Raw genomic sequence first — 55,734 nt, 5'->3', positions numbered from 1 at the left:
TCGATCACGTCGGGCTGGGCCGTGAAAGCCTGGATGCGTGGAGGCTGGGGCGGTGGCGTGTTCGGCGCCGTGCCGTCGATGAAGAGCTGCGCGAGTCCTTCGCCGCCCGCCTCGAAGTACTCCATGCGCACGGTGTGGCGCCCCTCGGACAGGCGCACGGACGCCGTGTCCATCGTGATGCCGTGCACGGTCCAGTTGTTGATGATGCGCTTGCCATCCACGAACACGCGCACGCCGTCGTCGGTGTATGTCGTGAACCTGGCGGCGCCCGCGGCGAACGGCAGGCTTGCGGTCCAGCGCGCGGAGAAGCTGTCCACCGGCAGCCTGGGGGCCGGGCTGTCGGTCATCCAGTAGTAGTCGATGGGGCCGCTCTCGCAGCGCTCCAGCACGGCAGCGCCCGCCAGCTTGGTGTTGGGAAAGTACTCCGCCAGCCATTGGCCGGGAGCGCATTCCAGCGCGAAGGCCTGGGTGCCGGCCAGCAGCAGCGAGGCGGCCAGGGCGCGTGGGATCCAGGGGTGGAAGGTAAGGTTTTTCATGGTGTTCTTGGTCGCCAGCGCTTTTCTGTAAAGCGCTGGCAGCTCTCTTTTTGATAGTTAAACAACAACAAATCGGCGTGCGCGCAGGCCGGCCAGCAGCATCAGCGCGGCGAGCAGCAGCACGCCCCATTCGCTCAACGTGGGAATGGCCTGCGCGCCGCCCGGATCGACCACCGGCCCGGGCGCGGGCGCCACGCCGCCCGTGGGCGGGGCCGATGCGCTGCCGCCCGTGTTGTTGGCCGTGACGGTGAAGGTGTAGGTGACGCCGTTGGTGAGGCCCGTCACGGTGCAGGTGGTGGCGGGGTGCTGCACGGTGCAACTGGCGCCGCCGGGCTGGGCGGTGACGGTGTACGACGTGGGCGCGGTGCCGCCCACGGGCGCCTGCCAGCGCACGGTGACCTGCGCGTTGCCGGGCGTGGCGGTCACGTTGGTGGGCGCGTTGGGCGCGCCTGCCGGCATCACTTCGATGGGCACCGAATCGGACGCCAGACCGTTGACGAACACCGTGGCGCGGTACAGGCCGGGCGCCATGCTCGCTGGCAGAAGGCCGGTGACGACGACGGTTTCGCTGCCGCCATTGGGGCGGATGCGTGCGATGGGCAGCCACACCACGGCGCCGCCGTCTTCGCCTTGCAGGCGCACCAGCGGCACTTGCGTGGCCGATTGGCCGGTGCCGCCGCTGCTGGCTTCGACGGCGCCTACCATGCGCAGACCCGACAACTCTGGCGTGTCACTGCGGGACATCCGGCCCGGGTAGGACGTGATGCGGGGGCGACGGGCATCCGCCACGGCGCTGGGGTTGCCGTAAAGCAAGGTGGTGGCGATGGGGCCGCCGGCGTTGATGCCACCGGTGATGAGCACTTCGCCGTTGGCCAGCAAGGTGGCGGTGTGGTCGGTGCGCGCCTGCGGCATGGCGTCCACGGCCTGCCAAGTGCCGGTGGCAGGGTCGTACAGCTCGGCGCTGGCGACGGGGCCGAAGGGGGCCGTGGTGCTCGAGCCGCCGGTGACGAGCACGCGGCCATTGGGCAGTGCAGCGGCGCGGTGATAGACACGGCCCGTCAGCAGGTTGCCCGTGGCCTGCCAGGTTTTGGTGGCGGGATCGAAGATTTCAGCGCTGGTGCCCGAGGCCGCGGTACTGCCACTGCCGCCAGCCACCAGCACACGCCCATCCGGCAGCAGCGTGGCGGCGTGCCCGGCGCGCATGTGAGTCATTGCGGAGGCGGGCGCCCAGGTGCCGGTGGCGGGCGTGTACAACTCGGCGCTGCTATGGATGCTACCTGCGTTGCGCCCCCCGGTCACCAGGACGCGGCCATCAGGCAGCCGCGTAGCGGTGTGATGCCGGTCGCGGGGCTGGATCATGTCTCCCGTGGCCTGCCATTGGAGGGTGGCAGCGCGATAGACCTCTGCGCTGCTGGCGGCGCCGTAGCCCGTGCCGCCCGCGATGAGCACGTCGCCACTGGGTAGTACGGTGGCGGCGTGGGCGGCGCGGGGGCGCAGCAGGGGCGAGGTGCGCGTCCAGCTCGCCGTGTTCGCGTCGTAAATTTCGGCGCTGTCCAGGGCGACGGAGCCGTTGTAGCCGCCCGCCACGAGCACAAAGCGGTCGTTGGGCAGCAGGGTTTGCGTGTGTTCGACACGGGCATCGTGCATGGCCGTGGTACTGCTCCACTGCGCGGTGCTGGGGCTGTAGCGCAGCGCGGTATTGCTGACCGTGCTGCTGTTGCCCACGGTGCCGCCTGCGATCAGCACCTCGCCATTGCTCGACACCCGTGAGGCGGTGTGGAGCTGGCGCGCCGCGGCCAGGCTTGCGGTGTGGCGCGCGGCCAGGGTGTTGAGCTGCAATAGTTCGACGTTCGCCAACGCGCCGCCCCCCGCGCCCTCGCCGCCCGCCACCAGAACCTCGCCCGTGTGCAGCAGCAGCGCGCTGTGCTGGCCGCGTGCCTGCGCCATGGGGGCATAGACGCTGCCCAGGCCCGCAGCGGGGCTGAAGATTTCCACCGCCGCCATGGGCGTGCCACCGGCGTCGTCCGCGCCGCCCGCCAGCAGCACGCGCCCGTCGGGCAGCAGCGCGGCGCTGTGCTGGGTGCGCGCAACCTGCAGGGCGCCGCTGGCCGTCCAGGTGTTGGCGGAGGGGTCGTACAGCAGGGTGTCGCCCAGCGCGCCGCCGCCGTCGTTGCCGCCGGCCACGAACACGCGGCCATCGGGCAGCAGGGTGGCCGTGTGGTTCACGCGGCGCGCCGGCAGCGGCGCGGCGGCGGTCCAGGTGCCGGTGGCGGGGCTCCAGAGTGCGGCGGTGTTGGTGACGCTGTCGCCGTTGTCGATGCCGCCCGCCACGAGCACGCGGCCGTCGGCGAGCAGCGTGGCCGTGTGCTGGCGCGCGCCCATGCCGGGCATGGAGCCGGTGCTGTCCCAGGTGCGGGTGGCGGGGTCGTAGATTTCGGCGGACTGCAGGCCGTCTTGCCCGGCGGTGCCCCGGCCACCGGCCACGAGCACGCGGCCGTCGGGCAGCAGCGTGGCGGTGTGCTGGCGACGGCGCAGCGCCATGGTGCCGGCGGTGGCGCTGACGGCGCCGGCCTGCGGGTCGAAGGTGGCGGCCTCGCGCACCGATGCGCCGGTGCCGCCCTCTCCGCCCGCGATCAGCACCGTGCCGTCCAGGAGCGGCGTGGCCGTGTGGCCCGCGCGCGGGCCGGGCAGGGCGGGGCCGCTGGTCCAGCGGCCCGTGGCGGTGTCGTAAAGCTGCGTGCTGGCCAGCACGCCGCCGCCGCGCCCCCCGGCGAGGAGCACGCGGCCATCGGCCAATTGTGTGGCGGTGTGCTGGTAGCGCGCGCCGGTGAAGCTGCCGGCAGCCTGCCAGCCCGCGGCATGCGCGGTGCTGGCAACGCCCAGGCACAGCGCGGCGGCGTGCAGAACGCGACGGGCCGTGTCGGCCCATGCGGGGGTGGTCATTGGGGGGTCTCCTGAGAGCAAGCAGAAGCCCGCGATTCTTGGAACGCCCGTGCTTTCTGCCTATCGGTCACCTGACCGATGCGCGTGCATTTGTTGGCAAATCGTCGCGCAAGTGGCGTGGGGTATCCCGAGGGGGAATGGCGCGCGCCGCGGCGGCCCCGCACAATCGGCGCCGCCGGGATAGGCGTGGCCCCACGCTTTCCCGCCGCGCGTGGGGCGCAGCCCCCAGTGAGCGGCTTTTGAGCCTGGGGCGGCCCGGCGATGAGAAAAAAGGAAACACGCTTGCATCACGCATTGACCGAACTGCTGGGCACCGTGGCCGACGGGGCGCGCTGGGGCGAGGCGCTGCACGGCTATGCCACCAGCCTGGGCGCGGACCAGATAGGCTGGTTCGTGCTGGCCAGCGGGCCGGAGCAACTGGCGCAATGGGGTCCGCGCTTTGCTGAACACCCGGACCCGGGCTACTGGCTGCACACCCCCTCGGCCGAGGGCGCGCCCGCGCTGGTGGGCCGGGGCGTGACGGCCGAGGCCACGCTGCGCTACGCCGCGCTGTACCGCGAGCAGGACCCGCTGTGGGATGCCGCCATGGCGGGCTACGCCCAGGCCGGTCCGGGCGGCATCTCGGTGGTGACGGATGCGCCCGCCCCTGCGGCACGGCGCTTTCGGCAGACGGCGTTCTACAACGACTTCCTGCGCCCGCACGACATCGGCACGCGCATGTTCGGCGGCGGGTGGAATGCGCGGCACCCGGGGGGCCACCTGTTCGCGTCGGTCTATCGCCTGCGCGACGACGAGGGCTTCACGGCAGAGCAGGCGCGGCGCTTCCATGCGGAGTTCGGCGCCTTGCAGCACGCCGCCTTCCTGCACCGCGAGATGTTGTCCCTGCGCACGCGCACGCAGGGGCTGGAGGCACTGATGGAGCGCCTGCCCATGGGCATGCTGTTCTTCGGCACGGGCGGGCGCCTGCTGCACGCCAACGCCCGCGCGCGGCACCTTGCCGCGAGCCCCGGGCACGGCAGCCTGCGCAAGCTGCTCACGGGCATTGCCAATGTGCGGCAGGCGGACGCTGCGCTGGGCGCGCTGTTCACGCAGTCACTGCATGGTGAGAGCGGCTGCGCCGAGTTGCCGGGCGGGCTGCTGCTGGTCTCGCTGGCCGTGGGCGATCTGGCGGCGCTGGGCCTGAACCACGCGGCCCCCGGCGTGGCCTGGGTGCTGATGGAGCGCACGCTGGACGCGGCGGCCGCCGCTGCCCTGGTGTGCCAGGCCTACCGGCTGAGCCCGGCCGAGGGCGCCCTGCTGCTGGCGCTGATGCGCGGCCAGACCCCGCAAGACTTTGCCGACGCGCGCGGCGTGCGCATCCGCACCGTGCGCACGCAGATGAGCACCCTTCTGCTCAAGACCCGCACCCAGCGCCAGCAGGACCTGGTGGCGCTGGGGGCGCGGCTCATGCTGCTGGCGCCGGGGCAGGCCGCCGATGGGGCGGTGGCAGCGGGGGCGCGGACCACAGCGCCCTGAACGGCGAAGCGGGACATGTGCCGCCCCGGGGGGCGTGGAGTCAGGTGCGCAGGGTGTGGCCCAGGTCGTCCCAGCCGCTGGTGCCGGTGGCTGCAAAAATGGTGCGCAAGTGCTTCTTCAGCGCGGCGCTGCCCACGCCCGTGCGCTCGGTGCAGTCCGTGCGTGCATGGCCCAGGCCGGCCAGCAGGGCAATTTCGCGCTGCAGCGGGCTCAGCGGCAGTTCGAACACGCGGCGCACCACGCCGATGCCGCGCGGGCGCAGCAGCTGCAGGGTGACCAAGAGTTGTTGTGCCCCGCCCGCCACGGGGTGCAGGGTATGGGCGTCGGCCGCCAGCCAGCCACCCGGCATGGGAATGCGCTCGGCGCCCTGCGGGGGCTTGCCCAGGCGCCGGGGGAGATCGTGCAGTACCGCCGTTGCCGCCGTGCCGTGCACGCCCAGCCCGAGAAGATTGGCTTGCCGCAGCAACTGGATGGCGGTGGTGTCGGCGAGCTGCGGCTGCTGGTTGGCCGCGTCGAACAGCACATGGCCCACCGGGCTGTTCAGGCCGGTGTCCCAGGGGCGGGCAGGGGGCGTGTGCGGGAAGGCCCGCGCGAGGCTGGCCGATGCGCGCTCCAGCAGCGCGGCCTCTGCGTCGCCGAAGCCCTTGCCTGGGGCGCGGAACAGCGCGGCAATGGCACGGGTGCGGCCTTGCGCTTCCACCCGCAGGTCCAGCGTGTGGTGGTGGCCGCTGGCGCGCACGAGGAGGTTGTAGGAGTTGGAGCGGAAATAGCGGGCATCCGGCGCCATCAGCCTGCCGACGCGCGGACCATCGGGCCGGGCGAGGGCGAGCACATTGGTTTCGTGGGGGCCCACGAACAGTTGCTGGAACTCGTTGAGGAACAGGTCTTGCGCCGATGCAGGGGAATCCTCGTGGTGGAAGCCTTCCGGCAGGCCCTGCCCGTCCATCCAGAACAGGGCCGCCGCATCGGCACCCACCAGCATGCGCAGCACGGCGCACACCTCGGGGGCCACGGGCGCGAGGCCGAGGCCCAGGCCGCAGAGCATGTCCAGCTCCTGCCACAACCGCTGCCGGGATGCGGCCGTGAGGGCTGGGGAGGATGGCCGCGAATTCATGGGGTGAGGGGGAATGCAAGTCGGGAAGGGGGCATTATGGGATCCCGCACATTTTTTTCAGCACATGGTCGATTTGCGACCGTCAGCTTCGTCGTCAGTGCATCACCACCCTCAAAGCACCTCCGTATGAAATACCTCGGCCTCGCCTACTTCACCCCCGAAAAATTCGCCGCGATGGCGCCGGACGACGTCCAGGCGCTGGTGCGCCAGTGCCCCCCGCTGGACGAGAAGATGCGCGCTACCGGCAAGGTCCTGGTGTCCGCGTCGCTTGGCGACCTGGACAACTGGGCAACGCTTCGCCCGCTCGGCGGCAAGACGCACGTCAGTGACGGGCCGTACACGGAGTCGAAGGAAGTGGTCGGCGGCCTCTTCATCATCGAGGCGGACAGCCGTGAGGAGGCGCTGCGCATCGCCTCCATGCACCCGGCGGCCACGCTGGGCGAAGAGGGCGGATGGGCCATCGAGCTCATCCCCATGGATTTCTACCTGGCCCGGTGAGGGCCAGGGCGCCTGTCGCCAGGATGCTTCGGGGGCTCTCCCCACTAAGACCCGGCATGCGGGGCCTTCTGCCGCGCCTCATGCCCTGCGGCGGCGCACCACTCCCAGGCCCGCCAGCAACGCGGACAGCAGCACCCACCCCGTGCTGCCCAGCGCGGGCACCGGCGTGGCGCTGGGCGCCAGAAGGGCCGGCGTGCAGGGGCTGCTGAAGGGCTGTGGCGGGCTCCAGCGTGAAAGCTGCTGCGTCTGCACGCCCCCCGAAGCGTCGTGCACGCTGCGGTTCTGGGCGGCATCGGAGAACACGTTGTTGATGCCGTTGGCGAACCAGTGCGCCGGCACGGTGTGCGTGATGCCCGTGCTGCTGAACGATGCGCCCGCCGGGTCGCCATTGATCTCGGTGAACATGCCGGTCAGCACGCCGGCGCCATCGGTAGTGGCGCTGCCCAAGGCCAGCGTGGGCGCGGAGATGGCAAGGTCCTGCACGAAGCCCACGTTGCGCGCGTCGTTCATGCGCCAGAAGGTGCACCTCAGGTGCGCCCCGGTCCATGCCTGGTTGGAGGCGGAGTTGCCGCCGTTGTCGAACACGAAGGTGACGCTGTAGCTCTGGCCGCTGATGATCTCGGGGAAGTCGGTGATCGAGATGGTCCCGGTGTAGGTCGTGGCGAAGGGCGCGGCCTGGGCGGCGCCCGGGAGGCCGATGGCGCAGGCCAGGAAGGCGGTGGCGAGCCTGCTGCGGTGGTTGCGGAGATGGCGCATGGAGGTTCCTCGGGCTGGATGGCGGGCGGGTGTGATGGCCCGCGGCGCCAGCGGTGGTGCTTCAATTTTTATAGCTGCTTGCGCTTGTGTGGAAAGCGCTGGAGGCCAAAAAGCCTCAAACCTGCCTGCGCCGCAATGCCCGCAGGCCCAGCGTGGCGGCGGCCAGCGACAGCAGCGCCAGCGCCCATTGGCCCAGCGTGGGCACGGGGGTGGCCGGCCCCGGGGGCGCGCCGTTGCACTGCGCGTGCCAGGGTGTCTCTCCGGTGGCGGCGTCCCAGTCGGTGCTGGCCGACGGGGGGAGTGGATTGGGGCACAGGATGGACTGGCCCGTGAGCAGCGAGTTGGGCGCCGTGGGCAGGGGGCCGGTGAGCAGGTTCTGGTCCACCACCAGGACCTGCAGGCCGGGAGGCAGTGCGGGGATGGGCCCGGTGAGCTGGTTCTTCTGCACGGACAGGATTTGCAGCGCAGGCATGCCGGCGAGCGGCGGGATGGCGCCGGTGAGCTGGTTGTCGCGCACGAGGAACCATTCCAGGGCGGGCAGGCCGGTGAGCGGTGGCAGCGGGCCGGTGAAGGCATTCATCGCGGTGATGTAGCGCGTGAGGTGCTGCAGGCCCGAGGGGTCGGGCAGCGGGCCCGTGAACTGGTTGTTTCCCACGTTGAAGAACGCCAGCTGGGTCAGCCCCGCGATGGGCGGCACGGGGCCGGTCAGGCCGCCGCCGGTGAGGCTGATGGACGTGAGGTCCGGCAGCGCCGCCCAGTCAGGCAGCGGCGTGCCGGGTGGGGTGCTGGACATGGCGTTGGAGACGAATGTCATGCCCGTGACCGTGGTCTCGCCCGCGTCGCAGGCGATGCCCGCCCAGTTGCACTCGGTGCCCGGCACACCGCCCCAGCCACTGTTGTTGAGCCAATTGGGGCCATTGGTGGCGAAGTAGAAGTCCATCAGGTACTGGCGCTGCGATGGAGGAATGGCGGCCTGCGCGCTGGTGGCGGCGAGCAGGGCGAGGGTGGCGAGGAGCCGGGCAGGTATGAAAGCGGTCATGCCGGCGATTCTTGGGAATGCGCCGCGCCGCGTCGTTGCCGGCAACGACAATCGCCTTGTTCAAAACGACATGTGCGCGCCCGTGGCGCACGCCGTGTCAGGCCGTTGCGCGCACGTCGGTGGGCGTCATGCCGAAGCGCCGCCGGAAGGCCCGGCTGAAGGCGGAGAAGTCGTCGAAGCCGTTGTCCAGCACGATCTGCAGCACGCGGCGGTGGCGCTGGCCGGGGTCGGCCAGCGCGGCGCGCACGCGCTCCAGCCGGGCGCCGCGCACGAAGTCCGAAAAGCAGGTGCCCTCGCGCGCGAACAGGCGCTGCACCTGGCGTGGCGTGAGGTGGTGCAGGCGGGCGATCTGCGCCAGGCTCAGTTCGGGCTGGGCGATGCGCGCCAGGATGTCGCGCTGGATGAGCGCCAGGCGCGGCACGTCCACCGCGTCGCTCCCGGGAGGCTGCGTGCCTTGCCCTGCAGGCGTGAGCATGCTGGCCATCAGCTCCTGCAAGTGCGAGCGGGCCGATTGCAGCAGCGGTTCGGAGAGCGCGGGGCTGCCGGCCAGCAGTTGCGCATAACCCATGGCCAGGGCGGGCTCGGGCATGTCGGAACGCAGCAGCCGCAGCGGTGCTTCTTCGAGCCGCGCCACCTGCTGCGCCAGGGCGGCCCGGGGCAGCTGGAGGCTGGAGGTCTGCCCGCCCCAGAGATGGATGAACTCGTGCGCGCGGGCCTTCGAGTGCAGGACGAAGCCACCCGCCGGTATCTCCAGGTCGCCGCCTGTGGTGCGGATGGCGCAGCCGTCCTGGGTGGTGGTGAGCAAGAGGTCGTCCGCCCCGGCCCCCAGGTGCGCGGGCTTGTGTTCGAAATGCGCAGGCGTGTGCGCGCTGTGCGCATAGGCGGCCCCTGCCCCGAGGGGCATCAGGGTGACGGTGAAGTCCAGCGGGGCGGCACCTTCGCAGGGCCACAGGTCCACGCGCATCAGCGCGCGGCCAAACAGCTCGCGCAGCGCCTCGGCCTTGTCGCGCCCCGTGTAGTCGCGAGAGGAAATTCGCAGGCGCTGGGGAAGGTCGGGCGTTTGCTGCATGGGATTGACGGCAACGGATGGCGGCTGTGCGAGGCAGGCAGTTTAAGCCGGCGGTGGTGGCTTGCAAGGCCGCCGCCCCAGCGCTGGATCTCCAGGGTCTCCCCCATGCCGGGAAAAACGCGTGGCCTTCGTCATCTCGCGCTTTCTCCTGGTGCCAACAAAAAGGGCTCCCAAAGGGAGCCCGATCTGCCTGCCCGCCCCTGCGGTTCAGTTAACACTCCCCATGGCAGCAGCACCCGCAAATGCAAAGTGCCGCCACCATGGGAAGTCCCGCAACTGCTTCAATCCAACTCAAGCAGTTGGTCTGCCCATTACATGGCGCTGAATTCGCCCGAAGGGATCTGGCCGGTGCGCACGGCTTCGGCAGCCTGGGCACGCACTGCGGCGCGGTCGGCGGTGGACTTGTAGGTCACCACACGCGAACCAGCGGGTTCGATGGAGCGGGTCTGTGCCACGGTGGCGGCTTCGGCTTGCACTTCGGCGCGGGTGCGGTTGGTCTCGAACTTGGTGGCGAACTGCGAAGCATCGGCTTCATCGGCCTGGGCACCGAAAGAAGCGAAAGCAGCCACAGCGGCGATGGAGAGGAAACGTGCGGTCGTGTTCATGATGAAAATCCTTGAAGTTAAAAAAGCGTCTCAAAAAAGCCGGGACAAAAACCATTTCTGAACCGGGTTCGGTGAGTCGCCTTGCGGGTTCGGCTCATCGATGGGTTGAACTGTACGCCTGGGGTATCCAAAGAAAAACCACTTGGTCGCGAACTAACTGTTCCAGTATTGAGAACAATCATTCCGCCTCCGGTAGAGCCCCTGCGCGCCGCGAACCCGGATGTCACAATGCCCCGACAGGAGGAGACAGAACGTGCACACAGAATTCCAGCAGACGCGCCGCGCGGCGCTCATTGCGGTCGCGGCCACGTTGGCGGCATGCGGTGGAGGCTCGGGCGACGGCGAGGCGCCGCCAGAGGTGGGACAGGTGATCAACTCGACCATGAAGTCGGCCTTCAATGGCAGCACGTACCCCATCCAGGTCTTTTTGCCGCAGGCCTATGCCACGGGCACAACCACGCTGCCCGTCATCTATGCGACCGAGGGCGATGCGCAGTACGGAGGGCCCAATATCTCGCGCTTTGACACGTTCAAGGCGGTGATGCAGCGGCTGGGTACGCAGGCCATCCTGGTGGGCATTGGGGGCACTGCATGGCGGGGCATCGACTTCCTCATGCCCGGTGCGGCCAGGTACCTCGACTTCATCGTGAAGGAACTGGTGCCCGCCGTGGAGCGCCAGTACCGCGCCGACCCCAGGCGCAGGGCCCTCTCAGGCTTGTCCCATGGGGGCTACTTTGTGGTGGCGGCACTCATACTGGAGGCCCGCGCAGGCGTGGCGCCCAGCTTTTCACACTACCTTTCGACCGAATGCAGCGTGGGCGAGCACACCAGCCCCGCCGGCGTGCTGGCGTTTGAAAAGCAGATCGACGGCAAACCCCTGCCCACAACGCTGTTCCTGGCGGGTGCGAGCGGCGGCAATCACCCGCTGGTCAGCATCCCCCTCTTCAATCAGATGGCCTCGCAGAGCCTGCCGGGCCTGGTGATGCACAAGGCCGAGTACAACACCACGCATGTGGGGGCGGACGTGCCCGCGTTTGAAGAGGCGCTCAAGCGGTTCGTGTCCTAGGCCCGCCCGCAGGCCGCGGCGAAAGCCCCATCCCTGCGCGGTGCTCGCAACCCTTGGCCCGCAGGACCCGGGGTGCCAAAAAAACTTGCGGCCAGGTGGAGATTTGACGATATTGAGGTGCCGTTCCCGCCGGCAAGCCACTGGCAAGCACCGTTGCGCGTAGCGGCGGGCGGCGTCTTTTTGGAGGATGTTGCATTGAAGTGTCCCCCCATTCTCGAGTCGGAAGCAGCCCGCCTTCAGGCGCTTTCCGACTACGGACTTGATGGTGATCGCCCTTTGCCAAGCCTTGACTCGGTCGTCCAGATCGCGGCCAGGATCTTCGGCATGCCCGTTGCGGCCGTGAACCTCATTGGCGACGACCATGTGTTCTTCGCGGCCAGCACAGGGTTCGAAGGCCAGCGCGTGGACATGCGGCGGGACGTATCGTTCTGTGCGCACGCCATCGCCAGGAATGAGGTCATGGTGGTGCCGGACGCGAGCCGGGATGCGCGTTTCTATGACAACCCGCTGGTCACCGGATTCGCCGGCGTGCGGTTCTATGCGGGAGTGCCGCTGTACTCCCCTGGCGGGCTGGCGCTGGGCGCGCTGTGCGTGATCGACAGTGTTCCCCATTTCGACTTCTCGGACGACGACCGTGCGCGGCTCGCGGATCTCGCGCAGATGGCCTGCGACCGTCTGGAATTGCGCAGGCTGGAACACTCCACCGAACGCGCCCGGCGGCCCTTCGAGGACGATGCGCGAACCTCGCCCACGGCGGTGGTCTGGTTCGATGAGAGCTTGCGTGTCATGGCATGGAACAAGGCCGCCGCGTCCATCTTCGGCCATGTTCCGGCGGACGGTCCGGGCCGCCTGGTCGTGGATTTCCTGGCGGAGCGCCACCGCGCCGCGGTGGGAAGCCTCATTGCGCAGGCCGCCGCCGCCGGCACGGCGGACGGGCTGGTGGTTCCCGACGGCCTGGCCGGGGTGCGCAAGGACGGCTCGGAATTCCCGCTGGGCGTGGCGCTTTTTTGCTGGCGCGACAAAGGCAAGCTGACCTTCCACGCCCATCTGCAGGACCTGTCGAGCCACCCAGGGCAGTCCGCGGAGCTCCGGCGGCTGTCCACGACCGACCTCCTCACGGGATTGGCCAACCGCGCGAGCTTGTACCGGCGCATGGAAGAAGCACTGGCGGGATCCGCCGGGGCATGCCTGCTGCTTGTCGACATCGACGGCTTCAAGGACGTGAACGACACCCTGGGACATGGCGTGGGCGACGGTGTCTTGCGCGAAGCGGCCCAGCGCCTGGTCGAGTGCGTGCCTTCGCTGGCCACCGTGGCGCGCACCGGCGGCGATGAATTCGCGGTTCTCATCCCCGGCTGCACCAGCCATCGGGAATCGATGGCGGCGGCCCGGAGCATCGTCGACAGCCTTGCCGAGCCCATCAGCGTGAACGTGCACGAAATCCGCATCACCGCGAGCTGCGGACTGGCCGCGGCGCCGGGCGATGCGCAGGAAGCACTGGAGCTTTTCAGCAACGCGGACCTCGCCCTGTTCAAGGCCAAGAGCTATGGGCGAGGGCAGGTCTTCGCGTATGCCGCGACTCTGCGCATGGAGGCGACGGCCCGGAGGCTGTACAGCATCGAGCTGCACCGCGCCGTCAGCGAGGGCGAGTTCGTGCTGTTCTATCAGCCCCAGATCAGGCTCAGCGATGGCTCCCTGCGCGGTGCGGAGGCCCTGATTCGCTGGCAGCACCCACAACGCGGGTTGCTCTCGCCCGCTGCATTCCTGCCCGCGCTGGAAAACGGGCCCCTGGCATCGGTGGTGGGCTTCTGGGTGCTCGACGAAGCCTGTGCGCAGGCAGCGCATTGGCGCCGCTGCGGCGCCATCGATTTCCGCATCGGCGTGAACCTGTTTGGCGCCCAGTTCCGGGTGAACGACATGGCGGCGGAGGTGGCTGCCACCTTGCAGAGGCATGGCTTGCCCCCGCATGCCCTGGAGCTGGAAGTGACCGAGAACATCGTTCTCGATGACGATGATCTGGTGCTGGGCGTGCTGGAGAAAATCAAGGGCATGGGCGTCGGCATCGCCTTTGACGACTTTGGCACCGGTTATGCGTCGCTCAGCCTCCTCAAGAAGTACCCGGTGACGCGTTTGAAAATCGACCGTTCCTTCGTCCAGAGCACGCCCGAGTCTGAGCGGGATACGGCGGTGGTCCGCGCCATTCTGGACATGGCCCGGAGCTTCGATCTTGAAACCGTGGCGGAAGGCGTGGAGACCGAAATGCAGCGCGATTACCTGAAGGATTGCGGCTGCCAGGAAGGGCAGGGCTACCTGTTCAGCCGCCCTGTGTCCTCCTACGAGTTTTCCGAGTCCTTCCGCCTGCGCACGGAACGCCGGATGGGCAAGCTTGCATGATGGCCGCCGCGCCAGGGCCGGTATGCCGCAAGCCGGAATGAACCGGAGTCCGACGCCACGCTTTCACCTGCGGCGCGCCGCGGCCGTCCCACCCGCCAGGACACAGGCGGCGGCAAGAACCTGGAGCAAGAGCACCATGGCAAAAAAAGGCCCGGTGTTGGTGCCCAGCAGCGGGGCACCCGCTGCCCCGTGGCTGAGCACCGCCGCAAAAACCATGGGGGCGAACGCGTAGAGGGCCTGGGCCACCGCCACGCAGCGCGCAACGACCCGTGGTACCTCCGGGGGGGCGAATTCTGATTGCGCGATGAGCGGTGGCATCGAGGTCGCATTCCCGATGCCCAGGCCGAACAGAATGATGCCCAGAACCAGGATGCCTGCATGGTGCGCGCCCGCAAGCAGCATCAGCGCAGTCCCCACGGCCTGCACGCCGTAGCTGCATGCCGCGGCAAGCCTGCGGTTGGCCCGTGGCCCCACCACGCGGGCCATCACCAGGCGCCCGCCCATTCCGCACCCCGTGGCCAACGCCATGATGGCGCCGGCCTGCTGCCTTCCCAACCCCGGCACCATGAGCGAGAAGAGCTGGGCAATCAGTCCGATCTGGGCAAACAATCCCAGCGACATGGCCGCCGCCAAGGTCAGGAAGCCCCGGTCCGACCATCGAAGAGTGCCGTCCCGTGCTGGAGGGGGCGCGCCTGCTTCCGTATCGCTGCCGTCGGCTCCATCCGCCACCTGCGATTGTGTGGAGGGTGACTTCGGCAGCACCGTGTGCGCGATGAGCGCGACCATCCCCACCAGCACGGTGCCCACGCAAAGCGCTGCCACGGGGAATCCGTAGCGTTCGATCATGGCCGCCCACAGGGGGGAGAACACCATGCCCCCCACGCTCGCGCCGTTGTATGCCCTGCCCAGCGCGAGAGGCCGCCGCGCCACGAACCAGGGCGAGATGATCGCGTTGATGCCTGCTGCCCCCAGGGGAACCCAGCCACCGCCGGTCAATGCCGCCGCGACAAAAAGCTGCCAGGGCTGTGCCGCGGCGGCCCATCCAGCGACTCCGAGCGCGAGCACGACGGCGCCTCCCTGTGTCGCCGCGGGAATGCCGAAACGGCGATGCCATCCTGGCAGGCAGATCACGACCCCTGCACCCACCAGGAAGTGAAAGGTGACCGCAGCAGACACCAGGGACAGGGACCAGCCGGTGCGCGCCATGACCGCGTGCAGGAAGACTGGCGGGCCATAGAAGCCTGCGCCCCATCCCAGCAGTGCAATGACGAAGGCTGCGCGGACTACGGTGTCGCCATAGAAGACGGGGCGGCGGGTGGAAGGCATGCGGACAAGAGTGGTGGGCGCGGTGAAGACCGCAGGACCACCGATGCTGCCCGCTGGCGCGAGAGCACGGTTCGCCCTGGAGCGAACTGTGGGTGTTCATCCACCGTGCATCGTCCGGGGCGGGGGGCGCCCCTTGCGTCCCCGCCGTCTCAGGTGACCGGCCACAGCATTCCTTGCCTGGTGGAGACCCGCCTCTGGGCGGGCGTGTCAGGGGCTCTGGCGTCGAGGCGACGCGCCGGGTGCGTGCGGCCGCAGTGGGGCGCCCGCCCTGACGCGGCGCACGGGAAGGTCGGGCGCGAGCCGCTCCACGGCAGAGGTGCGGGACGCGGGTCGAAAGCCGTGTGGCACCACCAGCACGTCCACGCGTGCCTCCCGGAGCAGGCGTTGTGCAACGCTCTCGAACAGGAGGTCGGACACCATCGACGCCGGGTGTTTGCCGACGACGACAAGGTCCGCCGCGCTGTGTTGCTGCAGCACCAGAATCTGGCGAACGGGGTCTCCCCGCCCGATGGAGGACGACAGCCGATTGCGCCGTGCATCATGCGAATCCGTCAATGTGACCATCCTGTCCTGCGCGGAGCGCCGGCACTGTTCGCGGTAGAGCTGGATGGCGCGCTCCGACACTTCGGCATACCGCAGCTTTCCTTCGTCGGCGGTGCTGATGGCGTGAAAGAGCTCGACCCGTGCCGAGGGATGGAGCGCAAGGCCCAGGTCGACCAGGCCGTGAGACATCCGCGAGAAGTCCACGGCCACCATCAGACCCTGGTACGGCTGGTGGGCCGGATTGCGCACGACGATGACGGGGCGTGGGCAAGCGCGCAGCATCCTGAGGGCCGGATGGGTGGTGAACCAGGCGCGCAGGCCTCGCACGGGTGCCGTGCCCCACACGACCAGATCGGCGCCAGCCGCCCAGCGTGCGACCTGTTCGGCATCGCCTGCGGCCTGTGTTGCCGCCTGCACCGCGATGTCGTGGCGCTGCCCCAGCTGCACGGCGTGATGTGCCAGCCGCACGTCCGTGTCCGAAGGCGGCTCCTCGCCGGGGTCGGCAAGGTAGGAGATTTTCAGCGTCGCACCGTGCTCGGCGCAGCACAGCGCAGCCCGGGCCAGTGCGTGGCCTCCCTGCTGGGAGAAATCGGTGACGGCAAGGATGGAGCGAGGGATCATGGGGAAAACTGCTTTCTGAAAGAGCGGCGCCGGCCGGCGGCGCCAATGCGCGGCGAGACCAGGGCGGGCATGGAGATCGGCGAGGGGACGTGCATCTGGCGCGCCGCGGGCCGCGGTGGCTGCTTGCCGCGGGGCTACCTGGCGTAGTCGCCCCAGGCCTCGGGCGGGTGGCGGACGCTCGCGGCCGTGGCTGCGCGCGTTTCGCCATGTGTGGCGGCCACCTCGGCATGCAGGGCGCGGGAGCGGAAGATCTCTGCGGTGTGGGGCAGGTCCGCAAGGAATGCGGGAAGCTGCGCGATTCTCAGCCGCGACCGGCGAGGGAAGTCAGGTTCGGTGAGCGTGCGCCCGCCGTGATCCGCTGTATGCATGAAAAGCACTCCATCGAGTCCGGCCGTTGCCCTGTGGGCAAAAGGCGGCCGCTACCGCGCAAGGCGGGTGCCCGGCGGTGGATGTCTGCGCTGAAAGGGGAAAAAGGTGCCGCCGGGCTCAGGAATGTGCTGGCGCTGGCTGACGGTGCGCCTTCCTTGCCGCCGCGCAGGCGCATGCCGCCGCGCGAAGCGGTGCGGTCAGGGCGGCGGCGGTTCGAGGGAAGGTGGCGGTCATGGGCCCAGTGTACGCAAGGTGCACCCCTTTGGCGGCCAAAGGCCCCATGCTTCTTGCCAGATAGCGCGGATGTCACGGGCTACCCGGGCCAGGTGCCGCCTGTGGCCCTGAACCTGGCCATCGTGCGCGCGGGCCTGGAGGCGGCGGCCGCTAGAGCGCCACGGTTTCCGGCTCGTGCTCAGTCCGCACGCCCAGCGGCAGCACACAGAGCCTGACGCCGTCCAGCGTGAGCACCAGGCCAAGCCGCCCGCCCATCTGCACCACGCCACAGGAGGTCGCGGCTGGCGCGGAGACGGCTTCGGCGGCGGCCACGCATGCCCGCGCAGACGCACTGACTGGCGGCTGGCCGAGCATCGCCCACAGTATTTGCGGATCACGCAGCCGGAGCGATTGCAGGAACATGCGGAAAACCACCTCTTCGCTCGATTCGCGTTCGGGCGATGGCCGAGGCTCCAACCCGCTGCCCGCGCGCCGCAGCCGCAACAGTGCCCGCCGCAGCTGTTGCCGGCTGGCGGTTTCGGACCGGCCACTGGCCTGGGCGATCTCGGCATGGCCGAGCTCGAACACTTCGTGCAGCAGCACCACGGCCCCGTCCGCTGGCGCCAGGTGGGCGGCGAGCAGGCGCAGCGCGCGGGAGGCATCCTCCGCCAGCGCCGCATCCATCTCGGCCGATGGCGACGCATGCACGGGGTGGCTGGCGACAGCTCGCGCCAGCCATTGCTGCATCCAGTGGCGCCGGCGCAGGCGGTCGACGGCCAGATTGCGCACCACGGTGAGCAGCCAGGCCTGGGCCGCGTTGAGTTCCAGCGCGTCGGCCTCCAGCGCGCGGACATAGGCGTCCTGCACGGCATCCTCGGCATCCGAGGGGCCCAGCAGGCGGGAGGCCGCGCGCACCAGGCGGCGGCGGTCAGCGTCGATCAGGGCCGGCTGGCGTTCGTCATGCATCTGCAAATCTTGCCACAGCCGTGCCGGGGCCCGCGTGTCACGAAATCCGCGCTTCGTTCGTCAAGGCAGTTCCACCACCCCGAGGAATCCCGCCCATGAACACCCCAGACACCGCCACGACGCCCAGCGCCACCGAGCCGCGCACTTCCTATCTGGAGGAAAAGGCGTTCAAGTCGCGCACCCTGTTGATCTTCGGCACCGTCACCGACCTGGTGGCCGCCGACGTGGCGCGCCGGCTTATCGCATTGGACGCCGACAGCGCCGAACCCATCGACGTGCTGGTGAGCTCGCCCGGCGGACACCTGGAATCGGGCGACGCCATCCACGACATGGTGCGCTTCATCGCAGCACCGGTGAACATGATCGGCACTGGCTGGGTCGGCAGCGCGGCCACCCATCTGTACCTGGCGGCCCCACGCGAGCGGCGCTACTGCCTGCCCAACACACGCTTTCTGATCCACCAGCCCAGCGGCGGCTCCGGCGGGCCGGCCAGCGACATCGCCATCCAGGCCCGCGAGATCGTCAAGGCCCGGGAGCGCATCGCGCGCACGATCGCGCGGGAAACTGGCAAGCCGCTGGACGTGGTGCTGGCGGACATCGAGCGGGACCGGTGGCTGTCGGCCGAGGAAGCGGTCGAGTACGGACTGGTGTCGCGGATCATCGAGCGCAAGAGCCAGCTGCGGGCCGCTTGACTTGGTGGCGCACGCGGCGAAGGACGCCGAGGCTGGGTAGCCTTCACCGGTGCGGCCGGAAACCCGGCCTTGGATTTGGTTCCCGGAGATTGTTTCCGATACTGGAACGGTTAGTTCGCGACCAGATGGTTTTTCTGTGCACGCCACCGGCGTACAGTTCAGCCCATCGATGAGCCGAACCCGCAAGGCGACTCACCGAACCCGGTTTGAAGCAGTCGTGAGCATGGCTCTTCGCGCTTTGTTCCGGCTTTTTTTGAGACGCTTTTCTTTAAGGATTTCTATCATGAACACCACCGCCCGTTTCCTCTCCATCGCCGCTGTTGCCGCTTTCGCCTCTTTTGGCGCCCACGCCGACGAAGCCGACTCCTCGCAGTTCGCCCTGCAGTTCGATACGAACCGCACCCGTGCCGAAGTGAAGGCGGAAGCCGTTGTCGAAGCTCGCACCCACAACATGGAGCCAGCAGGCTCCCGCGTGGTGACCTACCAATCCACGGCCGACCGCAGCGCCGTGCGCGCCCAGGCAGCCGAAGCCGTGCGCACCGGCCAGATCCCTCACGGCGAATTCAGCGCCATGTAATTGAATTGACGCAGTTGCGGGCCTTTCCATGGTGGCGGCACTTCGCGGGTGCCGCTGCCATGGGAAGTGTTTTCACCGCAGCGCAAGGCAGTACAACGGGCCCCATCGGGGCCTTTTTTTGTGGGTGGTCTCCACGTGGCGGCAAGCACCGATAAACTGCTGCCGAGGCCGCATTGGCGCCATTGAGGGCGCGCGGGGGCCTCTTGCCTGCCACCCTCCCACACGGCCTTGTCCCAGAGCGGGGTTCTCCCAATGATCTGCGCCACTTTCCTGTGCATAGCCGCCATGTCGTCTCCGGCGCAGGCCGAGGACGTCTGGTTCACGTTGCATGGCGACCGCCAGGAGGGTGAAAAGAACCTGATCGAGGTGCGCCCCGAGCCCGTGGGCCTGGACCACCGCGTGGTACTCGATCTGCGCGTTTCAAGAGACAGGATCCGGACTTCCTTCAAGGGGCAGAAGTACCGCTCGTACTATGCCAGGGTGGTGGTCCATTGCCCTTCCCGAACGGCGTGGTATGTGTGGCTCACCTACTATGGGCTGCCGGCCTGGAAGGGCGACGCCGTGGGCCGCGAGGAGTACGCCGAAGGCAAGGCCCCCGTGCTGTTCAAGGATGTGCCGGGAGAGCCTTACAAGGGAATGATCTCTGCGGCATGCAAGGTGCGTGGGTAGCTCCCGCCGGTGCGGTTGCCTCACGCATTCTTCCCGGATTTCTGCAGGATGCTGATGTGCCCGTCTGCTTCAAGAAACGCAAATTGCATGTCTTTCGGGTCGCAGTCCGCTTCACGCAGCGCACGCTGCGCGTCGCAAAGCGGTACATGGTGCTTGCGCAGCACATCCGTGAAGATTTCCCCGTTGCTGCCGATCAGGACCGGACGGCCTTCCACCCACTGCTGAACCCGTTCGCTGCGGGAGGTGATGACCGCGACGGCGACATTCAGCGCAATCAGCGTCGTTGCGGAAAACAGTCCTGCCGTGACGGACTTCTCGTCACCGTTCAGACCTGCGGACACCGACTCGCTTAGCAGCATCACCACCAGAAGATCGAAGGGGGTGAACTGGCCCACCGTCCGCTTGCCTGAAATCCGTACCAGCAGGAGAAGCACCGCATAGATGATGGCGGCCCGCAATGGCATCTCCCACCACGCACCGCCCAGCTGAAAAACGTCCATAGGCTTACCCGTCTCGATCTGCACCCGTGAAACCGACCGGCATCGACATCCTTCCGGTGCGCGGTTGATCGCTAGACTATCCGAGCGGCCCGCGAAGCGGGCGTCAGAGGAATGCCGGCTTGCCGGCTGGGCGCGTCCTACAGGTGGTGTTCTGGTGGCCCTCGTGGCTGATCAGGGCGAGCACGGCCGCGAAGAACGTCATGCCTTGCGGATGGAGCATTTGAGAACCCGCGACATCTGGCGCAGCGCGGCCTGCTTGTGCGGTTCGTGCTCGGCCGCCGTGCAGTTGGCGGGCACCCATACCTTGAACCCCCGCATGTAGGCATCCATCGCCGTCAGGTGCACGCACATGTCCGCCGCCAGGCCGACAACGATCAATTGCTGCGTTTGCATCTGCCTGAGCAGATGGTCCAGCGGCGTCGAGTGAAAAGCGGAATGCAGGGGTTTCAGGACCGTCAGGTCGCCATCGCCCGGCGCCAGAAGGGTGGCGATCTCGCCCCGCGCACCAGGCAAGGCCTGGCACGCCTTCACCAGATCCTTGAAGTCAGACCTCCAGATCCCATAGTTGTCGTTGGCATAGATGGCCACCGCCCCCTGGGCCGAGAGCCGGCGCTTGAGCCGCGCCGTGGCATGCGCCGCCTCCAGGGCGCCGCGCAGCAAGGCGTTCGCGCCGGGAAACCGCATCGGATTGATGAAATCGACAAGCACCAGCGCGGTGGCGCTCGGCTTCAACGCGGCCGCCTGGATTTCGGCCTTGCCGAATGCAGCGGTGGCCGCCATCACGGTCCGCCTACAACCGGCGGGTTTCCCAGGGGGGCCAACCCGGTGGGAAGTGCCTTTGATGCCGGTCGGCGGCATTGCGGCGATCGGGGCCGTGGTGGTAGCAATGGGGTCACGCACTGTGCACGCATCCTGGTTGCGCAGGCGGGAGGAGCTGAAGAGTGTTCCTGCCGCCGCCGGAGTGAAAACACCCCCATCATCGAATCCTGCGGCAGCGGCCGGTGTAGGAGCCCGCCAAAGGACCGGGTCAGAGACCGGAAAGCGCCCGGCGGATTTCGGCAGGCCGGGCCAGACGGCCTTGTGCATGCGGCGCTGATGCGCCCGGGCCACGCCGGCAGAATTCGGCGGGGCTGCCAGCCGCCAGCCAATGAGGAGGCGAGCAAATTGGCACGGCCGGGCGGAGAGTGGCGCGGCAGAAAGCTCCAGGGTTTCAGGGGCTCTGCAGCGCGATGGCGCAGGCGGCCTTGATCAGTCGGTCCCTGGGGTTGGGCTCCATCTCCGCGAAGGCCAGGTTGCGGCCGTCGCTCTCGGCATACTCCACCAGGCGCATCTTTCCGTGCCACAGCGGCTTGCTGAACAGGGCGATGGAGCGGTGCCACGCCTTCAGCCCGGTACAGTCCACCACGGCCGTGGAGTAGTAGGAGTGGTAGGGCTGGTCATCAAAGCCCGTGCGTGGCCTGGCGCGGTTCACCCTGAGCTTGACGAGGCGCATGGATTCAAATGCGATGGCGCTGGTGGCATCCACCTCCAGCGTGTCCACGAAGGCATTGGCGGGGTCTCCCACCACGGTGAGCCATGAGGGCGCCTCGGCCGCGGCCGCCGAGGATGCCAACACAGCCACGATCAGGAGGGGGGTCATTTGCGGTCTCGTGCAAAGCGTCATTAAACCCGATTGTTCCGGGAAGGTGGGCTCCGTTCGTTCTTCTAGAACACCCCCAGCGCCAGCCCTGCAGCCATCGCTTCGCCCAGGGTGCGGCAGCGCAGCAGATCCTCATCGCCGATGTGCTTGACGGCGAGGATGGCCTCAGGGGTCTGGGCATGGGTGCAAACGATGAGGGGATCCCCGATGGACCGCAGGCGCCAGCCGGTGGCGATGCGCTCTATTTGCCTTGCCGCGCTGTGTCCGTCGCTGCCCGCGCAGACCAGGCTGGCATAGGGCCGGCCGTTGACGTGGTCGAGCACGGCGTAATAGCTGCGGTCGAAGAAATCCTTGAGCTGACCGCTGATGGCTGCCAGGTTCTCGGGCGTGGCGAAAATCAGCCCGTCCGCGGCCAGCACGTCCGCGGGCCCCGCCTGCGCGGCGTGCAGCAGCCGCACCGCGACCGCCGCATCGGAGGCTGCGCCCTCGCGCGCAGCCTCGGCCATCTGGCGCGAGCCATCCGTCATGGAGTGATAGACGATCACCAAGGTCTTGCGCTTGTCCATGTCTCCAGCATAGCCCGACAACCGCCCGGTCCATCGCTGGCTCCCGCGGGCGGATCCTCTTGACCCTTGTCCCATAAGCGCGTTCAATCCGCCGTACCGCAGTCCGGTTGCAAATTGTCGCCATTGCTGCAGTTGCTTTCAGTCATTTCAGTGCGCCGGTCAGGCCGGGGCCATTCAAAGAGATAAGACCATGAGCATCGCCAGACGCCTTCATGCCATTTCCTTCCTCTTGATCGCGGGGCTCGCGGGGATCGTGCTCCTGGCCTGGCTCTACCTGGGGGAGGTCACGCGCCAGACAGAACTCGTGGCCGGCAAAGAGGTGCCGCGCCAGCTCCAGGCCAGCGCGATGGAGCTGAATGTCACGCGGTCTTCGCTCCAGATGCGCCATGCGATGCTGGTGCGCACGCCGCAAGAGCTGGCGGCCACGCTGGCGGACATCGCCGACAAGAAGCGCTTGATCGACACGGACCTCGCCAGCTTCGTGCAGGCCGCGGACACCGCCGCCGAGAGGGCCCTGAACGCCGAGCTGTCCAAAGGGCTGCAGGCGTTCTGGAACGTGGCCGAGCAGAACCTTCAGTTGATCAAGGATGGAAAGAAGGAGCCGGCGTTTGACTATCTGGTGGCCTCCACGATCCCCACGCGCAATGCGGTGCTTGCCGTCCTCGCCAAGGAAAAGGAGCACCAGGCCGGGCTGCTGAAAGCCAGCCTCGCCGAGATCGAACGGGACGTGAAGCTGACCCTTCGCGCGCTGGTCAGTGCCGTGGCGGCGGTGGCGATCGGGCTGCTGCTGTTCTCCTGGCACATCGGCGCCACCTTGCGGCGCAGGGTGGCCGCGTCGCAGGCCGTGGCCAATCGCGTGAGGGACGGCGACCTGACCACCCCGGTCACGGACGGCTCGCGTGATGAATTCAGTCCCCTGCTCGCGGCGCTGGCCGTGATGCAGGACTCGCTGACCCGGATCGTCAGCCAGGTCCGCAGCGGCTCGGAGACCGTGGCGGCGGCCAGTGCGCAGATATCCACTGGCAATGGCGACCTGTCCACCAGGACGGAGCACCAGGCGAGCGCCCTGGAGGAGACGGCGGCGGCCATGGAGGAACTCAATTCCACCGTGCAGACGAATGCGCAGAATGCGCTGCAGGCGAACGTGCTCGCGCAGAGCGCCTCCACGGTCGCGAAGCAGGGGGGCGACGTCGTGTCCAGGGTGGTGGACACCATGAGCGGCATCAACGAAAGCTCCAAGAAGATCTCCGAAATCATCGGCGTCATCGACGGCATCGCCTTCCAGACCAATATCCTCGCCCTCAATGCCGCCGTGGAGGCCGCCCGGGCTGGCGAGCAGGGGCGTGGATTCGCGGTCGTGGCCTCGGAAGTGCGCAGCCTGGCGGCACGCTCCGCGGCGGCGGCCAAGGAGATCAAGGCCCTCATCGCCACCAGCGTGGAGCGTGTGGAGGCCGGGACCGTGCTGGTAGGCGCCGCGGGGCAGACGATGAAGGAAGTGGTTTCCTCCATCGAGCGGGTGACCGAGACGGTGGCGCAGATCAGCGCGGCCGGAACCGAGCAGAGCCAGGGCGTGAGCCAGGTCAACGTGGCCGTCAATCAGATGGACCAGGCCACCCAGCAAAATGCGGCGCTCGTGGAGGAAATGTCCGCGGCCGCCTCCAGCCTGAGCATCCAGTCCCGAAGGCTGGTCGAAACGGTCGCGACGTTCAAGCTGTCCAGTTCCGCGCTGCAGCTGGAAGCCTCGGGCCAGCCCGGCCCGGCCTTGATGCTGGCCTGAGCCCGGCCGCCGTGCCCGACTGATCCTGTGCGGGCCCCGTGCCGGCGCCGGGAGCGCGGGCACGCGTCAGCCGGGCCGGAATCCGAGCGCTTTCATCGCGGGTGTCAAACTCACCGCGGCCTCTTCGTAGGCCTGCCAGGGGCCATTGCCCACGCCAAGCCTTGCGTCGATGTTCCGGACGTTCCAGTGCGCGGCGCTGGTCAACGCATCCAGTTCTTCCCAACCGACGGGCACGGAAACGCCCATTCCCGGCCGTGCGCGTGCCGACCATGCGCTCACGGTCGTCGCACCGCGGCCGTTGCGCAGGTAGTCCACAAAGATCCTGCCCACCCGGTTGCGCGGACCGCTCTTGGCCACGAAGCGCTGCGGGATCGTCTCGGCCAGGTGCAGCACGATGGCCCTGGAAAAATCCTTGACCGTGTCCCAGTCGCGCAGGCGCTTGAGCGGAACCACCACGTGAAGGCCCTTGCCCCCACTGGTTTTCAAAAAGGCGGGAAGCCCCAGTCCCTGCAGCAGCACGCGCAGCAGCCGCGTGCCTTCACGCACATCCGCCCATGCCACGCCTTCGCCCGGGTCCAGGTCGAAGGTCATCCGGTCGGGGCGCTCCATCCTGTCTTTCAGCGCGTTCCAGGTGTGGTATTCAACGACGTTCATCTGCGACCCACTGCGCAAGCCCTGTGGGGAGACCACTTCCAGCAAGGGCGCATGCCCCTCGTCCAGCGCCGGGTCCAGGCTCCGCATGCCGGGCAGCGCCTCGGCCTCCTGGTGCTTTTGAAAGAAGAGTTCTCCCGGCACGCCCCCGGGGGCCCTCACCAGGGCCACGGGCCGTCCTTTTAGGTGCTGCAGCATCAAGGGGCCGACCTTGGCGTAGTACCGCACCATGTCCATCTTGGTGAACCCCGTGGACGGATCGATCACGCGCTCGCCGTGGGAGATGCGCGGTCCGGGCTGTGGCGATCTGGCGCGTTTCCTGGCGCGGGGCGATCGCGTCGCCGGGGCCTGTGGTGCGTGTGCCGTGTCCGCGCGCTTCATCAGGCCGCCTTCTTGCGCTGCGCGGAAGGCGTCTTGGCCGCGGCACGCTTGCGCGCGGTTTTGCGCGGCGCCGTGCCGCCCTCCTTGGCCGCCGGCCTGGCGGCAGGGTGGCGGTTTCCGGGCTTGAGGCTGCGCTGCAGCAGCTCCGTGAGGTCGATGATTTCCGCGCTGCCCGTGGCGGCCTGCGCGGGCTGCGTGACCGTGCGGGTATCGCCCTGCTGGACCTTGGCGGCCACCAGGTCCATGACCTGCTGGCGGAATTCGTCCTTGAAATCTTCCGGCTTCCAGTGGCCGGTCATTTCGGCGATGAGCTGCGTCGCCATCTTCATCTCGCTGGGCTTGATGGCGGTGGCGCCCAGGGCGGGGAGATCCAGTCCCTCGAAACCCTTGACCTCGTCGCCCCATCTGAGCAGGTTGAGGACGAGCGCGGGTCCCGAGGGCGCCAGCAGCGCCAGGTGCTGCTTGGTCTGGATCACGACCTTTGCCAGCGCGATCTTCCCGGTCCTGGCGAGGGCTTCGCGCAGCAGGGCATACACCTTGTGCCCCTTGTTGATGGGGCTCACGTAGTACGGGCGCTCCAAGTAGACGAACGGGATTTCCTGGGCGTTCACAAAGCGCTCGATCTCGATGGTCTGGGTGGTGCGCGGGAAGGCGCCTTCGATTTCCTCCGGGGAAAGAACAACGTACTGCCCGTTCTCGTACTCGACGCCCTTGACGATGTGGGCCTTGTCGATTTCCTTGCCGGTGCGCTTGTTGATCCGCTTGTAGCCCACGGGGTCCATCGACCGCTTGTCCAGCCAATCGAAGTCAATGCCTTGCTCCGTGGTGGCGGTGTGCAGGCCCACGGGAATATGGACAAGGCCGAAGGAGATGGCGCCCTTCCAGAGCACCCGGTTGCTGGTAGCCATGTACGCACTTTCTAACGGGGCATCGCGCAGCGCGGGATGCGCCGCGGGGCCGTTGGATTCGATCGTTTCGCGGCGGCCCTTCGATGTCTGTAGGAAAGCGGCGCGCCGCGGCCTCCGAAGAAGGCGCAAGGGGCCATTGGCCTACACTGTTGGCGGACTCCGCTGCCGACAATCAAAGGTCCAACGTGGCGAACGGATGAGGAGGTTTCCATGCCCGGTGAACTCGAGGAAGAGAACGTTTTTGGCACGGCGGATGCAAGCTCCTACTCCGCGGTGCTCTGCAGGACGCCGCAGGGGCGCTACACGGTGCAGAGCCTTCTGATAGACGGACACAATGTGCCGGTCCGCGATGCCTCCTGGGCCACGCGCGAAGAGGCCATCGATGCGCTCAAGGAATACGCCAAGGGAGACCGGCAACCGTAAGGCCCGCGATCCCCGAGCGGATGTCGGCAGCGCCAGCGCCGTGGCGCGGCAGGGGCCTGGTCACCCGGGCGGGTGGGCGAGCCTCTCCCTGCGCATTGCCAGCTTGCGGTAGAGCGTCTGGCGGCTGATGCCCAGGGTGCGTGCCGCGTGGCTCACGTTGCCACGGCAGCTCTCCAGGGCCTGCTGAATGGCGGATTGAGACAGTTCGTCCAGGTTCTGCGGCGGGTGCGGGGCTTCCTTTGGCGCGCAGAACCGGTCGGCCCGCCGGAGTTCGTCCTGGAAGTCGTCCGGCAGGTGGTGCCATTCGAGCACCTCCTCGTGCGGCTCCAGCATCGCGCAGGTGGTCCGCAGCACGCTGGCGCATTGCCGCAGATTGCCGGGCCAGGGGTACTGTTCCAGCATCGCCATCAGCGACGGCGCCAGCCGCAGGGCGCGGGAGGGCTCGATGTCCTCCAGCATCCTCGCGCTCAGCGCTTCGAAATCGGTGCGTTCACGCAAGGGTGGAAGCTCGACCGCGAGGCCATTGATCCGGTAGTACAGGTCGGCGCGAAAGCGCCCCTGCTCCGCCTCCTCGCGCAGCTTGCGGTTGGAGGCGCAGATGAGGGCGAAGTCCACGGCCACCGGGTGGCCGCTGCCCAAGGGGACCACCTGCCGCTCCTGCAGCACCCGGAGCAACCGCGTCTGCAGGGCCGCCGGCATGTCGCCGATCTCGTCGAGGAACAGCGTGCCGCCCTGGGCCTCGCGCAGCAGGCCCAGGCGTCCTTCGCGGCGCCCGCCGGTGAACGTGCCGGGTGCGTAGCCGAACAGCTCCGACTCGATCAGCGCCTCCGGCATGGCCGCGCAGTTGATGGCGATGAAGGGGCCGTCGCGGCGCGGTCCGCTCTGGTGCGCGCCCCGCGCGAACCATTCCTTGCCCACGCCCGATTCGCCCTGCAGCAGCAGGGGAATGGGCTTGTCGAGGATGCGCCGTGTCTTGGCTGCCGCCATGCGCCAGCGCGCATCGCCGGTGTCCAGGCGCGCCAGGGCATCCGGGGGAGCGCTGGAGGGCGCGGCGGGGGCGAGGGGGCGCACGGTGCGCTTGTCGGGCACCAGTTGCCCGAAGAGCTGGGAGCCATCGTGCCTGCGCAGGGAAAGCGGCGCGTCGGGGCGGCGCTGGTGGCGGGACAACAGATCCTCTAGGCCTGGATGGAGGATCTGGTCCAGCGAGACGCAGCCCAGCTGCGCGATGGAAAGGCGCAGCAGCGCCAGCGCGCTGCGGTTGCCGCCGACCACCCAGCCGTCTTCCGACACCAGCGCGATGCCTTCGGCCACGGTGCCAATGCCCTCCGGGTGGGGGTGCAGGTGCAGGCGGATGTGGCGCTGGCTTGCGGACACGAGCAGCCGGTTTTCGATCATGTGGGCGGCGGTGCTCACCAGCCCCAGCGTGTGCGGGTTGCCCCGGCTGTGCTCGCTGGAGATGTCCAGAATGCCCAGCAGCTGCCCCGTGGCAGACAGGATGGGGGCCGCCGCGCAGGTCAGGAAACCGTTGCGCTCCAGGAAATGCTCCGCGCCATGCACTTCCACGGGCGCCATTTCGGCCAGCGCGGTGCCGATGGCGTTGGTGCCGCGCTGCTTTTCGTGCCACGAGGCGCCACTGGTCAGGGCCACCCGTTCGGCCTTGCCCAGGAAGTAGGCGTCGCCACAGGTGTCCACCAGCGTTCCGCAGGGGCTGGCCAGCACCACCACGCTCTGGCTGTCGCGCACCTGCTCGAACAGGTACTCCATGACGGGGCGCGAATGCGCCAGCAACTCCTGGTGGTGGCCGCGCAGCTGCCGCAGGGCTTGCTGTTCCAGGTTGTCGGGGCTGCCCAGCCGCCCGGTCGGCCGCAGGCCGCTGTCCATGCTGCGCTGCCACGACCGCGCCAGGCGCTCGTCCACAAGCCCGCTGGGGCATTGGCCTGATTCCAGCAGGTGCTGGCGGGCCTGCCGCAGTGCCACAGATGTGGAAGTGGATCGCATGGTGTTTGTCTCCTGCCCGGGCGTCATGAACGCGCCCTGTTTGAAAGCCAGTATGGCGGTGGCCAGAGGCCAGGGCAATAGCGATGGCCGCGGGGCTGCTTCAACTGTTCCATTTCGTGACAGGTGTCGCGTTCTGGAGCGGACACCTTGACGCCCGATGGGCCGCACCTTCTTGCGGACGCGCAAACAAAGCCATAAAAATCAAGCACTTGGCAGATGGAGCAGGTTGGCACGGGTTTTGAGTCATGTCCTGCATCTGGCGGCGCGAGGTGCCGAGCAGATGTCCACAAATCCACCGGAGACAAGACAACATGACCGTTTACGCAGCCCCCGGCGCCGCTGGCGCCAAGATCGCCTACAAGCCCCAGTACAACAACTTCATCGGCGGCCGGTTCGTGGCCCCGGCCAAGGGCCAGTATTTCGACGTCATCTCGCCCGTGAACGGCAAGGTCTACACCCAGGCCGCCCGCTCTACCGCCGAAGACATCGAACTGGCGCTGGACGCCGCCCACGCCGCCGCCGACGCCTGGGGCAAGACCGACGCGGCCACGCGCGGCAACATCCTGCTCAAGATTGCCGACCGCATCGAGCAGAACCTGGAGCTGCTGGCCTATGCCGAAACCGTGGACAACGGCAAGGCGATCCGCGAAACGCTGAACGCCGACATCCCGCTCACCGTGGACCATTTCCGCTACTTCGCGGGCTGCGTGCGGGCGCAGGAAGGCGCGCTGTCCAACATCGACGAGAACACCGTGGCGTACCACATCCAGGAGCCGCTCGGTGTGGTGGGCCAGATCATTCCGTGGAACTTCCCGATCCTGATGGCCGCCTGGAAGCTGGCGCCTGCGATTGGTGCGGGCAACTGCGTGGTGCTCAAGCCTGCAGAGTCCACGCCCATCTCCATCCTGATCCTGGCCGAGTTGATCGCCGACCTGCTGCCGCCCGGCGTGCTCAACATCGTCAACGGCTTCGGCCGCGAGGCGGGTATGCCTCTGGCCACCAGCAAGCGCATTGCCAAGATCGCCTTCACAGGATCGACCAGCACCGGCCGCGTGATCGCGCAGGCCGCCGCCAACAACCTCATCCCCGCCACGCTGGAGCTGGGTGGCAAGAGCCCCAATGTGTTCTTTGCCGACATCATGGACAAGGACGACGCCTTCCTGGACAAGGCCGTCGAAGGCCTGGTGCTGTTTGCCTTCAACCAGGGCGAAGTCTGCACCTGCCCGTCGCGTGCGCTGATCCAGGAATCCATCTACGACAAGTTCATGGAACGTGTCTTGAAGCGCGTAGCCGCCATCAAGCACCAGAACCCGCTCGACACCGACAGCATGATGGGCGCGCAGGCCAGCAAAGAGCAGCTCACCAAGATCCTGTCGTACCTCGACCTGGGCAAGCAGGAAGGCGCCGAAGTGCTGGCCGGCGGCGGCCAGGCGCACCTGGGCGGTGACCTGGAAGGCGGCTACTACGTGCAGCCCACGCTGTTCAAGGGCCACAACAAGATGCGCATCTTCCAGGAAGAAATCTTCGGCCCCGTGCTGGCCGTGACCACCTTCAAGGACGAGGCCGAGGCGCTGGCCATCGCCAACGACACGCTGTACGGCCTGGGCGCCGGCGTGTGGAGCCGCAACGGCAACGTGGCCTACCGCATGGGGCGCGCCATCAAGGCCGGCCGCGTATGGACCAACTGCTACCACGCCTATCCCGCGCACGCGGCGTTCGGCGGCTACAAGGAGTCGGGCATCGGGCGCGAGACGCACAAGATGATGCTCGACCACTACCAGCAGACCAAGAACCTGCTGGTGAGCTACTCAGAAAACAAACTCGGCTTCTTCTGATTTGGTGGGTTGTGGCCCACAGAGCGCCGCTGGCGTCGTTGCGCCGTCTTGCCGTGGCGCTGCCGCTGTCTGCGACGACGCGCCTGGCCATCGACGCTCTGTGAACCACTGCGACGCTGCAGCGAAATTACTTTCAGCACAGCAGCGTTTTTTGTCGGCGCACCAGGAGATCACCATGGTCGAGAGAGTCATTGCCACCGAGGCAGCCCTCGCGCTGATCGCGCAGCTGCAGGCGCAGCATGGCAGCGTGCTGTTCCACCAGTCGGGTGGCTGCTGCGACAACAGTGCGGCCAACTGCTATCTGCCTACCGATCTCACGATTGGAGCCAGCGATGTGCTGCTGGGCGATGTGGGCGGCGCGCCGTTCTACATCGGCAAATCCCAGTACGAGTACTGGAAACACACGCAGCTCATCCTGGATGTGATCGACGGGCACGGCGGCACGTTTTCGCTGGAAGGCAGCACGGGCAAGGCGTTCCACACCCGCTCGCGCCTGTTCACCGACGGGGAGTGGGCCGAGATCGAACCACGGGTCAGCCGGGATCTGGCGTGATGCCGCACACCGCTTTCTTCACGCGCCGTCTCCCGCGTTGCCCGTGATGGGCAGCACGGTGCCGGTGATGTAGCTGGAGCAGCAGGGGGCCGCCAGGAACACATAGGCGGGAGAAATCTCCTCGGGCTGTGCCGGGCGGCCCATGTGCGTCTTTTCGCCAAACCTGGCAATGTCCCCGGGCGCCTTGTCCGCGGGGTTGAGGGGCGTCCACACGGGCCCCGGGGCCACCGCGTTCACGCGGATGCCCCGCTCGGCCAGGTTGTGGGCCAGGGCCTTGGTGAAGGCATGGATGGCGCCTTTGGTGGCGGAATAGTCCAGCAGTTCCTTGCTGCCGCGCAGGCCGGTGACCGAGCCGGTGTTGATGATCGAATCGCCCCGGTGCAAGTGGGGCAGGGCTGCCTTGGCCATGTGGAAGTAGCCATAGATGTTGGTCTGGAACGTCTCGTCGAAACGCTCCGCCGTCAGCGCTTCGAGGGAGTCCGCGTGCTCCTGGAACGCGGCGTTGTTGACCAGCACGTTGAGTTTGCCAAACGCCTTGACCACCTGCCGCACGGCGCCGGCGCAGAATGCCGCGTCCTTGACGTCGCCGGGTATCAGGATGCACCGGCCGCCCTCGGCCTCCACCAGCTCGCGCGTCCGCTGGGCATCCTCGTGTTCGGCCAGGTAGGCGATGGCGACATCCGCGCCCTCGCGGGCAAACAGCACCGCCACCGCACGGCCTATCCCGGAGTCACCCCCGGTAATGAGGGTGGAGAACCCCGTGAGCTTGCCGCTGCCCCGGTAGTGGGGTGCCTCGAACCTCGGCTTGAGCTGCATCTCGGCCTCGCTGCCGGGTTTGGCAAGGTGCTGGGCCGGCAGCGGGGGGGCGGGTTCCGAGCGCCCGGGGCCGGGCGCGGGGGCCTTGCCCCGGGCCGAAGCGGGCGCTGCCTTGGCCGGGCGGGCGCGCTCGTCGCGGCGGTCCTGCGCTGCCTGGATCTTCTTTTGCTTCGCGGCCGTGGCCGTGGCCCGTGCGGCCGGGGTGGACGGGGCTGTCTTGGATGATGGCTTCATGGCAAGGCTTCTTCACATGCGGTGGATGGGAAACGGGCGGCGTCGGGCCGGCGCGTGGTGTGCAATCGCGGTCAGCCCAGCGGCTTCCATAGCGGGGGCTCGGGCTCGGGAAACCGCAGCGGCACCTGGCGGGGCCGGGCCATGGCTTCCCACTGGCGCATGCGCTTGAGTTCGCGGGGCTTGAGGTGGGGATCGGAACCGGAGCGGTGTGTCTTGGACATGGTGTTCTCCAGGGCGGCAGGGAAGAAGCTCCATTAGCCCTCCGCGCGCGCGGCGGCCGTGTCGGACAGTTTTGACTGTGCCCATCGGATGGATACGGCGAAGGCCCGGCGGGTGGCGTGGCGCCTCCGGCGCCCGCCGGCCTACGTCACTTCTTGCCGGAGGGCTGTCCGTTCTTGGCCAGCCCCAGCATTTCCGACATCCAGGTCACCAGCATCGCGGTGTAGGCCTCGCTCCATTCGGGTTTGGACAGGCTGTGGTCTGCCTGCTTGATCACCCGGTAGGTCATGGAGTGGGTGCGCAGGAACGCGGCGCGGTAGTTCTCGATGACCGGGTGCGGGACGATGTGGTCGAGTTCGGATTCGACCAGCAGCACATCCCCTTCGAAGACCGCGCTGGCCGCCAGGGCGCGGTTGCTGTCGGAGGCGAGTTTCATGGCGCGGTAGCGGGATATCTCCTGGCGGTCGAGGTTCTGCTTGGACACCAGCCAGTCCTCGTCCTTGTAGAGCGCGGGAGCGCGCAGCGCCATCCACCGCAGGGGCCGCATCGCGCTGAGCACGGTGGCCAGGTAGCCGCCGTAGCTGCTGCCCACCACCGCCACGGAGTTGGCGTCCACCGCGGGGTGGCCCGTGAGAAGGTCGTAGGCGGCGAGCATGTCGTTGAGGTTGTCTTCCCGGGTGACCGTGTCGCGGTGGGCCTTGTCGCTGGCATGGCCCCGCAGGTCGAAGGTCAGGCAGATGCACCCCAGGGCGGCGATGGCATGGGCGCGCGCAAGGTACTGCTCCTGGCTGCCGTCCCAGCCGTGCACCAGCATGACGCCCGGCACCACGGTGTCGGGCGCGACCAGCGTGCCCGCGATCGTGCGGTCCCCCGAGGGAATCTGGATCGCCCTATGCCGCGTGGCCATCGCGATGCACCAGGGCGTATTTGGTCAGCAGGCCCACTTCGGGATCCTCTCCCCGGAAGTATTCCGTCGCCGCTGCCGGAAGGGGCTCGAAGCGGCCATACGTCTCCACGCAGCTGGCCTGCACCGAGCGCAGGGAGCGGTCGGCGTGAAAGGCTTCGAGCGCGGCCACTTCGGCGCCGGTGGCGCCGCCGATCCTCCAGGATTGCTCCAGCACCCCCGAGCACCACCGGCCGTCGGCCGCGATGCCCTGCGCGACGTCGTAGTTGATGCGCGAGGCGAAAAACCCCGGAAAGCATTCCCGCACCGCGGCGTCGTACGCCAGGGCCTGATCGACCGCCTTGCGGACGGGGCCGGGCGGGAGCGTGGACAGGAGCGCGTGGAAATCGCCCCGCACCACGGTCAGGTCGGAGCCGCCGTAGGCCATCGCGCCGGTGTTGTTCTGCGTGAGGCGCTGCCTGCCGTGGTACGAGGCCAGGATGCCCGCCACGCGCACCTGGCCCACGCTCAGCGTGTCCACCTGGGAGAGGTTGTGCTCCAGCACGATGCCCTGCTCGACCAGGGCCGCCTTGCCCAATGCCGCCAGGCAGGCGGAGAGCGCGCGGGCGTCGGGCACCACCGTCTGGCCGCGCCCTCCAGTCTCGCCCACGGGCTTGACCCGCACGGGACCCAGCGCCAGCAGTTGTTCACCGGCCTCCTGCGCATCCCGGCTGGAGAACGCGGTGTAGCCCGGCAGCACGGCGGCACCGACCCGGCGGGAAAACGCCTCGCTCCAGCCTTGCGGGGCCGCGGCCGTGGCCGACACCAGGGGATGGGTGATGGCCTTCGTGGCGACGAAGGCATGGGGCACCACGCCGCCGAACAGGTCGTCTTCTCCCAACAGGCCCAGGCGCTGCGCCGTGGACGCCACGAGGGTGTCGCTGGGCACGAGGTAGGTGCGGCGGGTCCACAAGGGCTGGGGCACCTCTTCCATGAAGGGGCAGCCCTTGAGCGCGGCGACATGGCGGGCGATCTGCTCGCGCGTCACGTGTTCGTGCACGCTCGAGTGCCCCTTGATGCCCTGCGTGAACGGCATGACGATTTCTGTCTGGGCGGATGATCTGGAGGGCGAGGGGCGGAGAGCGTCACCGTATGCGGACAAGGCGGTCATGCGGATTCCTTTGCTCTCGGAAACGGCGAGAGGGGCCGGCGGCGCCATCGCCAGGGGGATGCCGCCATCGTATTTTTGGACCGCCGGGCCTGTTGTAGGACGAATGAGCAACTGTGGCGCGGAGCGCGCCAGCCGGGAACGCCAGGGGAAGCCCGACCCGTTCCACGCGGGCAGGAATAAGCCGCCCACTCCCGCGCGGGGGAGGGGCGGCCAGGGAGTCAGGGGCGCCGCGCCACGGGCCGGGTCACCGGCGAACGTGCGCCCGCCGGCCTTCCTCAAGGAGCGGCGCCGCCGTCAGCCTGCGTCCTTGGATTTGCCGGATGTGGCGCCGGGATTGCTGGTGCTGCTGCTGCCCGTGGCACCGGCCTGGCCCTTGGAGGGGGACTGCTGGTTGCGCGAAGTGCGCCAGGTATTGAAGTCGTCGGAAAACTTCTCGTAGCGCTCCTTGCGCCACGACTGGTAGTCCTCGTCCAGCAGGCGCAGCTGTTCCTGCCGCCATTGCTGGTAGTCGGGGTCGTGGTGACCCTGGCGGCCCTGGGAGGGCCCGCGCAGCTCATCGTCGCTGCCCCAGTGCCCACCCCCTCGGGCATAGCCCGCGCGGTCCTGGTCCTGGTAGTCCCGGTAGTCGCTGTCGAAGCGGCTGTTCGGCGGGTGGTACATCTCCCGGCCATCGTTGCGGTAGCCGCCGCCTCCCTGGAACCGGTCCGGCGAGGAAAAACGGTCACGGCCCTCGCGCGGCGGCAGGCCCAGGCCAGCGTTGCCACGGTAGTCGTTGCGCACCATGCCGTACTGGCCGTACCGGTCATCCAGCTCGGGGGCGTAGCCCGGGCGCTGGTCATCGCGGTCCATGCTGCCGCGGTGGGCGCGTTCGGCATACCGCCCTTCGTCATGGTCCCGACCCATGCCATGGCGGGAAAAGCCGCTGTCATCACTGTCTCGATAACCCATTTTCAATTCTCCTGGTGTGTTGGTCCGTTCATGGTTGCTGGCTGGTCAGCCAGGGTTGCGAGGAAATGCCTGCCGGTGCCTACAAGGCCGGCTCAGCGCTGGTTCTGGGAAGAGCGGCGGGAAGAGTCGCCTTGCTGCTCGCGGCTTCCCTGGTTGCCGCTGGAGCCCGGGCGCTCGTTCTGCCCCTGCTGGCGGCTGCCGGAAGCGCCGGTGCTCTGCTCCGCCTGGCGGTTGCCCGAACTCTTGCGCTGGGAGTCGCTGTCGTCGGTGTATTGGTTGTGGCCTTGGGGGTTGTTGTTGGGCATGGAATATCTCCTGATGATCAAAAAAAATGCACACGAAGGCCGTGTGTGAATTCATTTTGAAAATCTGCGGCAGCGATTTCTGTAGGTTCCGTCCTATAGGCGGGTCGGTTTTTTTCCATGCGGCGGCGTCAGGCCACGCGCATGTGGCAGCGCGCAGGCGAGCGGGTGGCGGGGACGCGGCTGGCGCGGGGCCGAGCGGCCGCTGCGCGGCCGCAGGGGGCGAGTGCGGCCAGGGGGCCTAGGGGCATGCGGAGCGCCGACAATAGATAAATTGCTATTAAATATATAGCTTATGGCGCTTGTGTATCAAGCGCTGAGGTCTGTTTTCAATGAAAAATTGGCGGCGGCCCCCGCTCCGCAGGGGACTGCGCCAGGCCTGCCGTCAGTAGGTTTCCAGGTGCAGCCGCCCTTCGCGCTGGAGCACTGCGCCCACCTGTTCCCACTCCAGGCCGCTGTCGCGGGCGATGTCGCGCAGCGCCATCACCACGCCTTCTTCCATGCTCTTGAGGCCGCAGACATAGAAGTGGGTGTTCCCGTCGCGCAGCAGCGCGGCCAGGTCGGCGGCGCGCTCGCGCATCAGGTCCTGTACGTAGCGCCGGGGCTGCCCGGCCGTGCGCGAGAACGCGAGGTTGATGTCGATGAAGTCCTTGGGCAGGCTTTGCAGCGGGCCGAAGTAGGGCAGCTCCTGCTGGGTGCGCGCGCCGAAGAACAGCAGCAGCTTGCCGCCCTCGAACTTGCCGCTGCTGCGCAGGCGGCGGCGCCATTCGGTCATCGCGCGCATGGGCGCGCTGCCCGTGCCGGTGCAGATCATCACGATGTGCGAACGGGGGTGGTTGGGCATCAGGAACGAGCTGCCGAACGGCCCCACCACCTGCACCTTGTCGCCCACCTTCAGGTCGCACACGTAGTTGGAGGCCACGCCGCGCACGGCGTGGCCGTCGTGGTCGGTGGTCACGCGCTTCACGGTGAGCGCCAGGTTGTTGTAGCCGGGCCGCTCGCCGTTGCGCGGGCTGGCGATGGAGTATTGGCGCGCATGGTGCGCCTTGCCCAGCACGTCGGTGCCCGGCGGGACGATGCCGATGGACTGCCCCTCCAGCACCGGGAACGGCATACTGCCGAAGTCGAGCACGACGTGGTGCGTCTCGCTTTCAAAGCCTGCTTCGGTGCAGTTGAAGTTGCCCACCACCGTTGCCGTGGTGGGGCTCTTGGGCGGGAACAGGTTGGTGTAGGGGTGCGCGGCCGACCAGGGCGGCACGGTGGCGCCGTACTGGGCGGAACGGAAGGCCTGCGTGCCCGGCTCCACGGGTGCGGCCGGTGCAGGCGCCAGTGCGGTGTCCATGGCCGAGGGCGCTGCGCCTTCGGCGGCCAGCACATCGGGCGCCAGTTCTGGCGGCAGCGCTTCCCAGGTGAGCTGTTCTTCGATCGTGTACGCGCGCGCCACCGGCATGGTGCGCCAGTTGTCGATGGAACCCGTGGGGCAGGGCGAGATGCAGGCCATGCAGCCGTTGCACACGTCGGCCCGCACGACGTAATTGTTGTCGTCGTGCGTGATGGCGCCCACCGGGCAGGTCGCCTCGCAGGTGTTGCAGCGGATGCAGATCTCGGGGTCGATCAGGTGCTGCTTCAAGATGCCGTTGTCGATCAGCGTGGTGGTGTCCATATTTTTCTTCCAGCAAGTCTCCCGGCAGCGGCTCAGGGACTCAATTGAACCGGACGTACTCGAAATCGATAGGCTGGCGGTTGATGCCCATCACCGGGGGCGCGATCCAGCCGGCGAACTTGCCCGGCTCGACCACGCGGCCCATCAACGATGCCACGAAAGCGAAGTCTTCGGCGCTCGGCAGCCATTCATCGCGCTTGGCGGCCCATTCGACCTCGTTCACCACGCGGCCGTCGGGCGACATCTTGATGCCCGCCAGCGCACCGATCTGGCGGTTGAAAGCCTTGTGCGGCACCGACAGGCGCGTGGGAATCCCGGCCTTTTCCAGCACCTTGTTCCAGCGGCCCACGCCGGCCATCGAGTCCTTGATGAAGTCGTCGCGCAGCACCTCGTTCAAGGCGTTGAGCATGGGCACGTCCTTCTCCAGCAGCTGGCCGTCCTTGACCTCCAGCACCTTGTAGGTCTGGCCCTTGAGAATGTGGTCGTCCGTGCGCTTGCCTTCTTCGTAGCGGCCCTTGAGGCCCGAGCTGTAGAAGATGGCCGCGTTGCTCGACTGGTCGGCGCCGAACAGGTCGATGGTCACGCTGTAGTGGAAGTTGAGGTAGCGCTGCACCGTGCCGAGGTCGATGGCGCCGGCGGCGCGCACCTTGGCCGGGTCGTCGGTTTTCAGTTCGTTCATCACCTGCGCGGTGCGCGCCAGCACGCGCGAGACGCCGGATTCGCCCACGAACATGTGGTGGGCCTCTTCGGTCAGCATGAACTTGGTGGTGCGTGCCAGCGGGTCGAAGGCGCTTTCGGCCAGGGCCGAGAGCTGGAACTTGCCGTCGCGGTCGGTGAAGTAGGTGAACATGAAGAACGCCAGCCAGTCGGGCGTCTTCTCGTTGAAGGCGCCCAGGATGCGCGGGTTGTCCACGTCGCCCGAGGTGCGCTGCAGCAGTGCCTCGGCCTCCTCGCGGCCGTCGCGGCCGAAGTGCTTGTGCAGCAGGTAGACCATGGCCCAGAGGTGGCGGCCCTCTTCCACATTGATCTGGAACAGGTTGCGCAGGTCGTACATCGAAGGCGCCGTCAGGCCCAGGTGGCGCTGCTGCTCCACGCTCGCTGGCTCGGTGTCGCCCTGCGTGACGATGATGCGGCGCAGGTTGGCGCGGTGCTCGCCGGGCACGTCCTGCCAGGCCTTCTCGCCCTTGTGGTCGCCGAAGTGGATCTCGCGGTTGGCGTCGCCGGGGTTCAGGAAGATGCCCCAGCGGTAGTCGCGCATCTTCACGTGGCCGAACTGGGCCCAGCCCTGCGGGTCCACGCTCACGGCGGTGCGCAGGTAGACCTCGTGGTTGGTCGAGCCTTCGGGGCCCACGTCGTCCCACCAGTTGATGAAGTTGGGCTGCCAGCCTTCGAGCGCGCGCTGCAGCGTGCGGTCTTCGCCGAGGTTGACGTTGTTGGGGATCTTCTCGCTGTAGTTGATCGTGCTCATCGTTGTTCCTTGGGTTGTGCGGAGGGCTGCGGATTCAAACGCGGTTCAAGTCGAAGCCGGCCTTTTCGCCGGTGCCGTAGACCTTCAGCGCGCCCTTTTCGCCGACGGCGTTGGGGCGGTTGAAGATCCAGTTCTGCCAGGCCGTGAGCCGGCCGAAGATGCGCGTGGCCATGTTCTCCTTGCTGGCAAAGCGCAGGTTGGCCTCCAGCCCGGTCAGCGCGTCGGGCGACATGGCGGCGCGCTCCTCGATGGCCATGCGCAGTTCGTCGTCCCAGTCGATGTCGTCGGGCGCGGCGGTGACCAGGCCCAGGGCCAGGGCCTCGTCGGCGTCGAGCGGCTTGCCAGCCGCGGCGCGCGCGGCGTCGAGCGGCGCGGCCTCTTCATAGAAGCGGCGCTGCAGGCGGCTCTGGTCGTTCACCATGGGGAAGAAGCCGAAGTTGAATTCGTTGAGCACGAGCTTCGGCGCGCGCCCGGCGTCGTCGGGCAGGGCCAGCATGTAGGTGCGGTCGGCCGCGAAGGCCAGCTCGGCCAGCGTGCCGGCGAAGCACGAGCCCTCCTGCACCACCGCGAACAGGGTGCGCGAGGACACGTCCAGCCGTGCCAGCGCGCGGCGCAGCGCACCGATGGTCTCGCGCACCAGCCAGTGGTCCTTGTGGGCCAGCATCACCGCGTCGGAGGCGAGCACGGCCTGCGCGTCGCCCTCGGTCTTGAGCAGCCAGGTGCCGATGTCGAGCTCGTTGGTGCGGAGGTTGAGGATGGCGTCGTCGAGCTCGCGCGCCAGGGCCAGCGGCCACCAGGCGGCCCCAGTGGCCTCGATGGCCGCGATGTCGGCGGGCTGTGCGCCGGTGGGCGCCTTCAGCGTGAGGGTGGCCGTGCGCCTGGCGCGGTCGATCTGCACCTCGACATGCGAATAGCGCAGGCTGTCCGCGCCGTCCTCGCGCTCCAGGCGGGTCAGGGCCACGCCCTGGGCGCCGACCGGGCGGTCGCTGCCGACGGCCAGCTCGGTGGCGCGCGCCTGCACGGCGGCGGCGAACTGGGCAGGTTTGGCCACCGCATCCACCAGGCGCCAGTCCACCGCGCGCTGGCCGCGCACGCCTTCGACGCTGGTGCAGAAAATGTCCGCCAGGTCGTGGCGCACGTGGCGCTTGTCGGTCACGCGGGTCAGTCCGCCGGTGCCGGGCAGAACGCCCAGCAGCGGCACCTCGGGCAGCGACACCGAGGAAGAGCGGTCGTCCACCAGCAGGATCTCGTCGCAGGCCAGGGCCAGTTCGTAGCCGCCGCCCGCGCAGGCACCGTTCACGGCGGCGAGGAACTTCAGGCCGGAGTGCTTCGACGAATCCTCGATGCCGTTGCGCGTCTCGTTGGTGAACTTGCAGAAGTTCACCTTCCAGGCGTGGCTGGAGACGCCCAGCATGAAGATGTTGGCGCCGGAGCAGAAGATGCGGTCCTTGCCGCTGGTGACGATGACGGTGCGCACGCCCGGGTGCTCGAAGCGCACGCGGTTGAGCGCGTCGTTGAGCTCGATGTCCACGCCCAGGTCGTAGCTGTTGAGCTTGAGCTTGTAGCCGGGGCGGATGCCGCCGTCTTCGGCGATGTCGAGCGACAGGCGGGCCAACGGACCCTCGACCGCCAGTTTCCAATGGCGGTACTGCGTGGGATCGGTGCGGTAGTCAACGCGGGAGGGTGCGGTGGTCTGGGCGGTCATGGGGCGTCTCCGTCAAAAACTGCGAACAGGAATAATAATGCATAAATCCATCAACTGATGTGCATCATGATGCATGTTTGCGAGCGAGTCAATGCATGCCGCGGTTTTTTGCTGGATTTATGGCGCGCGGGGGCGCCGGGGTGTCAGTGCGGCGGGTGGGTCATCAGCTTGCGCACCCCGGCGCGCAGCTGCCGCAGGCTTTCCTCGAGGTTCTGCCCCGAGGTGTCGATGGTGAGATCGGCCTTGGAATAGAAGGCGGCCCGGCCTTCCAGGATGCGGCGCAGGTCGTCCATGGCTTCCTTGCTCGCGGCCATGGGGCGCATGTCGCCCTGGGCCAGCACGCGGCCCATGTGCTCCTCGGGGGCGGCGCGCAGCCACACGGTGGTGCAGTGCGCGAGCAGTTCGTTGAAGGTGGCGGGGTCCGAGACGATGCCGCCGGGGGTGGCGATCACCACCTCGCTGTGGATCTGCACGATCTCTTCGAGCGCGCGGCGCTCGTAGCGGCGGTAGGCGGTGGTGCCGTACAGGTCGTGGATCTCGCGCACGCTGCAGCCCGCCAGGGTTTCGATCTCGCGGCTCAGCTCGATGAACGGCACGTCCAGGTCGCGTGCCAGCAAAGGCCCCAGCGTGGACTTGCCCGCGCCCCGCAGCCCCACGAGCGCGATGCGCCGGTGGCGCGCCGTGTCGCTCGCGCCGCTGCTCAGCAGCTCATGCAGCGCCAGCCGCGCGCGGCGCAGCTCGGGTTCGCTGCGGTGCTCCAGCAGTTCGCGGATCAGCAGCCATTCGGGCGAACGGGTGGTGAAGTCGCCCACCAGCTCGGCCAGCGAGCAATGCAGCGCGCCCGCCACCTGCTGCAGCACCAGGATGGACGCGTTGCCCGTGCCGTACTCCAGGTTGGCAAGGTGCCGCTCCGACACATCGGCCGCCATGGCCACCGCCTTGCGCGTGAGCCCGCGCTGCGCCCGCAGGTTGCGAACGCGTTCGCCGAGGGCGGCGAGCAGGGGGTTGCGGGCCTCTTCGGTGGGCGCAGCCGTGCCGCCGCCAGCGAAAGGTGGCAGGGTGACTGTGTCTTCTTGTTCGTTCATGTCCATCCTCGTTCACGTCGGCTGCGGCGTGGCATTTTGCGGTGCGTGCCCCGGGCTTCAAACGCTTTTGAAGGCGTTCGGCCGCCGCTAGGGGAAAACACCATACATGCACTATAGTGCTTGACACTGCATCAAGCATTAACTATTGTTCGTGTGTAGGCAAGATACTGCACATTGCTCCATCCCACAAGAACACATATCAAGCCTTGTGCACGCTGCACTCCATTGTCCCAGCCACCCACGAGTCGCCATGTCCGATAAAGCAGCATTTCATGAAGCCCTGTCCGCATTGACGGGCCAGATCGCGGGCCGTGCCCTGGACGGCGACCTGCAGGCCTGGCTCAACCAGACCCACGGGCCCGCCAGCGCGGCCTACCAGCAGCTCAAGGCGGGGTGCCTGGCCGGCGTGGCGCAGGGCTGGCTCTGCGAGCGCGAGGGCGGCGGCATCCGCTACGGCCGCGTCTTCAAGGCAGACGACGCGCTGCACCGCTTCTCGGTGGATGTGGTGGACATGCAGGACATCGCCGGCCCGCACCATACCCATCCGCTGGGCGAGATCGACCTGATCATGCCGCTGGAGGGCGACGCCACCTTCGACGGGCATCCCGCCGGCTGGTGCGTGTACCCGCCCGGCAGTGCCCACCGCCCCACCGTGGCGCAGGGCCGCTCGCTGGTGCTCTACCTGCTGCCCGAAGGGCAAATCCAGTTCAGCAAGTGAAACACCCCCCTGAGTCGCTTCGCGCCTTCCGCCTCTCTCATATTGCTCCGCAATCTGGGAGGGGGACGCCCCCCGGTGCACGCAAGCGGAATGCCGCCTGCGCGGCATGGCGGCCCTTGCACGGCGACGCTGGCCGGGACCATGCCCATTTCGTGCGCCGCGCGCTGATGACCGATAACCCGCTTTTTTTTCTGCCTATCTCTCTATCTGTATGACCGAACTGCTCCCCAACTACGCCGCCGGACGCTGGCAAACCGGCCAGGGCCCGGGCGCCGTGCTCAAGGACCCGGTGCTGGGCCATGACCTGGTGCGCGTGGATGCCACCGGGCTCGACCTGCCCGAGGCCTTCCGGTTCGCCCGCGAGCAGGGCGGCTCGGCCTTGCGTGCGTTGACCTACCGGCAGCGTGCCGCTCTCCTGGGCGCCGTGGTCAAGGTTCTGCAAACCCACCGCGACGCCTACTACGAGATCGCCACGGCCAACGCCGGCACGGTCAAGAACGACTCCGCCGTGGACATCGACGGCGGCATCTTCACGCTGGGCCAGTACGCCAAATGGGGCGACGCGCTGGGCGATGTGCGCGTGCTGCGCGATGGCGATGCCGCCCGGCTCGGCAAGGAGCCCGTGTTCCTGTCGCAGCACCTGCAGGTGCCCACGCGCGGCGTGGCGTTGTTCATCAATGCCTTCAACTTCCCGGCCTGGGGGCTGTGGGAAAAGGCGGCGCCCGCGCTGCTCTCCGGCGTGCCGGTGATCGTCAAGCCCGCCACGTCCACGGCCTGGCTCACGCAGCGCATGGTGCGCGATGTGGTCGATGCGGGCGTGCTGCCGGCGGGCGCGCTGTCGGTCATCGCAGGCAGCTCGGCCGGGCTCATGGACCAGCTCGGGCCGTTCGACGTGGTCTCGTTCACCGGCTCGGCGGACACGGCCGGCATCATCCGCGCGCACCCTGCGGTGGCCCAGCGCTCGGTGCGCGCCAACATCGAGGCCGACAGCCTCAACAGCGCCTTGCTGCTGCCCGATGCGGCGCCCGGCAGCGACGCCTTCAACCTGCTGGTGCGCGAAGTGGTGCGCGAGATGACCGTCAAGTCGGGCCAGAAATGCACCGCCATCCGCCGCATCCTGGTGCCGGCAGGCGTGTACGGCGCTGCGGCCGAGGCCATCGGCGCCAAGCTCGCGGGCGTGACGGTGGGCAACCCCCGCAACGACGGCGTGCGCATGGGCTCGCTCGTCAGCACTGCCCAACTGCACGCCGTGCGCGAAGGGCTTGCGCAGCTGTGCGCCCACGCCGACATCCTGCACGACGGCCGCCACCAGCCGCTGGTGGATGCCGACCCCGCCGTGGCCGCCTGCATCGGCCCGGTGCTGCTGGGTGTGCACGACGCCGATGCGGCGGCCGTGGTGCACGAGGTCGAGGTGTTCGGCCCCGTGGCCACGCTGGTGCCCTACCGCGATGTGGACCACGCTGTGGCGCTGGCACAGCGCGGCCAGGGGTCGCTGGTGGCATCGCTGTACGGGGCCGACGAGGCCGCGCTGGGGCATGCCGCCGTGCAGCTCGCAGCCAGCCATGGCCGCGTGCACGTGGTGACGCCCGACGTCGCCCAGGCCCACACCGGCCACGGCAACGTGATGCCCATGTCGCTGCACGGCGGCCCGGGGCGTGCGGGCGGCGGGGCAGAGCTGGGAGGCCTGCGGGCGCTGGGCTTCTACCACCAGCGCAGCGCCGTGCAGGCCAGCCCCGGTGTGCTGGCCGCGCTCGGCCTCTGACCGCCCAGGCGCAGACCACAGCAGCCGCCAGCCAGCACGCACCACCAGAAAAACGCCAGCGAACCACGGAGACATCGCCATGACCACCCTGCCAGAGCGTTTCAACTTTGCACAGCACCTGTTCGACCTGAACCGCGACCACGCGCAGCGCACGGCCTACATCGACGACCGCGGCATGCTGAGCTACGGCGACCTGCAGGACCGCGCCCGGCGCCTGGCCGGTGTGCTGGTGGATGCCGGCCTGCGGCGCGAAGAGCGGGTGCTGATGCTCATGCACGACACCAGTGACTGGCCCGTGTGCTTTCTGGGCTGCCTGTACGCCGGCGTGGTGCCCGTGGCGGTGAACACGCTGCTCACGGCGGACGACTACGCCTACATGCTGGGCCACAGCCGCGCGCAGGCCGTGCTGGTCTCGGGCGCGCTGCTGCCCGTCCTGCAAGACGCGATGGCGCGCGGTGGCCATGAGGTGTCGGCGCTGTGGGTGTCGCAGCCCACGCAGGCACTCCCAGCCGGCGCCGTGGGCCTGGACGAGGCCATTGCCAGCGCCCAGCGCCTGCCAGCGCCCGCAGCCACCGGGCCCGACGACCCGGGCTTCTGGCTGTATTCGTCGGGCTCCACCGGCAAGCCCAAGGGCACGGTGCATACCCACGGCAACCTCTGGTGGACGGCCGAGCTGTACGGCAAGCCCGTGCTGGGCCTCACGCGCGACGATGTGTGTTTCTCGGCGGCCAAGCTCTACTTCGCCTACGGGCTGGGCAATGCGCTGACGTTCCCGCTGTCGGTGGGCGCCACGGTGGTGCTGATGGCCGAGCGGCCCACGCCCGATGCCACCTTTCAGCGCTGGGTGGACCACCGGCCCACCGTGTTCTTCGGTGCGCCCACCGGCTTTGCGGGCATGCTCGCATCGCCCCGGCTGCCGGCGCGCGCCCAGGTGGCGCTGCGCATGTGCTCGTCCGCCGGCGAGGCGCTGCCCGCCGAGATCGCGCAGCGCTTCAAGACGCACTTCGGCTGCGACATCATCGACGGCATCGGCTCCACCGAGATGCTGCACATCTTCCTGTCCAACCGGCCCGGCGACATCCGCTACGGCAGCACCGGCAAGCCCGTGCCAGGCTACGACATCGAGCTGCGCGGCGAAGACGGGCGCGCCGTGGCGGATGGCGAAGTTGGCGACCTGTACATCCGCGGCCCCAGCGCCGCCCTCATGTACTGGAACAACCGCGAGAAGACACGCGACACCTTCCAGGGCGGCTGGACCAAGAGCGGCGACAAGTATGTGCGCGACGCCGAGGGCTACTACACCTATGCCGGGCGCAGCGATGACATGCTCAAGGTCAGCGGCATCTACGTCTCGCCTTTCGAGGTCGAGGCCACGCTGATGCAGCATGCGGCCGTGCTGGAGGCCGCCGTCATCGGCACGCAGGACGGCGAGGGCCTGACCAAGACCAAGGCCTTCGTCGTGCTCAAGGACGGCCAGGCCGCCACGGAAGAGGAGCTCAAGGTCTTCGTCAAGGACCGCCTGGCGCCCTACAAGTACCCCCGCTTCATCGAGTTCGTGCCCGAGCTGCCCAAGACCGCCACCGGCAAGATCCAGCGCTTTCGCCTGCGCGAGCAGGAGGCCCGGGCATGAGCGCCACGGCCAGCTCCGGCGACGCGGCGTCTCTGGCCAGTATCTCCTGGCGGGGGCAGGCCGTGCAGGTCGAGTACCAGTGGATAGCGCCCGAGCGCACGCAGGCGCCGCTGGTGGTCTTTCTGCACGAAGGGCTGGGCTCGCTGGCGATGTGGAAGGACTTCCCGCAGCGGCTGTGCGCGGACGGCGGCTTTCGGGGCCTGGTGTTCTCCCGCCCCGGCTACGGCCGCTCCACGCCGCGCGCGGCCGATGAACGCTGGGGCGTGGACTTCATGCACCGGCAGGCCGAGGAGGTGTTACCCGCGCTGCTGCAGGCGCTGGGCGTGAGCGAAGCGCCCTGGCTGTTCGGCCACAGCGACGGCGCCTCCATCGCGCTGCTGTACGCCGCGCGCTTTCCGGAGCGCGTGGCGGGCCTGGTGATGCTGGCGCCGCACATCTTCGTCGAGGACGTGACCATCGCCAACATCGAGCTGGCGCGCACGGCCTATGAAACCACCGACCTTCGAAGCAAGCTTGGCCGCTACCACGACGACGTGGACTCGGCCTTCTGGGGCTGGAACCGCATCTGGCTCGACCCCGCATTTCGCGCGTGGAACATCGAAGCGGACATCACCGCCGTGCGCGCCCCCGTGCTGGCCGTGCAGGGCCTTGACGACGAATACGGAACGCTGGCGCAGATCCGCGGCATTGCCGAGCGCGTGCCGGGCACCCGCCTGCTGGAGCTGCCCGCCTGCGCGCATTCCCCCCACCGTGACCGGCCCGGCGACGTGATCGCCGAGACGGTGGCGTTCATCACGACAACATCCAGGAGACAACCATGACATCTCGCTACGCACGCACGGCATTCGCAGCGCTGGCACTGGCCTGCGGCGCCACCGCAGGCACGGCCCAGACCACCGACAAGCTCAAGGTGGGTCTCATGCTGCCGTTCAGCGGCACCTTCAGCGCGCTGGGCGTTGCCATCGAGAACGGCTTTCGGCTGCACGTGGCCGAGCAGGGCGGCAAGCTCGCGGGCCGCGAGATCGAGTTCTTCAAGGTCGATGATGAATCGGACCCTGCCAAGGCCACCGATAACGTCAACAAGCTCATCAAGCGCGACGGCGTGGACGTGATCGTCGGCACCGTGCATTCGGGCGTCGCCACGGCGATGGCGCGCGCCGCCAAGCAAAGCGGCACCCTGCTCATCGTGCCCAACGCGGGTGCGGACGCGGTCACGGGCGCGCTGTGCGCGCAGAACATCTTCCGTTCGTCGTTCTCCAACTGGCAGTCGTCCTACGGCATGGGCACCGTGGCCGCGAAGCAGGAGAAGAAAAAGACCGCCGTCACCATCACCTGGAAGTACGCCGCCGGCGACGAGATGACCGAGGCCTTCAAGGAAGGCTTTGAAAAGGAAGGCGGCAAGGTCGTCAAGCAGCTCACCGTGCCGTTCCCGAACGTGGAGTTCCAGGCGCTGCTCACCGAGATCGCGGCCACCAAGCCCGACGTGGTGTTCGCATTCTTCGCGGGCGGCGGCGCGGTCAAGTTCGTCAAGGACTACGCGGCCGCCGGGCTGAACAAGGTCACGCCGCTGTACGGCTCGGGCTTTCTGACCGACGGCACGCTGGAGGCGCAGGGCGATGCCGCGCAGGGCCTGCTCACCACCCTGCACTACGCCGACGGCCTGAATACCCCGCGCGACAACGCGTTCCGCACCGCCTACGCCAAGTCCTTCAAGCTGCAGCCCGACGTGTACGCGGTGCAGGGCTACGACGCCGCCCAGATCCTGGCCACGGGCCTGAAGGCCGTGAAGGGCGACATCGCGAAGAAGGCCGATTTCGCCGCCGCCGTGCAGAAAGCCACCATCGACAGCCCGCGCGGCCCCTTCACCATGAGCCGCGCCCACAACCCCGTGCAGGACATCTACCTGCGCAAGGTGGACGGCAAGGAGAACAAGGTCGTCGGCGTGGCCGCCAAGGCGCTGGCCGACCCCGCGCGCGGCTGCAAGCTGTAAACGGCTGGCTGACCGTCTCCGTCAACACAGGACACACCTTCCATGGACATCGGCACCTTCCTGGTCCAGTGCCTGAACTCGGTCCAGTACGGGCTGCTGCTGTTTCTGGTGGCATCCGGGCTGACGCTGATCTTCGGCATCATGGGCGTGATCAATCTCGCGCACGGCAGCTTCTACATGATCGGCGCCTACATGGCGTTCGCGCTGTCGCCGCTGTTCGGCGACCAGTTCCTCGTCATGCTGCTCGCGGGCATCGCGCTGGCGGCGGTGCTGGGCTACCTGCTGGAGTGGGCGTTCTTCAGCTACCTGTACCAGCGCGACCACCTGCAGCAGGTGCTGATGACCTACGGGCTCATCCTCGTGTTCGAGGAACTGCGCTCGCTGCTGGTGGGCAACGACGTGCACGGCGTCAAGGCGCCTGCGTGGCTCGATGGCAGCTTCGCGCTGGGCGAACTCATGAGCTACCCGTGGTACCGCCTTTTCGCGTCGGCGGCCTGCATCGTGCTGGCCGTGGGGCTGTACTGGGTGGTCAACCGCACCCGCCTGGGCATGATGGTGCGCGCTGGCGCCAGCAACCGCGACATGGTGCGCGGCCTGGGCATCGACATCCGGCGGCTGTACCGCATCGTCTTCGCGGCGGGCGTGGCGCTGGCGGCGCTGGCCGGGATGATCGCCGCGCCCATGTCCTCGGTGTACCCCAACATGGGCGCCAGCGTGCTCATCATCTGCTTCGTGGTGGTGGTCATCGGGGGCATCGGCTCCATCACCGGGGCGCTGGTGGCGTCGCTGCTGGTGGGGTTTGTCGATACCTTCGGCAAGGTGTTCTTCGCGGAGATCAGCGGCATGGGCGTGTACCTGCTGATGGCGGGCATCCTGATCTGGCGGCCGGAAGGCCTGATGGGGCGCAAGGCATGAGCGCCGTGCACCCCACCACCGCCGCCGCGCCTGCTGACACCGCCACTGCGCCGCGCGGCGGCTGGCGCATGCGCGCACTGCTGCCCGCCGCCGTGGCCATGGCCGCCGCCATCGCCGGGCCGCTGCTGGGCCCCTACTGGGCCGACCTGCTGGTCAAGGTCATGATCCTGTCGATCTTCGCGCTCAGCCTGGAACTGCTGGTGGGCATGACGGGGCTGGTGAGCCTGGGGCATGCGGCCTTCTACGGCATCGGCGCCTATGCCACCGTGCTGGGCTCGGGGGCGGAGGGCGGCAACCTCATCGTGCTGATGCTGGGCGCCATGGGGGCGGCTGCGCTGTACGCGCTGTGCGTGGGCGCCCTGAGCCTGCGCACCCGCGGGGTGTACTTCATCATGGTCACCCTGGCCTTTGCGCAGATGGCGTTCTTCGTGTTCCACGACACCAAGGTGGGCGGCGGCAGCGACGGCATCTACCTGGACGTGCGGCCCACGCTTGGCGGCCTCAGCCTGGAGTCGCGCCACGCTCTTTTTTACCTGGTGCTGGCGGCATTGGCGGGCACCTACGGCCTGCTGGCGCTGGTGCGCAGATCGCGCTTCGGGGCGGCGCTGGCGGGCATCCGGGTGAACGAGCAGCGCATGCGCGCCGCGGGGTTCGCCACCTATGGCTACAAGCTGGCGGCCTTCGTGATGGCAGGGGCGCTGGCGGGGCTCGCGGGCTCCCTGCTGGCCGTGCGCGATGGCGTGGTGAACCCGGAGCTGCTGTCCTGGCACACCTCGGGCGACGTGCTGCTCATGGTCATCCTCGGGGGCATGGGGCATCTGCGCGGCGCGGTGATCGGGGCGGTGGTGTTCACGCTGCTCAAGGAGCTGCTGTCCACCCACGCCCTCATGGGGCCGTTGGCAGACCACTGGCAGCTCACCCTGGGCCTGACCATCATCGTGTTCGTCGCGGTGCTGCCGCAGGGGCTTATGGGCCTGGCGCAGCGTTTGGGACAACCCATCGGAAAGGGCGGAAAGGCATGAGCGCTCAACCCCTGCTGTCCGTGCAAGGGCTCACGCGCCGGTTCGGTGGCCTGGTGGCGGTGAATGCCGTCACGCTCGACCTGCGCCAAGGCGAGGTCCACGCGGTCATCGGCACCAACGGCGCGGGCAAGTCCACCCTGATCAACATGCTGTCGGGCGAGATCGAAGCGTCCGAGGGGCGCATCACCCTGGGCGGGCAGGACATCACCCGCCAGTCGCAGGCGCGCCGCGCGCTGGCGGGCGTCGGGCGCAGCTACCAGCGCACCACGATCTTCCCGGAGTTCACCGTGCACGAGAACTGCCGCCTGGCCGCGCAGGCCGCCACGCCCCGGCCCTGGGCCTTGTGGCAGGCGGCGCGCCACTGCGCCGACAGCAATGCCACCGCCGCGGCGGCGCTGCAGGCGGCCGGGCTTGCGGCAGACGCACGGCGCACCGCCGGTGCGCTGAGCCACGGCGCCAAGCGCCAGCTCGAGGTGGCCATGTGCATCGCCACCCGGCCGCGCGTGCTGCTGCTGGACGAGCCGCTTGCCGGCATGGGCGCGGAGGAGACCGAGCGCATGCTGGCGCTGCTGGCCGACCTGAAACCGCACCACGCCATCCTGTTGGTCGAGCACGACATGGACGCCGTGTTCCGCATCGCCGACCGCATCACCGTCATGGTCAACGGCACGGTCATCGCCAGCGGCGGCCCGGCAGAGATCCGCAACAACCCCGAGGTGCGCACCGCCTACCTCGGAGAAGGGCATTGATGTGATGACCACCCCCCTGACAAGGAACGCACCATGCTGAATGTGGTCGGGCTGCACGCCCGCTATGGCGACAGCCATGTGCTGCGCGGCGTGGATGCGCAGGTGCCCGCCGCCACGTCGGTGGGCCTGCTGGGGCGCAACGGCATGGGCAAGACCACGCTCATCCGCTCCCTGATGGGCTACCTGCGCCCGCCCGAAGGCCAGGTGCAGATGGACGGCCGCACCGTCACCGGCTGGCCCCCCGAAAAGATGGCGCGCCTGGGCATTGGCTACGTGCCCGAGGGGCGCGGCATCTTCCCCAACCTGTCGGTGCGCGAGAACCTGGTCATGAGCCAGCGGGCGGGCCTGGACGGCAGCCGCGCCTGGACCTTCGACCGCGTGATGGCCACCTTCCCTCGGTTGTCGGAGCGGCTCTCGCACGGCGGGCAGCAACTGTCCGGCGGCGAGCAGCAGATGCTGTCCATCGGCCGCGCGCTGATGACCAACCCGCGCCTGTTGATCCTGGACGAAGCCACCGAGGGCCTGGCCCCGCTCATCGTGACCGAGATCTGGCGCGTGATCTCCGAGATCCGGGCCACCGGCATCGCCACGCTGATCGTGGACCGCGACTGGCGGCGGGTGCTCTCGCACACCGACCAGGCCCTGGTGATGGAGAAGGGCCGCATCGTGCTGGCCGCGCCGTCGGCCGACCTGCGGGCAGCGCCCGCGGCGCTGGAGCAGCTGCTGGGCGTGTGATGCGCGCGGACGGCTAGTCGAGCCGCCGGCGCAGGCTGCCGAGGTCCACCACGGTGATGCCGCCGTATTCGATCTGCAGCACGCCCTCGGCCTCCAGGCGCTTCAGGGCGGCGTTGCAGCGCTGGCGCGACACGCCCGACAGGTTGGCGATCTCCTCCTGCGAGACCTGCAGGTGCGGGTCGCTGCCGGGGTGCAGAAAAGGGTGGAACAGCCCGGCCAGCGCGCGTGCCACCTGGCTGTCGGTGTCCATGAGGTGGTGGGCCGTGAAGTTGCCCAGAAACCAGTGCATGCGCTCGTTGATCTGGCGCAGCAGGAAGTGGTCGAAGCTGCGCTGTGTGGCGTGCAGCCATTCGAAGGTCTCCACCGGCAGCAGCGCCACCCGGCTGGGGCGCAGCGCAATGATGTCTGCCGTGCGCGCCACGCCGCGCAGCAGCGTACCCTCGCCAAACCAGCTGCCCGCCGACAGCCCGCCCAGCGTGACGGAGCGGCCGTTGTCGGACGTGACCGTCCACTTGAGCAGACCTTCGATCGCGCCGTACCAGTGCCGGGGCACGTCGCCGCGCCGGCACAGCGCGCTGCCTTGCGGCACATCCACTTCGCGCAGTTCATCGAGCACGCGCTGCTGGGCCGGGGCGTCCAGCACCGGGAACCAGGCCGAGTCGGCGAGGAGGTCGGCCACCGTGGGCGGCGCCTTTTTGACCAGCATGGTGAAGCGTTCTCCAACGGGCAGGGCCGCACGGTTCCTCGTATACCCTGAGTCCAAATGTCATCGCAATGACTGAGTATGCAAGCGCCCAAAAAAATAATGCGTGCACTAGCATTTTCCACCAGTCCACGCCATGACAAAGCGCAAAGTCATCGTCACCATCGCCCCCACGGGGGGCATGGCGCACAAGTCTCAGAACCCGCACCTGCCCACCCAGCCGGCCGAGATCGCCGACGACGTGCAGCGCTGCTGGAACGCCGGGGCCAGCGTGGTGGCCATCCACGCGCGCAGGCCCGATGACGGCGCCACCTGCAACGCCGACATCTACCGCGACATCAACACCCGCATCCGCGCCAAGGGCTGCGACATCGTCATCAACAACTCCACCGGCGGCGGCGTGCACGGCGACATGGTCAAGCCGCTGCCCGGCAACCGCTGGGAGATCGCCTGGGAAGAGCGCATCAAGGGCATGGACGCAGGCGCCGAGATGTGCACGCTGGATGCCACCACGCTCAACCTGAGCTTCGACGGCCGCGAGATCCTGATGGACACACCGCTCAGCCGCGGCCGCGAGCTGGCCGCCGGCATGAAGGCGCGCGGCATCAAGCCCGAGTGGGAGGTCTTCAGCCCCACCCACATCCTGCAGGACACCACCACCCTCATCGAAGAGGGGCACGACGACGGCCCGCATTTCATCAACCTGGTGATGAACGTGCACCGCGCCTTCCAGAACGCCATGCCGTACTCGCCGCGCCACCTGCAGATGATGGTGGACACGCTGCCCAAAAACAGCCTGTTCTGCGTGAGCGGCATCGGCCCCTCGCAGCTCGAAGCCAATGTCGCGGCGCTGCTGCTGGGCGGCCATGCGCGCGTGGGGCTGGAGGACAACCTGTACTTTCGCCACGGCGAGCTGGCCACCAACGTGCAGCTCACCGAGCGCATCGTGCGCGTGATCCGCGAGCTGGACATGGAGCCCGCCACGCCCGCCGAGGCCCGCGCGCTGATGGGCCTGCCGCGCGTGGGCGGCCCCCGCCCCGAGTTCGCGCCGCACTGAGCCACTGCATACGTTCCGCCACAGCCCTGTTCATGCAACCAGAAAGAAAAAGGAGACAAGAAATGATGATGCCAACACGCCGCCAATTCATGCACCATGTGGGCGCAGCCACCGCGCTCGGGGCCCTGGCGCCCTGGAGCGCCCTGGCGCAGACGATCGAGCAGGTGAAGATTTTCTACGGCTTTCCGGCCGGCAGCGCGGGCGACAGCGTCGCGCGGCGCGTGGGCGAGAAGCTGGCGGGCTCGGCCTACACACGCAATCCGGCCGTGGTGGAGAACAAGCCCGGCGCGGGGGGCCGCATCGCGCTGGAGTCGCTCAAGGGCGCGCCCGCGGATGGCAGCGTGCTCACGCTCTCGCCGTTTTCGTGCACGTCGATCTACCCGCACATCTACAGCAAGCTCAGCTACGACCCGGTGAAGGACTTCGTGCCCGTGTCCATCGGCGCGGTCATGCACCATGGCCTGGCCGTGGGCCCCCTGGTGCCGGCCTCGGTCAAGACCGTGAAGGACTACCTGGCGTGGGCCAAGGCCAACCCGGGCCAGGCCAACTACGGTTCGCCCGCTGCAGGCTCCACGCCGCACTTCATCGGCGCGCTGCTGGGGCTGAACAACGGTGTCGACCTCAAGCACGTGCCATACCGCGGCTCCATCCCCGGTGTGACGGATGTGGTGGGCGGACAGATCGCATCCATGGTCACCCCGAGCGGCGACTTCATCCCCAACCACAAGGCGGGCAAGCTGCGGCTGATCGCCACGTCCGGCCAGGCACGCTCGCCGTTCTCTCCCGAAGTGGCGACCTTTGCAGAGCAGGGCTTCCCCGAGCTCACGACGGAGGAATGGTTCGGTTTCTATGCCCCCGCCCGCACGCCGGCCAGCGTGGTGGCCGCCGCCAATGCGGCCATCAACCAGGCCATCAAGGAAAAGGCCGTGATCGACAGCCTGGCCGTCGTGGGCCTGATCGCCAAGGGGTCGACGCAGGCCGAGATGGCGGCATCCCAGCAGGCGGAGTTCGAGCGCTGGGGCCCGCTGGTCAAGAAGATCGGGTTCACGGCAGAGTCTTGAACAGGTCTTGACTCTCCCCTGGCTCGCTGCGCAACAACGACAAGGAAAATCTTCGATGGATTCGACAGTGAAGCGCGTGGCCGTGGTGGCCACCGGCGTCATCGGCGCCAGTTGGGCTGCCTACTTTCTGGCGCAGGGGCTGGATGTGGATGCGACCGACCCCGCGGAGGGCGCCGAGCAGCGGCTGCGCGATGCGGTGGCCCGGCACTGGCCCGCTCTGGAGCAGCAGGGTCTGGCACCCGATGCCAGCCTGGAGCGGCTGCGCTTTCACCCGCGGCTGGAAGATGCGCTGGCGCAGGCGGACTTCGTGCAGGAGAACGGGCCGGAGCGGGTGGACTTCAAGGCCGACCTGATGCGCCGCATCGACGCGGCCGCGCCGGCGCACGCCATCGTGGCGTCCAGCTCGTCGGGCCTGTCGGTGTCGGCCATGCAGGCCCGGTGCGCCCGGCCGGAACGCATCGTGCTCGGGCACCCGTTCAACCCGCCGCACATGATCCCGCTGGTCGAGGTGGGCGGCGGCGAGAAGACGTCGCCCGAGGCCATCGCCGCCGCGATGGCCTTCTACACCGCCATCGGCAAGCGCCCCATCCATGTGCGTCGCGAGATCCAGGGCCACATCGCCAACCGCCTGCAGGCCGCACTGTGGCGCGAGGCGTTCCACCTGGTGAATGAAGGCGTGGCCAGCGTGGCCGACATCGACACCGCCATCGCCCAGGGCCCCGGCCTGCGGTGGGCGCTGATGGGGCCTTTCATGAACCTGCACCTGTCCGGCGGCGACGGCGGCATGGCCCATCTGCTGGCCCACCTGGGCGGCCCCATCGAAGGCTGGTGGGACGACCTGGGCGCGCCGCGCATGACGCCCGAACTGCAGCGCCGCGTGGTCGAGGGCGTGGACCAGGCGCTCGGCGGGCGCACCCAGGCAGAGCTGGCGCAGGTGCGCGATGCCCTGCTCATCGGCCTGCTGCGTGCCAAGAGCGCATCCCCCGGGCTGGACACGCCGACCTGATGGGCCCGGCGCTCCCCATCACCAGCCTCACCACGACACCGAGAGAGAGACACCACGCCATGCACCCCGGATTCCTTGACGACGACACCCAGATCGCGCTGGCATTGACCACCCAGACCCGTGCGGACGACGGCTCGATCACGCTGCAGTCCCCCGTGCCGCTGGGCGACTATGCGCGCTGCATCGGCGAGTGGCTGGAGCACTGGTCGCGCGAGACGCCCGACGCGCCGGCCCTGGCCGAGCGCGATGACGAGGGCGAGCACTGGCGCCGCCTGACGTACGGCGAGTTGCGCCGTGCCGTGGGCGCCTTGGCGCAGTCGCTGCTGGACCTGAAGCTGCCGGCCGACCGCCCCGTGGCGATCCTGTCGGACAACGCGGTGGACCATGCGGTGCTCATGCTCGCGGCCATGCATGTGGGCCTGGCCTCGTGCTCGCTGTCCAGCGCCTACGCGCGCTCCAGGGACCCGGCGCGGCTGCACAGCATGCTCGCGGCCCTCGGGCCGTCGCTGGTCTACGCGTCCGACGCCCGGGCGTACGCGCCGGCCCTGGCGGGGTACGCATCGGACGCGCTGCAGGTGTTCAGCCGCCACGCCGACGAGGTGTCGGGCGCGCTGCCCTTTGCGCGGCTGCTGCAGGGGGTGGAGACGCCGGCCGTCCGCCAGGCGTTCGACGCCATCGCGCCCGATGGCCACGCCAAGTACCTGCTGACGTCGGGCTCCACCGGGCGGCCCAAGGTGGTCATCAACACCCACCGCATGCTCTGCGCCAACCAGCAGATGATGGCCCAGACCTGGCCCTTCCTGACCCGCGAAAAACCGGTGCTGGTGGACTGGCTGCCCTGGAGCCACACCTTCGGCGGCAACCACAACCTGAACATGGTGCTGTGCCACGGCGGCACGCTCTACATCGACGAAGGGCGGCCCGTGCCCGGGCTCATCGAGAAAACGGTGCGCAACCTGCGCGACGTGAAGCCCACGATGCTGTTCAACGTGCCGCGCGGCTTTGACATGCTGCTGCCCTTCCTCGAGGCGGACGAGCAGATGGCCGCCGAGGTCCTGTCGCGCATGCGGCTGGCGTTCTATGCGGCTGCGGCGCTCGCGCCGTCCACCTGGCAGCGGCTCGAAGCGCTGGCCCTGCGCGTGCGACCCGC

Annotated in this window: 52 protein-coding genes and 1 pseudogene (2 of these 53 cut by a window edge); 24 read left to right on the top strand and 29 right to left on the bottom strand. The window is 68.4% G+C overall.

The window, feature by feature from the left end; genetic code table 11:
* Positions 1–536, bottom strand: the beginning of a protein-coding gene (locus tag AC07PV_RS17430; protein ID WP_494630897.1) for a glycosyl hydrolase family 18 protein. Its footprint begins 1,822 nt before the window's first position; the window shows 536 of its 2,358 coding nt (coding positions 1–536); it begins with the start codon at positions 534–536; its stop codon lies beyond the left edge, outside the window.
* A 57-nt stretch (positions 537–593) separates the two neighbouring features.
* Positions 594–3,479, bottom strand: a complete 2,886-nt coding sequence (locus AC07PV_RS17425; protein WP_494630896.1) for an IPTL-CTERM sorting domain-containing protein — start codon at positions 3,477–3,479, stop codon at positions 594–596.
* Positions 3,480–3,761: 282 nt separating this feature from the next.
* Here AC07PV_RS17425 and AC07PV_RS17420 point away from each other — a divergent pair, with 282 nt between their 5' ends.
* Positions 3,762–4,994: a helix-turn-helix transcriptional regulator gene (locus AC07PV_RS17420; RefSeq protein WP_494630894.1), complete on the top strand. Its 1,233-nt coding sequence runs from the start codon at positions 3,762–3,764 to the stop codon at positions 4,992–4,994.
* Positions 4,995–5,034: 40 nt separating this feature from the next.
* Here AC07PV_RS17420 and AC07PV_RS17415 read toward each other — a convergent pair whose 3' ends face one another.
* Positions 5,035–6,108 (bottom strand): hypothetical protein, encoded by a 1,074-nt coding sequence (locus tag AC07PV_RS17415; RefSeq protein WP_218339769.1) that lies wholly within the window; start codon positions 6,106–6,108, stop codon positions 5,035–5,037.
* Between the two features lie 126 nt (positions 6,109–6,234).
* On the opposite strand from AC07PV_RS17415, the gene AC07PV_RS17410 reads away from it, so the two are divergent.
* Positions 6,235–6,606, top strand: coding sequence for a YciI family protein (locus AC07PV_RS17410; protein ID WP_218296165.1), 372 nt, complete (start codon positions 6,235–6,237; stop codon positions 6,604–6,606).
* Positions 6,607–6,684: 78 nt separating this feature from the next.
* Here AC07PV_RS17410 and AC07PV_RS17405 read toward each other — a convergent pair whose 3' ends face one another.
* The 4 genes from AC07PV_RS17405 to AC07PV_RS17390 all read right to left on the bottom strand — a co-directional run bounded on the left by AC07PV_RS17405 (position 6,685) and on the right by AC07PV_RS17390 (position 10,075).
* The gene (locus AC07PV_RS17405) at positions 6,685–7,362 is read right to left on the bottom strand and encodes a hypothetical protein (protein ID WP_494630892.1); all 678 of its coding nucleotides are present in this window, start codon (positions 7,360–7,362) and stop codon (positions 6,685–6,687) included.
* Positions 7,363–7,477: 115 nt separating this feature from the next.
* The gene (locus tag AC07PV_RS17400; protein ID WP_494630891.1) at positions 7,478–8,401 is read right to left on the bottom strand and encodes a leucine-rich repeat domain-containing protein; all 924 of its coding nucleotides are present in this window, start codon (positions 8,399–8,401) and stop codon (positions 7,478–7,480) included.
* A gap of 97 nt (positions 8,402–8,498) precedes the next feature.
* A complete protein-coding gene (locus tag AC07PV_RS17395) occupies positions 8,499–9,470 on the bottom strand; it encodes an AraC family transcriptional regulator (RefSeq protein ID WP_369643389.1) in 972 nt (323 codons plus the stop codon).
* Between the two features lie 311 nt (positions 9,471–9,781).
* The gene (locus AC07PV_RS17390) at positions 9,782–10,075 is read right to left on the bottom strand and encodes a DUF4148 domain-containing protein (RefSeq protein WP_369641186.1); all 294 of its coding nucleotides are present in this window, start codon (positions 10,073–10,075) and stop codon (positions 9,782–9,784) included.
* 253 nt (positions 10,076–10,328) lie between these two features.
* Here AC07PV_RS17390 and AC07PV_RS17385 point away from each other — a divergent pair, with 253 nt between their 5' ends.
* A complete protein-coding gene (locus tag AC07PV_RS17385) occupies positions 10,329–11,141 on the top strand; it encodes an alpha/beta hydrolase (RefSeq protein ID WP_218339765.1) in 813 nt (270 codons plus the stop codon).
* Between the two features lie 276 nt (positions 11,142–11,417).
* A complete protein-coding gene (locus tag AC07PV_RS17380) occupies positions 11,418–13,535 on the top strand; it encodes a putative bifunctional diguanylate cyclase/phosphodiesterase (RefSeq protein WP_494630890.1) in 2,118 nt (705 codons plus the stop codon).
* Positions 13,536–13,598: 63 nt separating this feature from the next.
* Here AC07PV_RS17380 and AC07PV_RS17375 read toward each other — a convergent pair whose 3' ends face one another.
* From AC07PV_RS17375 to AC07PV_RS17360, 4 genes are all read right to left on the bottom strand, one after another.
* The gene (locus tag AC07PV_RS17375; RefSeq protein ID WP_494630889.1) at positions 13,599–14,861 is read right to left on the bottom strand and encodes an MFS transporter; all 1,263 of its coding nucleotides are present in this window, start codon (positions 14,859–14,861) and stop codon (positions 13,599–13,601) included.
* A gap of 207 nt (positions 14,862–15,068) precedes the next feature.
* Positions 15,069–16,025, bottom strand: a complete 957-nt coding sequence (locus AC07PV_RS17370; protein ID WP_494630887.1) for a universal stress protein — start codon at positions 16,023–16,025, stop codon at positions 15,069–15,071.
* Between the two features lie 134 nt (positions 16,026–16,159).
* Complete coding sequence (locus tag AC07PV_RS17365; protein ID WP_494630886.1) at positions 16,160–16,393, bottom strand: hypothetical protein; 234 nt, start codon at positions 16,391–16,393, stop codon at positions 16,160–16,162.
* Between the two features lie 385 nt (positions 16,394–16,778).
* Positions 16,779–17,573: a sigma-70 family RNA polymerase sigma factor gene (locus tag AC07PV_RS17360; RefSeq protein ID WP_494630885.1), complete on the bottom strand. Its 795-nt coding sequence runs from the start codon at positions 17,571–17,573 to the stop codon at positions 16,779–16,781.
* 95 nt (positions 17,574–17,668) lie between these two features.
* Between AC07PV_RS17360 and AC07PV_RS17355 the strand changes: the two genes are divergently transcribed.
* From AC07PV_RS17355 to AC07PV_RS17345, 3 genes are all read left to right on the top strand, one after another.
* A complete protein-coding gene (locus AC07PV_RS17355; RefSeq protein WP_218296154.1) occupies positions 17,669–18,265 on the top strand; it encodes an ATP-dependent Clp protease proteolytic subunit in 597 nt (198 codons plus the stop codon).
* A 283-nt stretch (positions 18,266–18,548) separates the two neighbouring features.
* Complete coding sequence (locus AC07PV_RS17350) at positions 18,549–18,842, top strand: DUF4148 domain-containing protein (RefSeq protein ID WP_218296153.1); 294 nt, start codon at positions 18,549–18,551, stop codon at positions 18,840–18,842.
* A gap of 285 nt (positions 18,843–19,127) precedes the next feature.
* A complete protein-coding gene (locus AC07PV_RS17345) occupies positions 19,128–19,511 on the top strand; it encodes a surface-adhesin E family protein (protein WP_494630884.1) in 384 nt (127 codons plus the stop codon).
* A 20-nt stretch (positions 19,512–19,531) separates the two neighbouring features.
* On the opposite strand, the gene AC07PV_RS17340 is transcribed toward AC07PV_RS17345, so the two are convergent.
* The 4 genes from AC07PV_RS17340 to AC07PV_RS17325 form a co-directional block, all read right to left on the bottom strand.
* Positions 19,532–20,011, bottom strand: coding sequence for a DUF421 domain-containing protein (locus tag AC07PV_RS17340; protein ID WP_494630883.1), 480 nt, complete (start codon positions 20,009–20,011; stop codon positions 19,532–19,534).
* A 198-nt stretch (positions 20,012–20,209) separates the two neighbouring features.
* On the bottom strand, positions 20,210–20,791 hold the full coding sequence (locus AC07PV_RS17335; RefSeq protein ID WP_494630882.1) for a cysteine hydrolase family protein: 582 nt from the start codon (positions 20,789–20,791) through the stop codon (positions 20,210–20,212).
* Between the two features lie 430 nt (positions 20,792–21,221).
* Complete coding sequence (locus AC07PV_RS17330; RefSeq protein ID WP_218296150.1) at positions 21,222–21,650, bottom strand: surface-adhesin E family protein; 429 nt, start codon at positions 21,648–21,650, stop codon at positions 21,222–21,224.
* Positions 21,651–21,715: 65 nt separating this feature from the next.
* Positions 21,716–22,216 (bottom strand): flavodoxin family protein, encoded by a 501-nt coding sequence (locus AC07PV_RS17325; RefSeq protein WP_494630881.1) that lies wholly within the window; start codon positions 22,214–22,216, stop codon positions 21,716–21,718.
* Between the two features lie 190 nt (positions 22,217–22,406).
* Between AC07PV_RS17325 and AC07PV_RS17320 the strand changes: the two genes are divergently transcribed.
* Complete coding sequence (locus AC07PV_RS17320) at positions 22,407–23,993, top strand: methyl-accepting chemotaxis protein (RefSeq protein ID WP_494630879.1); 1,587 nt, start codon at positions 22,407–22,409, stop codon at positions 23,991–23,993.
* A 66-nt stretch (positions 23,994–24,059) separates the two neighbouring features.
* Here AC07PV_RS17320 and ligD read toward each other — a convergent pair.
* A pseudogene (ligD, locus tag AC07PV_RS17315) lies at positions 24,060–25,010 on the bottom strand (non-homologous end-joining DNA ligase); the annotation flags it as partial.
* Positions 25,011–25,024: 14 nt separating this feature from the next.
* Positions 25,025–25,933, bottom strand: coding sequence for a non-homologous end joining protein Ku (ku, locus tag AC07PV_RS17310; RefSeq protein WP_494630878.1), 909 nt, complete (start codon positions 25,931–25,933; stop codon positions 25,025–25,027).
* A gap of 210 nt (positions 25,934–26,143) precedes the next feature.
* Between ku and AC07PV_RS17305 the strand changes: the two genes are divergently transcribed.
* Positions 26,144–26,356 carry a hypothetical protein gene (locus tag AC07PV_RS17305; protein ID WP_369643377.1) on the top strand — a complete coding sequence of 71 codons (213 nt, stop codon included), beginning with the start codon at positions 26,144–26,146 and terminating at the stop codon, positions 26,354–26,356.
* 60 nt (positions 26,357–26,416) lie between these two features.
* Here the strand turns inward: AC07PV_RS17305 and AC07PV_RS17300 are convergent, their stop codons facing one another.
* Entirely contained in the window at positions 26,417–28,354 is a 1,938-nt protein-coding gene (locus tag AC07PV_RS17300; protein WP_494630877.1) for a sigma-54-dependent Fis family transcriptional regulator, read from the bottom strand.
* Positions 28,355–28,665: 311 nt separating this feature from the next.
* Here AC07PV_RS17300 and exaC point away from each other — a divergent pair, with 311 nt between their 5' ends.
* Positions 28,666–30,189 (top strand): acetaldehyde dehydrogenase ExaC, encoded by a 1,524-nt coding sequence (gene exaC, locus AC07PV_RS17295; RefSeq protein ID WP_494630875.1) that lies wholly within the window; start codon positions 28,666–28,668, stop codon positions 30,187–30,189.
* Positions 30,190–30,364: 175 nt separating this feature from the next.
* On the top strand, positions 30,365–30,742 hold the full coding sequence (locus AC07PV_RS17290; protein WP_494630874.1) for a DUF779 domain-containing protein: 378 nt from the start codon (positions 30,365–30,367) through the stop codon (positions 30,740–30,742).
* 18 nt (positions 30,743–30,760) lie between these two features.
* Here the strand turns inward: AC07PV_RS17290 and AC07PV_RS17285 are convergent, their stop codons facing one another.
* From AC07PV_RS17285 to AC07PV_RS17240, 10 genes are all read right to left on the bottom strand, one after another.
* Positions 30,761–31,792, bottom strand: a complete 1,032-nt coding sequence (locus AC07PV_RS17285) for an SDR family oxidoreductase (RefSeq protein ID WP_492244602.1) — start codon at positions 31,790–31,792, stop codon at positions 30,761–30,763.
* A gap of 71 nt (positions 31,793–31,863) precedes the next feature.
* Complete coding sequence (locus tag AC07PV_RS17280) at positions 31,864–32,013, bottom strand: hypothetical protein (protein WP_218296141.1); 150 nt, start codon at positions 32,011–32,013, stop codon at positions 31,864–31,866.
* A gap of 146 nt (positions 32,014–32,159) precedes the next feature.
* Positions 32,160–32,918 (bottom strand): alpha/beta hydrolase family protein, encoded by a 759-nt coding sequence (locus AC07PV_RS17275; protein ID WP_218339748.1) that lies wholly within the window; start codon positions 32,916–32,918, stop codon positions 32,160–32,162.
* Entirely contained in the window at positions 32,902–33,990 is a 1,089-nt protein-coding gene (locus AC07PV_RS17270; RefSeq protein ID WP_255591042.1) for a DUF3182 family protein, read from the bottom strand. Before AC07PV_RS17270 ends, AC07PV_RS17275 begins: the two co-directional genes overlap by 17 nt.
* A gap of 369 nt (positions 33,991–34,359) precedes the next feature.
* Positions 34,360–35,013, bottom strand: coding sequence for a hypothetical protein (locus AC07PV_RS17265; protein WP_369643373.1), 654 nt, complete (start codon positions 35,011–35,013; stop codon positions 34,360–34,362).
* Positions 35,014–35,105: 92 nt separating this feature from the next.
* Positions 35,106–35,318, bottom strand: a complete 213-nt coding sequence (locus tag AC07PV_RS17260) for a hypothetical protein (RefSeq protein WP_369643372.1) — start codon at positions 35,316–35,318, stop codon at positions 35,106–35,108.
* A 382-nt stretch (positions 35,319–35,700) separates the two neighbouring features.
* A complete protein-coding gene (boxA, locus tag AC07PV_RS17255; protein WP_494630873.1) occupies positions 35,701–36,978 on the bottom strand; it encodes a benzoyl-CoA 2,3-epoxidase subunit BoxA in 1,278 nt (425 codons plus the stop codon).
* A gap of 40 nt (positions 36,979–37,018) precedes the next feature.
* The gene (gene boxB, locus AC07PV_RS17250; protein ID WP_492244599.1) at positions 37,019–38,446 is read right to left on the bottom strand and encodes a benzoyl-CoA 2,3-epoxidase subunit BoxB; all 1,428 of its coding nucleotides are present in this window, start codon (positions 38,444–38,446) and stop codon (positions 37,019–37,021) included.
* Positions 38,447–38,480: 34 nt separating this feature from the next.
* Positions 38,481–40,151 (bottom strand): 2,3-epoxybenzoyl-CoA dihydrolase, encoded by a 1,671-nt coding sequence (gene boxC, locus AC07PV_RS17245; protein WP_494630871.1) that lies wholly within the window; start codon positions 40,149–40,151, stop codon positions 38,481–38,483.
* Positions 40,152–40,294: 143 nt separating this feature from the next.
* Positions 40,295–41,236 carry a helix-turn-helix transcriptional regulator gene (locus AC07PV_RS17240; protein ID WP_369643368.1) on the bottom strand — a complete coding sequence of 314 codons (942 nt, stop codon included), beginning with the start codon at positions 41,234–41,236 and terminating at the stop codon, positions 40,295–40,297.
* A gap of 250 nt (positions 41,237–41,486) precedes the next feature.
* Here AC07PV_RS17240 and AC07PV_RS17235 point away from each other — a divergent pair, with 250 nt between their 5' ends.
* From AC07PV_RS17235 to AC07PV_RS17195, 9 genes are all read left to right on the top strand, one after another.
* Entirely contained in the window at positions 41,487–41,954 is a 468-nt protein-coding gene (locus tag AC07PV_RS17235; RefSeq protein ID WP_218296132.1) for a 4-hydroxylaminobenzoate lyase, read from the top strand.
* A 211-nt stretch (positions 41,955–42,165) separates the two neighbouring features.
* Positions 42,166–43,716 carry a 3,4-dehydroadipyl-CoA semialdehyde dehydrogenase gene (locus AC07PV_RS17230; RefSeq protein ID WP_492806907.1) on the top strand — a complete coding sequence of 517 codons (1,551 nt, stop codon included), beginning with the start codon at positions 42,166–42,168 and terminating at the stop codon, positions 43,714–43,716.
* A gap of 79 nt (positions 43,717–43,795) precedes the next feature.
* A complete protein-coding gene (locus tag AC07PV_RS17225; protein ID WP_494630870.1) occupies positions 43,796–45,346 on the top strand; it encodes a benzoate-CoA ligase family protein in 1,551 nt (516 codons plus the stop codon).
* Positions 45,343–46,167 carry an alpha/beta fold hydrolase gene (locus AC07PV_RS17220; RefSeq protein ID WP_218296129.1) on the top strand — a complete coding sequence of 275 codons (825 nt, stop codon included), beginning with the start codon at positions 45,343–45,345 and terminating at the stop codon, positions 46,165–46,167. Before AC07PV_RS17225 ends, AC07PV_RS17220 begins: the two co-directional genes overlap by 4 nt.
* Complete coding sequence (locus AC07PV_RS17215; protein ID WP_218296128.1) at positions 46,164–47,336, top strand: ABC transporter substrate-binding protein; 1,173 nt, start codon at positions 46,164–46,166, stop codon at positions 47,334–47,336. The genes AC07PV_RS17220 and AC07PV_RS17215 overlap by 4 nt, the downstream gene beginning before the upstream one ends.
* Positions 47,337–47,378: 42 nt before the next feature.
* Entirely contained in the window at positions 47,379–48,251 is an 873-nt protein-coding gene (locus AC07PV_RS17210; protein WP_218339737.1) for a branched-chain amino acid ABC transporter permease, read from the top strand.
* A 68-nt stretch (positions 48,252–48,319) separates the two neighbouring features.
* Positions 48,320–49,273, top strand: coding sequence for a branched-chain amino acid ABC transporter permease (locus tag AC07PV_RS17205; RefSeq protein WP_218339937.1), 954 nt, complete (start codon positions 48,320–48,322; stop codon positions 49,271–49,273).
* On the top strand, positions 49,270–50,022 hold the full coding sequence (locus AC07PV_RS17200; RefSeq protein WP_492253877.1) for an ABC transporter ATP-binding protein: 753 nt from the start codon (positions 49,270–49,272) through the stop codon (positions 50,020–50,022). Before AC07PV_RS17205 ends, AC07PV_RS17200 begins: the two co-directional genes overlap by 4 nt.
* 33 nt (positions 50,023–50,055) lie before the next feature.
* Positions 50,056–50,757, top strand: coding sequence for an ABC transporter ATP-binding protein (locus tag AC07PV_RS17195; protein WP_369643363.1), 702 nt, complete (start codon positions 50,056–50,058; stop codon positions 50,755–50,757).
* A 13-nt stretch (positions 50,758–50,770) separates the two neighbouring features.
* Here the strand turns inward: AC07PV_RS17195 and AC07PV_RS17190 are convergent, their stop codons facing one another.
* The gene (locus AC07PV_RS17190) at positions 50,771–51,463 is read right to left on the bottom strand and encodes a Crp/Fnr family transcriptional regulator (protein ID WP_218296124.1); all 693 of its coding nucleotides are present in this window, start codon (positions 51,461–51,463) and stop codon (positions 50,771–50,773) included.
* 133 nt (positions 51,464–51,596) lie between these two features.
* Here AC07PV_RS17190 and AC07PV_RS17185 point away from each other — a divergent pair, with 133 nt between their 5' ends.
* The 4 genes from AC07PV_RS17185 to AC07PV_RS17170 all read left to right on the top strand — a co-directional run.
* Positions 51,597–52,517 (top strand): beta-keto acid cleavage family enzyme, encoded by a 921-nt coding sequence (locus tag AC07PV_RS17185; RefSeq protein WP_369643362.1) that lies wholly within the window; start codon positions 51,597–51,599, stop codon positions 52,515–52,517.
* Positions 52,518–52,585: 68 nt separating this feature from the next.
* Positions 52,586–53,578: a Bug family tripartite tricarboxylate transporter substrate binding protein gene (locus AC07PV_RS17180; protein WP_369643796.1), complete on the top strand. Its 993-nt coding sequence runs from the start codon at positions 52,586–52,588 to the stop codon at positions 53,576–53,578.
* A 55-nt stretch (positions 53,579–53,633) separates the two neighbouring features.
* Entirely contained in the window at positions 53,634–54,584 is a 951-nt protein-coding gene (locus AC07PV_RS17175; RefSeq protein WP_494601825.1) for a 3-hydroxyacyl-CoA dehydrogenase NAD-binding domain-containing protein, read from the top strand.
* A gap of 59 nt (positions 54,585–54,643) precedes the next feature.
* Positions 54,644–55,734 carry the 5' portion of a feruloyl-CoA synthase gene (locus AC07PV_RS17170; RefSeq protein ID WP_218339732.1) on the top strand. 709 nt of this gene lie beyond the right edge of the window, so only the first 1,091 of its 1,800 coding nucleotides appear in the window; its start codon is at positions 54,644–54,646; its stop codon lies beyond the right edge, outside the window.

The sequence above is a fragment of the Acidovorax sp. GW821-FHT09A11 genome (assembly GCF_059418365.1).
This window is presented reverse-complemented; position numbering and strand designations above follow the sequence as displayed.

Coding starts and splice junctions, on each gene's coding strand:
- AC07PV_RS17425 (WP_494630896.1), bottom strand. CDS start 3,479: ATGACCACCCCCGCATGGGCCGACACGGCCCGTCGCGTTCTGCACGCC.
- AC07PV_RS17415 (WP_218339769.1), bottom strand. CDS start 6,108: ATGAATTCGCGGCCATCCTCCCCAGCCCTCACGGCCGCATCCCGGCAG.
- AC07PV_RS17410 (WP_218296165.1), top strand. CDS start 6,235: ATGAAATACCTCGGCCTCGCCTACTTCACCCCCGAAAAATTCGCCGCG.
- AC07PV_RS17405 (WP_494630892.1), bottom strand. CDS start 7,362: ATGCGCCATCTCCGCAACCACCGCAGCAGGCTCGCCACCGCCTTCCTG.
- AC07PV_RS17400 (WP_494630891.1), bottom strand. CDS start 8,401: ATGACCGCTTTCATACCTGCCCGGCTCCTCGCCACCCTCGCCCTGCTC.
- AC07PV_RS17395 (WP_369643389.1), bottom strand. CDS start 9,470: ATGCAGCAAACGCCCGACCTTCCCCAGCGCCTGCGAATTTCCTCTCGC.
- AC07PV_RS17390 (WP_369641186.1), bottom strand. CDS start 10,075: ATGAACACGACCGCACGTTTCCTCTCCATCGCCGCTGTGGCTGCTTTC.
- AC07PV_RS17375 (WP_494630889.1), bottom strand. CDS start 14,861: ATGCCTTCCACCCGCCGCCCCGTCTTCTATGGCGACACCGTAGTCCGC.
- AC07PV_RS17370 (WP_494630887.1), bottom strand. CDS start 16,025: ATGATCCCTCGCTCCATCCTTGCCGTCACCGATTTCTCCCAGCAGGGA.
- AC07PV_RS17365 (WP_494630886.1), bottom strand. CDS start 16,393: ATGCATACAGCGGATCACGGCGGGCGCACGCTCACCGAACCTGACTTC.
- AC07PV_RS17360 (WP_494630885.1), bottom strand. CDS start 17,573: ATGCATGACGAACGCCAGCCGGCCCTGATCGACGCTGACCGCCGCCGC.
- AC07PV_RS17355 (WP_218296154.1), top strand. CDS start 17,669: ATGAACACCCCAGACACCGCCACGACGCCCAGCGCCACCGAGCCGCGC.
- AC07PV_RS17350 (WP_218296153.1), top strand. CDS start 18,549: ATGAACACCACCGCCCGTTTCCTCTCCATCGCCGCTGTTGCCGCTTTC.
- AC07PV_RS17345 (WP_494630884.1), top strand. CDS start 19,128: ATGTCGTCTCCGGCGCAGGCCGAGGACGTCTGGTTCACGTTGCATGGC.
- AC07PV_RS17340 (WP_494630883.1), bottom strand. CDS start 20,011: ATGGACGTTTTTCAGCTGGGCGGTGCGTGGTGGGAGATGCCATTGCGG.
- AC07PV_RS17335 (WP_494630882.1), bottom strand. CDS start 20,791: ATGGCGGCCACCGCTGCATTCGGCAAGGCCGAAATCCAGGCGGCCGCG.
- AC07PV_RS17330 (WP_218296150.1), bottom strand. CDS start 21,650: ATGACCCCCCTCCTGATCGTGGCTGTGTTGGCATCCTCGGCGGCCGCG.
- AC07PV_RS17325 (WP_494630881.1), bottom strand. CDS start 22,216: ATGGACAAGCGCAAGACCTTGGTGATCGTCTATCACTCCATGACGGAT.
- AC07PV_RS17320 (WP_494630879.1), top strand. CDS start 22,407: ATGAGCATCGCCAGACGCCTTCATGCCATTTCCTTCCTCTTGATCGCG.
- ku (WP_494630878.1), bottom strand. CDS start 25,933: ATGGCTACCAGCAACCGGGTGCTCTGGAAGGGCGCCATCTCCTTCGGC.
- AC07PV_RS17305 (WP_369643377.1), top strand. CDS start 26,144: ATGCCCGGTGAACTCGAGGAAGAGAACGTTTTTGGCACGGCGGATGCA.
- AC07PV_RS17300 (WP_494630877.1), bottom strand. CDS start 28,354: ATGCGATCCACTTCCACATCTGTGGCACTGCGGCAGGCCCGCCAGCAC.
- exaC (WP_494630875.1), top strand. CDS start 28,666: ATGACCGTTTACGCAGCCCCCGGCGCCGCTGGCGCCAAGATCGCCTAC.
- AC07PV_RS17290 (WP_494630874.1), top strand. CDS start 30,365: ATGGTCGAGAGAGTCATTGCCACCGAGGCAGCCCTCGCGCTGATCGCG.
- AC07PV_RS17285 (WP_492244602.1), bottom strand. CDS start 31,792: ATGAAGCCATCATCCAAGACAGCCCCGTCCACCCCGGCCGCACGGGCC.
- AC07PV_RS17280 (WP_218296141.1), bottom strand. CDS start 32,013: ATGTCCAAGACACACCGCTCCGGTTCCGATCCCCACCTCAAGCCCCGC.
- AC07PV_RS17275 (WP_218339748.1), bottom strand. CDS start 32,918: ATGGCCACGCGGCATAGGGCGATCCAGATTCCCTCGGGGGACCGCACG.
- AC07PV_RS17270 (WP_255591042.1), bottom strand. CDS start 33,990: ATGCCGTTCACGCAGGGCATCAAGGGGCACTCGAGCGTGCACGAACAC.
- AC07PV_RS17265 (WP_369643373.1), bottom strand. CDS start 35,013: ATGGGTTATCGAGACAGTGATGACAGCGGCTTTTCCCGCCATGGCATG.
- AC07PV_RS17260 (WP_369643372.1), bottom strand. CDS start 35,318: ATGCCCAACAACAACCCCCAAGGCCACAACCAATACACCGACGACAGC.
- boxA (WP_494630873.1), bottom strand. CDS start 36,978: ATGGACACCACCACGCTGATCGACAACGGCATCTTGAAGCAGCACCTG.
- boxB (WP_492244599.1), bottom strand. CDS start 38,446: ATGAGCACGATCAACTACAGCGAGAAGATCCCCAACAACGTCAACCTC.
- boxC (WP_494630871.1), bottom strand. CDS start 40,151: ATGACCGCCCAGACCACCGCACCCTCCCGCGTTGACTACCGCACCGAT.
- AC07PV_RS17240 (WP_369643368.1), bottom strand. CDS start 41,236: ATGAACGAACAAGAAGACACAGTCACCCTGCCACCTTTCGCTGGCGGC.
- AC07PV_RS17235 (WP_218296132.1), top strand. CDS start 41,487: ATGTCCGATAAAGCAGCATTTCATGAAGCCCTGTCCGCATTGACGGGC.
- AC07PV_RS17230 (WP_492806907.1), top strand. CDS start 42,166: ATGACCGAACTGCTCCCCAACTACGCCGCCGGACGCTGGCAAACCGGC.
- AC07PV_RS17225 (WP_494630870.1), top strand. CDS start 43,796: ATGACCACCCTGCCAGAGCGTTTCAACTTTGCACAGCACCTGTTCGAC.
- AC07PV_RS17220 (WP_218296129.1), top strand. CDS start 45,343: ATGAGCGCCACGGCCAGCTCCGGCGACGCGGCGTCTCTGGCCAGTATC.
- AC07PV_RS17215 (WP_218296128.1), top strand. CDS start 46,164: ATGACATCTCGCTACGCACGCACGGCATTCGCAGCGCTGGCACTGGCC.
- AC07PV_RS17210 (WP_218339737.1), top strand. CDS start 47,379: ATGGACATCGGCACCTTCCTGGTCCAGTGCCTGAACTCGGTCCAGTAC.
- AC07PV_RS17205 (WP_218339937.1), top strand. CDS start 48,320: ATGCGCGCACTGCTGCCCGCCGCCGTGGCCATGGCCGCCGCCATCGCC.
- AC07PV_RS17200 (WP_492253877.1), top strand. CDS start 49,270: ATGAGCGCTCAACCCCTGCTGTCCGTGCAAGGGCTCACGCGCCGGTTC.
- AC07PV_RS17195 (WP_369643363.1), top strand. CDS start 50,056: ATGCTGAATGTGGTCGGGCTGCACGCCCGCTATGGCGACAGCCATGTG.
- AC07PV_RS17190 (WP_218296124.1), bottom strand. CDS start 51,463: ATGCTGGTCAAAAAGGCGCCGCCCACGGTGGCCGACCTCCTCGCCGAC.
- AC07PV_RS17185 (WP_369643362.1), top strand. CDS start 51,597: ATGACAAAGCGCAAAGTCATCGTCACCATCGCCCCCACGGGGGGCATG.
- AC07PV_RS17180 (WP_369643796.1), top strand. CDS start 52,586: ATGCCAACACGCCGCCAATTCATGCACCATGTGGGCGCAGCCACCGCG.
- AC07PV_RS17175 (WP_494601825.1), top strand. CDS start 53,634: ATGGATTCGACAGTGAAGCGCGTGGCCGTGGTGGCCACCGGCGTCATC.